This is a genomic window from Candidatus Enterococcus moelleringii, from assembly GCF_017377575.1.
Classification (GTDB): Bacteria; Bacillota; Bacilli; order Lactobacillales; family Enterococcaceae; genus Enterococcus_A; species Enterococcus_A moelleringii.
In genome coordinates, this window is sequence record NZ_JAFREM010000018.1 from 346029 (window position 1) to 386940 (window position 40912).

Consider the following 40912-nt stretch of genomic DNA (forward strand, 5'->3'; position numbering starts at 1 on the left):
CGCCGAAGACGTCATCCTTTGGCTCTTTTTCAACTGGGACAGATTCGCCGGAGATGGCTGCTTCATCGATCGACGTGCTGTGATCCAGCAAGATTCCGTCAATTGGAACCGCGCTGCCTTTTGCGACAAAGACTAAGTCATCTACCTGCAGCTCACTCACATCCACCTCGACTTGCTCGCCGCTTTCCGAAATGCGAACGGCTTTGGTAGGAGATAAGTTCATTAGAGCAGTGATTTCTTTAGTACTTTTGTTAGTAGCGTATTCTTCCAACGCACCGCTTAGGCAGAATATGAACGTCAGCATCGCGCCTTCAAACCAGTTGCCGATTAGACAGGCACCAATTGCCGCCAACGCCATCAACAAATCCACATTCAACGTTCGCTCTTGCCACAATTCCTGCAATCCTTCGCTGGTTTGTTTCCACCCGCCAGAAATAATTGCACCTACAAACAAAATTGGATAATACGGGAAATTCATTAGTTCGGCTGTTTTGCCGGCGATCAATAATAGTAGACAGAAAAGGGTAGAGAGAAACGCTTGTTTTTCTTCTTTACTCATTTTTCATCCTCCTCTCACTTTTATCCTAGCATATCCAAACGCTAATTGATAATAAAATATGCTAATTGAGAACGAAAGTGATTATCAATTAGAAAAAGGGTCTGGAAAAGGGCAGTTTAGGTGATAGGATGAATGGAATGATTCTAAATAGATTTTTGGTCAAAAAAGAACACAAAAAAACTGCAGACAAATTCGTCTGCAGTTGAAATTTGCTACATAGCAATCAGCCAATAGCCGATCAGGATAACCCCTAAGATAATTCGGTACCAACCAAATACGGTAAAGTCATTGCGTTTAATATAATCGATCAAGAACTTGATAGCGATAATGGAAACCACAAAAGCTGTGGCCATTCCCACTAAAAGGATGATGATTTCTGAAAAACCAAATGAGTTGCCTTTGGCTAAAAATTTAACGATTTTCAAGCCGCTGGCCCCAAACATTACGGGAATTCCTAAGAAGAAAGAAAACTCCGTGGCCACAAATCGAGAAGAACCGATCAAGATTGCTCCTAAAATTGTCGCGCCAGAACGAGAAGTTCCGGGGATTAAGGCAAGTACTTGGAAAAGGCCCACAATCAAGGCGGCTTTATAAGTAAAATCATTTAAATTGGTGCATTTCGGCGTTTTGTTTTTGTTATGTCTTTCCACCACGATAAAAGCGATCCCGTAAACAATTAACATTATTGCCACTGGCAAGAACTTGTGAAAGTGGGCTTCAAGGAAATCATCCAAGGGAAGTCCCAAAATAACTGCCGGGATACAGGCGATAACCACTTTAAACCAAAGTGTCCAAGTGTCGCTTTTTTCTATCTGATTCTTTTTAGCAGAAAAAGGATTCAGTTTGTCGAAGTACAGCACCACGACAGCTAAAATTGCCCCCAACTGAATGACCACGTTGAACATTTCGGTAAAGGCAGGACTGACATCCATTTTAATAAATTCATCCACCAAGATTAAATGCCCAGTCGAAGAAATCGGCAGCCATTCGGTAATCCCTTCAACGATGCCGAGAATAATTGCTTTGAAAATATTCATAATAAGCATAGCGTAATTCCTTTCTGATTAATAACATAGACAAGTATACCGTTAAGCCTTATGAAAAACCATCCAAATAAGAGAAAGGTTTTTTTAAGATTTTCTTCATATATTCAAAATAAAAAAGCAGAAACCCGGTAGGTCTCTGCTAGTATTTGATTATTCGTTTTCTTTGTCAGCAATGGTTTTGCCGCGTTCCAAGTAGCTGATATCGTTGATAGCACGAATCGTGAACTTGCCATCTTGATATTTCACGCGATTGATACTGCCGTTTAACAGGTTGGCACGTACTGGCTGATTGCTGTCGATTAAGCTTAATAAGAAGGCAATCGTCAACCCGTGAGAAACGATCAATACATTTCCGCCGCCGTCTTTTTCCCGACGTTGCGCGATGTCTTCAAAGCCAGACAAAACGCGTTCTCTTAGTTTTTCATAGGTCTCAGCCCAGTTTGCTGTATCGGCTTGATAAATAGCATCGGCAATTTCCTTAAAGGTAACTTCTGTCGCAAATAAATCGTCTTCAGTCTTAAAGTTCAAGACCCGCGGCAACACGCCCCACATTTCCGCATCGTAAGCACCTTCTAATGAACCAAAACACCATTCGCGAATGCGTGGATCAGTGTGATAAGGCAGGTCCTTGCCATCAGGATGTTTGCTAAGCAATAGACGCATTGTTTCAATCGCGCGGCCTGAATCACTTGAGTAAGCTTCGACAAATTTTGTGTCCTGTAAACCTAAACCGACACATTCGATGCCTTCGCGACCTTTAGGGGTCAAAGGTGTGTCGCACCATCCTTGTACTCGTTCTAATGTGTTAAACATTGTTTTCCCATGACGTACAATATAAAGATTAGTCTCTTCCATTTCATTACCTCCGTTTTTTAATTAAAGAAAGGATTTGTATCTATTTCGCGCCCAATTGTTGTCGCTTCGCCGTGGCCAGGGTAGGCAGGTAGTTCTCTTGGCAAAGTAAACAAATAGGTCTTGATACTGTAAAGCAGCTGCTGCATATCACCAGTGTAAAGATCGGTCCGGCCAATGCTTCCTCTAAACAACGCATCGCCGACAACCACAAAATCATCGAAAATAAAGCTGACACTGCCAATTGAATGACCCGGTGTTGGGACAACTTCAAAGGTCATGCCGCCAATATCGTATGATTTTAACTCAAATTCATATTCCGCCGGCTGCACGATCAAATCCGGCATGTCTTGATGACTGCCTAAGCCGGAAAGATTGTAGACTGGATTGCCCAGCCATTCTTGTTCCAAGGCACTGACGTAAACCGGAACGTGGTATAAATTCCGCAATTGTTCCACAGCACCGATATGATCGTAGTGGGTGTGAGTCAATAAAATAGCTGCTGGTTTGCGGCCTGTTTGTTCAATTTTTTTTGCGATGCGATCACCCTCTGATCCAGGATCGACAATCAGCAGGTTGTCTTCGTTATAAATCAGGTAACAGTTTTCCTGTGCTCTACCTGTTACGAGCCCTTCAATATGTAACATGTTTTTCCTCCTAATTTGTTAATCAGGCACTCATCCAATGGTCCTTAGCGAGTCTTAAGCAGCGCTCGATTTGAGAATCTCCTTCTAACTGTTGCTTAACTGTCAAAAGTCGGGCGGGCCTCCTAACATTCCTTTTTATTATACATGAAAACAACAAAAAAGTGGGGATAGACCGTTTTTTCTCATGACAATTTTTGTTTAGGAAATACAGGACAACTAACCGGTCAAGGAAACTTCGATTATAACAGGCGGCACTTGACGCCAAGGCAAAAATCTTCTATTGTTTAAAGGCACGAAAAGAGGTGGAACCGTGTCACTAAAAAAAATCGCCGTACGAAGTTTAGTCGAGTTTATTTTGCGCAGCGGCAGTATCGATGAGGGAAAAGGCAGCAATCACACTGCCCAAGAAGGCGCCCGGATTCATCGCAAGCTGCAAAAAGCTGCTGGAGACGACTACCAAAAAGAAGTATGGCTGAAAAAACAACTATCGATTGCCGGCATTGACGTTCAAGTAGAAGGACGGGCCGATGGGATTTTCATTGAAGATGAAATGACGATGGTGGATGAAATTAAAACCTCCGAAACGCCCTTTGAAGAACTGGAAGACGGTATCGTTAACTTATATTTTTATCAGGCAATGGTGTATGCCTATATTTATGCCGAACAAGAAGAGCTGGAGCAGATCGGTACGCGCCTGACCTATTTCCAAACGGTGGAAGAACAAATAACCTACAAGGTGCGCACTTTCACCTTTGAGGAATTGCAGACTTTTTTCAATGATCTAGTGAAAAAATACGAAGACTGGCTGATTTTTCAAACCGAATGGCGGGAAACTCGCAATCAATCCTTAAAAGAGATGAGCTTTCCGTTTCCCGAATATCGAGCTGGTCAACGAGAACTAGCCGGTGCAGTCTATAAAACGATCGCTGCTCAGAAAAAACTCTTTGTGGAGGCACCAACTGGCGTCGGCAAAACCATGTCCACTTTATTCCCAGCTTTTAAAGGGATGGGGGAGGAACTAGGCGAACGGATTTTTTACTTGACCGCCAAAACGATTACTCGACAAGTGGCAGAAGAGACGGTTGGCAAGCTAGCCAAACAGGACGCCCGCGTAAAAAGTGTTACTTTGACAGCTAAAGACAAAATTTGTTTTCTAACAGAGCGGAATTGTACGCCGGAGCATTGCCCGTTTGCTAAAGGTTATTATGATCGGGTCAATGACGGCTTGTGGGATATGCTCCATCAGGAAGATCAGTACACTCGGCCGGTGATTGAAGAATACGCCAGAAAGCACGAGCTGTGTCCGTTTGAATTATCCTTGGATGTGAGTCGTTTTAGCGATTTAGTGATTGGCGATTACAATTATTTGTTTGATCCGACGGTTTATTTGCGCCGTTTCTTTGAAGAAGAGGACAAGAACAATCTGGTGCTGGTGGATGAAGCCCATAATCTAGTCAGCCGATCGAAAGAAATGTATTCAGCCGCGATCTCCCGTCAACGTATCCATGATGTGGGGCAGCAGCTGAATAAGAAGATGAAGCGTCTGCGGAATGCTTTTGCGCGGGTGGACGATGAATTTGAATTGATTTATCAAGTTTTAGAAGAAAAGAAAGTTACTTATTTCCATCAGCCAGCTGCAGCCGAGAGCTTATTGAATCGCTTGTTCCAGCTGCAGGAATTAATGAAGGAATGGCTGGCGGAAAATGCCGAAGATCCTTTGCAGGAAAAAATGCTGACGGTCTATTTTGATATTGTTCGCTACACGCGGATGGGTGAGCTGTACGACGATCATTACGAAACAACGATTGAATCAAAAAATTACGACTTGATCGTCAAGGAGTACTGCATCGATCCATCGTATTTTCTGCAGCAAACCATGGAAAAGGTCGGCAGTACCACGTTATTCTCGGCCAGTTTTTCACCCTTAGACTATTACAAAGATGTTTTGGGTGGGGAAGAGGACAGCTTGACCTATCGTTTGCCAAGTCCTTTCTCAGAAGAAAACCAGCTGGTGATTGTGGACGCTCATATTCAAACGACGTATCGGATGCGGGAAAAGAGCCAGCCGCAAATTGTCGAGGCGATTCATGCGTTAGCTAAGACCAAAACAGGGAATTATATGGTATTCTTCCCATCTTTTAAGTATTTGGACGATGTATCTGACGAGTTTCGGGAAAAATACCCAGACTATCACGTGACTATCCAAGGTTCAAATCTCAACGAAACCGAACGGGAAGAGTTTTTAGCTAAGTTTCAGGATAGTCCGCAAGAAACCATGATCGCTTTTTGTGTGTTAGGCGGAATTTTCTCGGAAGGGATCGATTTAGTGGGGGAACGTCTAAGCGGAGCGATCGTTGTCGGTGTCGGTCTGCCGCAGGTGAATCACGAACAAGAACTGATCAAAGAATATTATGACGAGAAAAAAGGCGCCGGCTTCAGCTACGCCTATCAATTGCCTGGTATGAACAAAGTCATCCAAGCCGCCGGACGGGTCATTCGGACCATGAATGATCGGGGCATTGTCTTGTTGCTGGATCAGCGCTATACGAATCCTCATTATAGCAATCTGCTGCCGCCGAATTGGCGTGGGCGGAAGGTGGTTTATAACGTTCAGGAGATCGAACGGGCTGCCGAGGCCTTTTGGCAAAATAAATAGCTGGTTGAAATCCTCTCTAATTCATGCGGAATTAGGGAGGATTTTTGGCGTGGGTATAGCAAAATAGGGAGTAAAAAAGCAGATGAAGCAGAAGCAATACATCAAAGACTTAAAAAATCACCTAGAAAAATAGAGAAATGAACGGGTATAATGCCCATCCATTTCTCTATTTTAAAGTGGTCTGGTTTCTTAGCGATAGTTCGTAAATTGAACATCGATCGGTAAATCCAGATCTTTCACTAAAGCAATCACTTGTTGCAGGTCGTCACGATTTTTTCCAGTTACTCGCAGTTGATCGTCTTGAATCTGAGTTTTCACCTTAATTTTGCTGTTTTTGATAGCGGTGGTGATTTTTTTTGCATTTTCTTTATCAATGCCACTAACTAAATCAGCTTTTTGACGGGCAGTTCCGCCAAGTGCGTGCTCGGAATCTGAGAAGTGAACATTCTTTAAGGGTACGCCGCGTTTAATCAGTTTGCTGAAGAGAACGTCCTTCACTTGTTCGATTTTGAAGTCATCTTCGGCGCTGACAACTAACTGATTGTCCTCGACTGAGATATCAAATTTAGCTCCTTTGAAGTCGAAACGATTCTTCAATTCCTTCAGTGCAATCTGGACCCCATTCTTCACTTCTTCAATATTCATTTCTGAAACAATGTCAAAACTTGCATCTTTTGCCATAGTCATCCTCCTTTACTTTTAGTTTATCAAAAAACGTTAAGAAAGCCATGATTATTCTCTTATCTTTCAGAGAAAAGATTGGAGCTTTTAGATCTTCCCTGTTAATCTATAGATGAGATTGATTCAAGGGTTGCCAGCGCAGGGATACAAACATCAGAAATCTATCTAGAACTATTCTGTGTAAGTGAAGAGGAACGTCTAGCTGGATGGTATGCGCGGTGAAAAATTAATACAACAATATTAACTAATAGGAGGCAATTATGCATAAAGTGATCGATTACACTAAAAAGGATATCGTAAAAAAAATCGTGGTCATTCTTTTGACCGGGATAACAGGTGCTGTCGGCTTAAACTTCTTTTTAATACCAGCTAATGTTTTCTCAGCAGGGATGACAGGGATCGCGCAAATTGTCGGCGCTTTTTTTCTGCAATTATTTGGGATGAATATCGATACCGGGATTTTGATTTTCCTGTTAAATGTACCAGTTTTTATTCTAGGCTTTCTTAAATTAGGAAAATCAGCAATGATTTTAAGTTTTGCTAACGTGTTGTCGGTATCCTTCTTTACCACCTTCGTTCCTGTGGGAGAGGTGACAAACAATGTGTTGATGAATGCCATTACCGGAGGGGTATTGCTGGGATTAGGTGGAGGGCTGTCGCTAAAATATGGGTTCACTACCGGCGGTTTGGACATTCTTTCTTTATTACTGTCCAGAACTACCGGCCGAACTGTGGGAAATTATATTATGCTGCTGAACGGGGCGATTGTCGTGGTTGCCGGCTTCTTCTTTAATTGGGAGAGCGCGCTGTATACAATCATCACGATCTTTACGATGGGCAGCGTAGTGGATATGATCCATACCAGCCATCAAAAAATGACCGCCTTTATCACTACTGACAAAAGCAAGGAATTGCGAGATGCCATTTATCATGGGTTGGTTCGCGGCATGACAGTGATTCCAGCGAGAGGCGGCTTCAGCTCTGAGGAACGGGAAGTGTTAATGGTCGTTCTGACTCGTTACGAGCTGTATGACTTAAAACAAATCGTGCAGGCTGTTGACCCGATGGCCTTTACCAATATTGTGGCGACTGAAACAGTTGTGGGCCGCTTCTTGAATGAAGATGAGCAGAAAAAAGTTAAGCAGTCCAATAAATAGTCCGGCCAAATAGAAAAATTTTTAACACATAATTTTGTGCCAGCAGATTAAGATTTGCAACAGATCGCACAAATCATGCCGATTCTCATTTACAAATCTTTATTGATAGAGTAAAATAAGTTCGAAACTCGAAAAAGGGGTGGCATTGAATGGAAGAAAATAAACAAAATTGGTCTGAAACAGAACTTGAAGAGATTAAAGAACGTATTTTGACAGCTTTAGAATCAGTTATTGACCCAGAATTAGGGATTGATATTGTTAATCTTGGCTTGATTTACGAAGTTGAATTTGAACAAAGCGGAAATGCTGTAATTAAAATGACTTTAACCACAATGGGTTGCCCATTGGCTGATGTACTAACCGATCAAATCCAATCAGCTTTGCACGAAATTCCAGAAGTGAACAACGTGGAAGTGAAATTGGTTTGGTATCCTGCATGGACTACTGATAAAATGTCTAGATATGCGCGGATTGCGTTGGGAATTAGATAGTTAAATAGTAAGCAATTGAAATCTCACCTGAAACCTCTGTATGGGGATCAGGTGAGATTTTTTTCTTTTATTTTATAGGTATATCAGTAAAAAAAGAGCCGGATTATGTATGCAAACTGGAAAATACTGTTATTATCATACTATTTATTGTAAAATAATTAGTAAGTTAAGTAATAGAAAGAAGGGGTAAAAATGAAAAGAAAAGTATGGTTAGGTTTAGGTTTGTCTTTAAGTTTCTCTGCAATGGTAGCGTTTTCTGTTGAAGGCGATGCTGCTCAAACGATGCACCGGATGTATAATCCGAACTCTGGGGAGCATTTTTATACCGCAAATGGTATAGAGAAAGACATTTTAGTTAGGGCAGGCTGGAATTATGAGGGAACCGGTTGGACAGCTCCTGATACAGGGCCAAATGTTTATCGTATGTACAATGCGAATGCTGGTGACCATCACTACACGATGAACCCTGCCGAAAAAGACATGCTGGTCCGAGTGGGCTGGAACTATGAAGGCGTAGGATGGAAGACGGATGATTACAATGGAGTCGCACTTCATCGGTTGTACGATCCGAATGCAAAAGCAGGCAGTCACCACTATACGACAAATGCTGGTGAAAGAGATAGCCTGGCAACCATCGGATGGCGTAAAGAGGGACTCGGTTGGTATGGAATGAACCCGAATCAGAAATTCAATGTAAAAATTGTTCATAAAGGCTCAGACGGCAAAACTTTGAACCAAGAAACAGTCTCTGTTGCGCGAGACAGCAACTTTACTGCCAGAGCCAAATCTTTTAACGACTACCGATTAAATGGCAATGATAGTCAAACGATCAAGGCTGATACAGATAACAAAACAGTCACGTTTACCTATAAAAAGAAAGAAGATCTGAATGCAATTGCTAATAATGTTTCACGGGATGCTTTAAACATCATCAATGAATTTAGACGTACTGAAAAGGGACTACCAGCATTGGCCCATAATGCATTTCTTCAAAAGGGTACAAACGTGCGAGCGAAGGAAATCGAACAACGTTTTGCACATGTTCGACCAAATGGAGGATCTATTTACGACGCTGTTTATGATGCGGGATATCCAGGATTTGCGACAGGTGAAAACATTGGAATGTTTGGTGGCAACTACTCCATTGAAGATATTAAAAATAATAGTGCAAAAAGTTTAGTTGATATATGGAAGAGCTCTACATCTGGTCATCGAGAATACTTATTAACAGATGAAAGTGATGAAGCTGCAGTGGGTGTTTATATCACTGAAAAAGATGGAGGATACTACGTATGGTTTGTCTTTATGGCTGGTAATAGTGGAATTGCGCCGTACAGCCAAGATAACATTGTAACTGAAGAGCCTCAATCAAATCTAGAAGAGTATAATATGATTGAAGAGCCTCAGTCAAATCCAGAAGAAAGCCAAATTATAGAAGAGCCTCAATCAGATTCAGAAGAAAAACAAATTATAGAAAAACCTCAAGCTAATCCAGAAGAAAATCAAACTGTTGAAGAGCAGTCGTCTGAGGAAGAAGTTAGTTTAGACAACGAATAAAAACTGCCGATTATGTTCTGCTGAAAAGTAGTATTCAATTGGTTTGAACCAAAAGTGAAGAGTCTCGCCTGATCTCTGTATTGAGGTTTCAGGTGAGACTTTTTTGCGTCTATCCGGTTGAAACTGAATGGGAAATTACAGAATAAATAGTTATATAACGAATGTTATTTAAATAAAGAAGGGAGGCTGTGGATTAGAATGAAACCCTAATAAATATGCTTATTGACTATAACATATTACGAATCCAAAGCAATTATTGCTTAATTTTCAGGGATGACGATCGTTATGTATACGATTTACTATTGATTAGAAGCAATTCTTATATTAAAATGAGAATCGAATGAGACAACGTTTACAATCATAAACTTTTGTTGAGGAGATGTAACTATATGACTACGAAACCACTGGGTCAGCGCCAATTACTATCAATGGGATATGAAAATTTAAGCAAGCGATTTTCTGATTTTTTCAAGGAGAAAAATGACGCACCATACATCATTCAGTGTGCTTTAGTGGTTATGGTGAAAAATGCACTGTGTCCAGCTGATTTTTCGCGATTTGCTGAGAAATTGATTCGTTCTTTGTTTATGGGGAACTATGATCTTTCTTCAGTTCGTGAGTTATGTGTTTATTTCCGCAACTATTTTAATGATGAGGAATGGAGCGGTGTCACGAAGCGTCTGTTTCCAAATCTAGCAGAATTTGACCAACTTGAAAAGCGAACGAACCTGCATATTAATAAAATTGAGCACCTTTTATATTCTGGAAAGCGGGAAGTAGAGATGAAGGCCAATCTGATCACTACTTTTGAAGATGAAAACGGCAAGAAACATGGCTGGACCCTTAGCAATGTGGATTCTAGCCTAAGCCCTCAGGAGCATGAAGCGATCCTGGCTATCCTCAGCACTATAGATATTTTTCAAAAGGATGGTGTCAGAAAATTTGCGAAGCTGGTGAGTGCTCATTACAGCCTAATTCAAGTCAGTATTGATCCTCAAACGATAAAAGAAGAGACGCCAGAAACCCAACAGGGGAAATTTACTGCGCTGCCAAAAGTAACCGCCTTGTCAGAAGAGGTAGAAATAGAAACTTCTGGCGATGACGGTGAGCGCCATCAGCAGCAATCTTCTGATGATGCAAAGAACGTTTTACTAAAAGACCAAGTTTCAACGCCGATACCTGGAGTTGATCCTCCTATGCCTCAAGTCAGCCGATCGATTCAGGATATTCTGCCAGGGCTGCCAATAATTAAGCCACTGAAGAATACAGTGGTGACACCAAAGGGAGAGCTTGTAGCGGCCGGGGCTGCGTCAAATAATCCAGGATCATCCGGTAAAAAAGACAAGAAGGACAAGACAGATCTTTGGAGTCTTTTACCAAGGAAGAAAAGTCGGAAGAGGGACCGAAAGAAAAAACGGTAAGCTTTCGCGGATGATCAGCGAACCAGGAAAAGAGTGGGGTTTGAATATGTGATGGTCTAATTACTTAGTTCCTTCATCATGATTCTGTCAGGAGACATGATCCGTTAACCATGCGCTTGCATATCCGCTATCTTTTTTTCGGTAAGCTCCGTGGGGAAGCGGAACTTATTAGGCTTGATATTATTTTAAATGAAGAGTGTACGATTAAAGGTGCTTTATAACTATCCTTTATCAAGGTTGAACCACAAGCTTTTGCACTGCTGCAAAAGCTTGCGATTCCTTTTAAACCGGCAAATCGTCCTGTTAAGAGACGGTTAAAAGTCGTTTAAACGTCTGTCTTTGATGATGAAGTTTTCGGTAGTAATACTGGTCAATTTGCCAGTATTGGGATTATCATTGCTGAATTGGGCTGCTTGTACTTGGTGAACGTCATTTTGTAAATATGAGGGCCGTTTGCATCGTTCGTTGGCAAGTACAAATTTGGCTAAATTGATCGAATAATTTTTGGTACCATCAAAGAGTGAATAGGATAGATACTGATCAACAAAAGTAAATATTCTACGGGATTTATCCTCAGGTACTACCACCAGTGTCAAGTTCAGCTGATTTTTAGTCTACTCAGAGTAATAAAGCACTAGTTGCGGGCAGTCGCATAAGGTGGACTGATCTTCACTTTTGAGATAGCTTAACATACGTCCTTTCTTGTAATCACAGAACTGATACGTTCTATTCAAATTCCATCACCTCTTCAGAAAATTAGTCATTTGGTATGCTGGCTTTCAGATGGAAAAATCTGGAAACAGCAGCTCAAATAATAACGAATTAACATTTTGCATTCCTCCTCTCTAATTAGAAATACATAGGGATTCTAACACTTTGAGGTTTTTGAAAGACGAAATAAAATAATAATTCATCGAAGTTTTAGCTGGTAATCAATTGAATGAGCAGTTGCTCAGATAAAGGCTTTACATATTAAAAATAAATCATTTATTTTCAGGTATCATTTGACATTTGCCGCTAAAAATAGATGGGTAAAAGAGCTTGAGTAAAAAATCTTTTTTATCAACCAAAAAAATGTTAACGCTTTCTATTGTATTCGTGATACAATTATCAATAGGAAAATAGGAGGTATGATTATATGACAGATTACAAAGCAAAATTTGAAGAATCGAAGCAAAACAGCGAGGTTTTAGGCAAGAACAGCCCTGAACTAATGGGTAAATTTATGGAGGTTGCCCAGGTAGCCTTAACACCAAGAAACTTAGATGCTAAAACCAAAGAATTAGTGGCTGTAGGAATTGCAGTATCGGTTCGTTGTGAGGACTGCATTATGGCCCATGTCGGCAATGCAATTAAAACCGGCGCAACAATGGAGGAGCTGACAGAAACGATTGAAGTAGCGATCTTAATGGGTGGCGGCCCTTCAACTGCTTATGGGGCAAAAGCTTTAGCAGTTGCTGAATACTTGTTTAGTCAAGAATAAAACAGAATAAATGAAAGACCACAATTGGCTTAACCTGTCGCAGGTTGAAGTCAGTTGTGGCCTTTTTTTGTTGCTAATTAAAGTATTCTGCTAATTCTGGATCGTTTAATGCTTGTTTGCTCTCAGCGGCTAACGCAAAAGCGTCTTGTAAAAGCGAGAGTAGGTTAGTGGTTCGAGCGGCTGCTCGTTCGTTTAATTTGGTTAATTCGTTATCTTGATCGATTTTTTCTAAGGGATAAAGCTCCAGCAGCCGATAAATCAGGCGGAGATCTTGTTTGCGGGCGATTGGGAAATGCTGGATCAGCACTTGGTTAAAATCGGCGTTCATCTGATTGAGGCCCCGCAGGTCATCTGCCTGAATGGTGTAGTGGGTCAAATAGTTTTCCAGCGTCTTCGCCGGATGGTCGCTGGCTAAGCCGGTACTCCAGCTAGTGGTTAATAGTAGAAAGCTGTCGGTGGCATCCAGCTGTTTTAGAAAAGCAACGATACTTGTTGCCAAAAGCCGTTGCTCAATTTTTTTGTAGGTTTCAGGTGCATTTTTTTGCAAGCGCACGAATTGATTAGTAAAACCATTGGTCTGTAATAGATTGCCTTGCAAGGTTTTGTACCAGTTATAATAGAAAGAATTGGTGTAAGTCAATGTGTGATTATTGGTGATTAAATGAATAGTGTTCACGTCTTTTTTCAGCATTTATTAATACTCCTTTATTGTTTTTTGCGGAATCTTTTTACTTTTAAGTGAGCGAATCCTTTTGCCCCACTTTGGACTTCCGTTATACTTAAATTAATTAAGAAGGGAAAGGGACAGGTTATGAACGATATTATACAAACATTTATGGAGCGGAAGGAAGAATTGCTGGATGCGATTTTAGAACATTTAGCTATCTCCTTGAGCGCTCTTTTGATTGCCATTCTCATTGCAATACCTTTGGCGATTCTACTCAGTCAGAAAAAGAAACTAGCGGAGATTGTTCTGCAAATCACCAGTATTTTGCAGACGATCCCGTCACTTGCCTTGTTGGGGCTGTTGATTCCATTTGTAGGGATCGGGACAGTACCGGCATTGATTGCATTAGTAGTATACGCTCTTTTGCCGATTTTCCAAAATACTTATATCGGTTTGTCGGAAATTGATCCTTCCATTGAAGAAGCAGCGGATGCTTTCGGGATGTCCCGCATGCGGAAGCTGTTCAAGGTGGAGTTGCCGATGGCGATGCCAGTGATTGTTTCCGGGATTCGGACAGCTCTAGTGCTAATTATCGGGACGGCGACATTGGCCGCTTTAATTGGTGCTGGCGGCCTGGGTACCTTTATCCTATTAGGGATTGATCGGAATGATCCGACTTTAACTCTAATCGGGGCAGTCAGCTCGGCTTTATTAGCGATTATTTTCAGTGCTTTAATTCGTTTCCTGCAGCATCGCAGTATGAAAGCGACTGTAGTAGCCTTGGGTGTAATTTTCCTAGGAATCGGTGGGATCTTCTTGGCGCAGCATAATCCATTGGCCGATCAAACCGTGACCATCGCGGGTAAAATGGGATCAGAACCAGATATATTAGTTAATATCTACAAGGACGTTATTCAGGATGAAGATCCATCGATTGAAGTAGAAGTGAAACCAAACTTTGGGAAAACCAGCTTCTTATTCAGTGCGTTGGAAAATGACCAAGTCGATATTTACCCGGAATTTACCGGGACGGTGTTAGAAAGCTTAGTTGAAGTACCAGAGGGTCAAGAGACAGATGGCTCAAAAGAAGCAGCCTATCGAGAAGCCAACAAGTTGTTGAACGAACAATTTGACATGGAGCTGTTGGAACCAATGGCTTACGAAAATACCTATGCTTTAGCAATGAAACGGGAAGTAGCCGAAGAGCGGGGAATTAGTAAAATTTCTGACTTAGTGGCTGACGAAGCTAATTGGCGGGCCGGCTTTACCTTAGAATTTATCGACCGACAAGATGGTTACCGAGGAATTCAAGAGCTTTATGGTCTGAACTTTGGCTCGGTTCAAAGTATGGAACCGGCGCTGCGTTATCAAGCGATTGAAAATGGCGACGTGGACATCATCGACGGCTATTCTACGGATAGTGAAATTAGACAGTATGATTTAGTCACCTTAGAAGACAACCTTGATCTGTTCCCTCCATACCAAGGGGCAGCATTAATGCGCAACGATTTCGCTGAAGAGAATCCGACGATTGTCAAAGCCTTGAATCGTTTGGCTGGCAAAATTACCGAAGATCAAATGATCGATATGAATTATCAAGTGAATGTTGAAGGCAAGCAGCCCGCAGACGTTGCCCGTGACTTTTTAATCAAGGAAAAGATCATTGGGGAGGAGAACTAAATGGAACCAATTATTGAATTTAAAAATGTAGGCAAAGAGTTTGAAGGCCAAGTGGTGCTGAAGGATTTGAACATCTCGGTTAACCAAGGGGAAATCTTCGTACTTGTAGGACCTTCCGGCAGCGGGAAAACCACCTCCTTGAAAATGATCAATGGCCTAGTGGAACCTAGCGAAGGCGACGTCTACTTTAAAAATAAGCGAATCAAAGATTATGATATCCACAAATTGCGCTGGCAGATCGGCTACGTGCTGCAGCAAATTGCCTTGTTCCCGACGATGACCGTGAAGGAAAATATTGACGTGATTCCTGAAATGCTGGGCTGGGATAAAAAACGCCGCAGCAAACGAGCGGATGAACTGTTAGAGGAAGTCGATCTTGATCCAGGGACCTATCGCAACCGGATGCCGGCGGAGCTTTCCGGTGGGCAAAGTCAACGAATCGGAATTTTACGGGCATTGGCGGCTGAGCCGGATGTTATCTTAATGGATGAACCCTTTAGCGCACTGGACCCGATCTCCCGTACTAGTTTGCAGGATTTAGTATTAGAGCTGCATCAAAAACTAGGCAATACGATTATTTTCGTAACCCACAATATGAAGGAAGCGTTGAAGCTGGGGGACCGGATTGCCGTGATGCATGAAGGCAAGCTGATTCAATGCGACACACCTGAAATGATTCAAAGCCAACCGAAAGACGGATTTGTGAAGGCCTTCTTTGATGAAGCCACCGACGAGCTGCAGGATCAAACCTTAGCGACGGTTTATGAAGCTGGTTTCCATCAAGCCGTGATTACCCCGGATGACACAATTCCGGCGTTGGATCTGAATACCAACATCAGCCAAGCCTTTGAAGCTTTTGCTGATCATGAGAAGATTTATATTAAAGATGAAGAAGAAAAAGTAATCGCCGAGGTCACTCGGTCAGATATTTTCCGTTTCTTAAGCTGATAGGCTTACCTAACAGAATAGGAGGAAATGAACCATGAAAAAATATGATGCTATTGTGATTGGCGGCGGCCCTGGTGGAACTGCGGCGGCTTACTCCCTGAAAGAACAAGGGAAAACAGTCGCTGTGATCGAAGCCGATCTTTGGGGCGGAACTTGTCCAAATCGCGGCTGTGACCCCAAAAAGATTTTAATGAGTGCGGTGGAAGCCAAAGCAAGAGTTGAGAAGCTGAACGGTAAAGGATTTGAAGCGTCACCGGAAATTCATTGGGAAGAATTGATGGCCTTTAAACGCACCTACACCGATTCCATTCCCAGTGGTACGAAAAGCGGGATCGAAGAAGCTGAAATCGACGCTTATGACGGCCAAGCTGAGTTTGTGGATGCTCATACGATTGAAGTGGCCGACGAACGCTTGGAAGCCAAGCAATTTTTGATTGCTACCGGTCAGCGTCCTTCCTTGTTGCCCGTGGATGGCCAAGAGTACTTGCAAACTAGTACTGACTTTTTGAATTTAGCTAAATTGCCTGAACGAATTACTTTCATTGGGGCGGGCTATATTGCCTTCGAACTAGCAACGATTGCTAACGCAGCTGGGGCTGAAGTGCATGTCATTCAACACAATGATCAGCCGCTGAAGGGTTTTGACAAAGAGTTGGCAATGGACTTAACCAAGCACTTAGAAGAAAAGGGCATTACCTTCCACTTTAATGTTGATGTGGACAAAGTCGAAGCGATCGATCCTGGCTACCGCTTAACCGCTGAGAATTTTGAACTGGAAACCGACATGGTTGTCGTAGCAGCCGGGCGTGTTCCAAATATCGAAGCCTTGAAGTTAGACAATGCTCAACTGGAGTATACGAAAAAAGGTATCACGGTGGATGATCATTTAAGAACCAGCCAGGAGCATATCTTTGCTTGCGGCGATGTCTTGGATAAATCTCATCCGAAGCTGACCCCGGTTTCTGGTTTTGAAGCTTCCTATGTGGTGAAGGCGATGAATGGTGAGACAGAACCGATTCACTATCCGTTAATTCCATCGGTTGTCTTTGGCGATCAACGTCTAGCCCGGATTGGTTTGAGTGAAAAAGAATTAAGCGAAAATAGTGAAAAATACCATAGCGAAACTATGGACCTAGGCAGCTGGTTTACTTATTTCCGGGTGAATGATAAGGGCGCGAAGATCAAATTTGTTTATGATGAAGAGGATCGGATTGTGGCAATTACTTGCTTGAATGAAATGGCGGATGAACTGATCAACTATTTCAACCTGATTTTGGAAAAACAAATGACTCATGAAGAAATCGCCGACTATGTGTTTGCTTATCCAACACCAGCCAGCGACTTAGAATATTTTATCAAGTAGAAAAGATAGGCTTTTAACGCGAGTTTGTGAAGCCTTTTTAAAAACAGAGGATTTCCTCTGTTTTTTTCTTTTAGTTTATGCTAAAGTGTACGAAAATATGTTCCCGTGGTGAGAAGAATGAAGACAGAATTAACGCAAGATATGGAAAAAGCCTTGTACTACTATTGCATGGAGCTGGGTGCTTTGGTAGTAGAAGAGGTTTCGATGCCCCAAGAACAGGGGATTGTTGATACGTTAGCGTGCTTTTTCAAAGAAGAAAGCTTTGAATGGCGCTGCTACGAGCTGAAGGTGACTAAAGCCGATTTTCGCTCCAAAGCCAAATTATCCTTTATCGGTCATTACAATTATTTTGTTTTGCCGGAGGTTTTGTACGAAGCGGTGAAAGAAGAAATTCCCGCCGAGATTGGCGTCATGGTTTATCGTCCTTATGACAATATCGAAGAAGAAATGCGAGCCAAAGGAACCTTTGTGATTGTTCGCAAGCCGGTGCGTCAGGAGCTGCAGGTGGCAGAATTAGCTTTGACCCAGCGTTTTATGGCGTCAATGTTCCGGGAAGTTCGCAAAGCCAAACGGATGGACTATGGCACCTCCTTTTTTTCTACCGAGCAGTTGTATAAAGAATTACGCAAACGCAGCCTGGAAAAAGATCATTTAGGTGGAGGCAATTATTACCAGCGCTTTATTGAAGATGTGCAAAATGAACGGGTGGCTAGTTTGGAAGAAGAGCTGGCGGCCTTGCAGCAAGATTATGACTTTTTGAAACGGCAACGGCAAATCCGCCGACCGACAGAACCTTTGGAGTGAGTGTATGTATTATCCTTATTTAAGAGGCAAGCAGTTTGACCTGTTGGCTTTGACGGCCTTAATTCAGGCTAAGCGCTGGTCGCCGAAAGTTATGCCGATTATTGAGCCGGTGCGGGATTCGGCGACGCTGAAGAAAACGATAGAGCTGTTTGATCAAAAAAGCCTGCCATTATATATAGTAGAGAATCCTCAAGTCGGCACCTTCAAGCTGTTCAATGAAAAAAAGCATCTATGGAGCTTGTCAAAAGACTCGACGGTTAAACGTGCGCGGATTGTGACAGAAGCCGACCTGAAGCCAGCGGATCTGTTCTTGTTTAATGAACATTCCCCGCGATCGGTTCAGGATATCCAGCATTTGATGGATTTGAAGGCCCAGATGGTGATTCCCGATCAGGGACGTTTTCGCATCTTGCCGGCGGAAGAGCGGATTTTATTACGGGAAGCGTTTCAGCCTCGCAAACATGTTGCTGATTATGGAATAAAAGAGGATGACTTTTTCACTGACAATCATTTATACTATTTAGAGGATGGCTTTGCCGGTTATAGCGATTATACGATTGAAGGCAGCCGCTACTTTGACAAGGGCGGACCTAGTCGGGCGATTGCCATTCATATTACGTATTTTGATGCTTACTTGAACCTTCGAGTGAAGCATTTTGTTTCCGACACCAATGATTCAGCCAAGGATCAAGGCTTGAAGTTCGCCGAGGCCTTGAACAAATTGGGCCGCTGGTATCGGCGAAATCAAGATCAGGTATTGTTTACAATGGGTTTACAGGAGTTGCTGAATTACGAAAATGAAGGAAAATTTCCAGGTTTAGGCACCATCAAAAAATGGTCGCTGGCCCATCACTTGGAGCTGTTAGGCAGCTTCTTGGAGCAGGGGGATCACTGGATGAAAGGGATGGAGCAGCATGGGGTATGAAGATAAGGATTACGTCACTCGGATGGCTAAACAGGCCGGCGAGGTATTAGGCGGATTGTTAGGGAAAAAGGATGCGGAAGAAATTCTGTCCTTTGGGGAAGAAAAGCGAGCTAGTGATACACTGGTGGATGCGATTATTTTGCGTAAGACCGTCAAAGCAGACATTCCAGAAATATTGGTAATTTTTGAAGATGCTAAAAATTACTTGAAGGAGCAAGGCTCACCGCAATGGCAGGATGGCCATGGTCCGACTGAAGACTCAATTTTAAAAGATATGGCGTCCGATGCCAGCTATGTACTGGTTCAAAATGAAGCCATTATCGGCACGATTGCTCTAGTAGGCGGCGTCGACCCAGTTTATGAAGCAATTGAAGGCGAATGGCAAGGTGATTTAGACTATGTGTCGCTTCATCGGGTAGCTGTCAGCCAAAGAACTCGCAGTAAAGGTCTTGGGAAGGTTCTGCTGGAACAGTCGATCGAAAAAGCGAAAGAATTAGGCTATCAGGATATTCGGATTGATACCTATCCGGCCAACAAACCGATGCTGCGCTTAATTGATAAGGTTGGTTTCAGCTACTGCGGCATGGTACAGTTTCCTTTTAAACATGGAGAGCGGAAAGCTTTTCAACTATTAATCCAATAATAAAAAGCCATGATTCAGCTAGCAAAGGTGTTGCTTCAGCTGCTGGATCATGGCTTTTAATGGCTGTTCCCCATCAATTTTGATTAAGTCCGGCAATTTTTCCAGCTCCGGATAGCGTTTTTGTTCTTCAGTGAATAATTCCAAGCGGCGGGTAATTTCTTCTTGAGGTGCTTGGCGTTTTTTCAAACGTTGATGAATGGTCTCTTTTGAAACATCAATTAGAACCGGCACGACCGTTGAGCCAAAGCTGCGCCGCAAATTCCAAAAACCCGGCATCGTGATCGGGTCATAGCAGTCGCCTTTTTCTAGTGCTCTTTGAATACTGATCTTGGCAATTCCATAATAGTGGTGATCGTAACGATCATATTCAGCAAAGGCCTCTGCTTGAATCATTTCTTCAAAAACTTCTTTAGAGACAAAATGATAATCCACCTCATCTTTTTCCCCTGAGCGTTTAGGCCGGGTGGTGTAGGAGATGATTTTTTGTTCTAGGGAAAAACAGCTATCGGCCAAAGTCGTTTTTCCGGAACCGCTGGGACCGATGAATAAATAGCAGCGTGACATATTTTCGCCTCCTTGCTCATGATAAATTTGGACTGACATCTTTTATCCAGTATAAAGAAAAGTCCGGCTTTCAGCCAGCGACTTGCTGAGGAATGTTGAATAAGCATTGCCAACCAGGGCAAAATACCGGAGAATAGAAGAAAAGAATTAAGGGAGCAGAAGATAAATGGATACTATTCATCAGCAGCAATACGCGCAAGCTGCAAAAACCCTAAGTAAAAAACTAGAACGGCGCAATTTTCAGCCGATTATTTGCCAGACATTGGCTGAAGCAAAGGAGAAAGCGCTGGAACTGATCGAATCCAACAAAGTTGTGGGTTTTGGGGGATCAATCACCTTGGCGCAATCAGGAATCATCCCAGCACTTTATGATCGCGGCCAGCCGATGATTGATCGGGAAAAAGCAAAGGATATGGCAGAAAAGCATTGTTTAATGAAGCAAGCTCTAACCGCTGACTATTTCTTGACGAGCATTAATGGTATTTCGGAGGATGGCCAGCTGGTGAATATTGATAATGTCGGCAATCGGGTCGCGGCAATTACCTATGGTCCGGATAGAGTATTGGCCTTCGTTGGGATGAATAAGGTTTACGGCGATCTGGAAACAACGATTGAAATGGTTCGCAAACGGGCGGCTCCCCTGAACTCCTTTCGCATCGGGCTGGAGCATACTCCCTGTGTGAAGAGAGGCTTTTGCGGGGATTGCTTGAATGAGGAATGTATTTGCAACACGATTGCTGTGACCCGCAGATCGTGGATACCAGAGCGGATAACCATTTTTTTGATTTTACAAAACTATGGTTTATAATACTTAACTAAAAAGGTTACTATTTTAAGTTTTTACTTAAGACAGTGGCCTTTTTTTGTAGATTGCTTTGACAGAAGAGTGCTGCTGGTTTAAACTACAACTGTAGTTCTAATGGAGGAAGTTTAATGAAAAAGGAAATCAATATCACGGAATCGGAGCTGAAGGTAATGGAGGTTGTTTGGCAAATGGACGCCATCAGCTCTAAGGAAATCAATCAACGGCTAGAAGAAACGGAAGGCTGGAATCCCAATACGATTCGCACCCTGTTAACTCGTTTGGAGCAAAAACAAGTCATCAGCCATACCAAATCAGGGCGGATGTACATCTATAGTGCCCAGGTTCCGCGAGATTATTTTGTCAAACAGGAAAGCCGAAAATTTGTTCAAAAGTTTTTTGGCGGCAAAGTCAGTGAATTGGTGATGAACTTTGTCCAAGAAGATGTGATGGACCAAACAGAAATTGAAAAACTGCGCAGCTTACTAGAGGAGCGAGATGATGATGACTCAGCAAATTGAACAGTTCTTGCTTACTAATATATCCATGGCGATTTTCTTTGCCAGTTTATTGCTGCTGCGGAAAGTATTTGGGAAACGTCTGAGTCCGCGATTGAGAGGGGCTTTCTGGTATCTGCCTTTTTTAAGTTTGCTCTTTTTGATTCCTAATCAACCATTCCGGCAACTGAGTGAGTATCTGCGCTATAATTATGGCACAAAAATATATTTCCCGGACCAGTTGGGATCATCCAACAGTGGTGAAGCTGGCGGGGAAGCACTCTCCTTAGCTAAAGGCTGGATGAACGATTATTCGTTGGCAGCAAACCAGCCTAACTTTGTTTTTTTCTTGCAGATTTTTGCCGTCGTTTGGTTAATCGGTATGGTCATCAGAGCAGGAATGATTCTTTTTTCTTATTATTCACTGCATAGGTTGATAGTATCCGGCCAAGTGCTGGACAGCGATAGAATCAACCGTGCACTAAGCAGAGCACAAAGGACGCTGCATTATCAGTCGCCGGTACAAGTGATTGCTTCAACAGAAATCCAAACGCCGGCAACCAGCGGAATGTTTCGTCCGGTGATTTTATTGCCAGAAGCCTTTAGTGAAGAAGCCTCGGAAGAACAGCTATATTTAATTTTCATGCACGAGTTGGGGCATCACAAAAACAAAGACTTCTATCAGCAAACCTTGTTTTTGCTTTTTACCATCATCTTTTGGTACAATCCCTTGATTCACTGGATGAATCAAGCGGCCGCCAAGGATCGGGAAGTGGCTTGCGATCATCTCGTCATGGCTCATTTGGCGAAAAAGGAAATCACCGCTTACGGACACGCCCTCTTAAATAGTGTAGTCCAAAAGCCGACTCACCAGCTGGTGGCCTTTTCTGACAATCACAAAGGACTGACGGAACGAATTCAATTTATCGCAGCGTATCAGAAAGAAAAGAAGTTTCCGCTGCTTCAAGGATTGAGTATTTTATTGCTGATCATCAGTGTTTTTGTGGCGGTTCCTCAAAGTGAAGGGACGCAAAAGGCATCGCTGCTGAAGGATGCAGGGGTGATCAAAATCTTCGCTGATCGAGCGTTTGCTGATGACAGTTTGAATTCGTTGGTTTTATATGATGAGGAAGCCCGGCAATACAGCATTTACAATGAAGCGGCTGCCTATCAGCGCTTTTCTCCCGACAGCACCTACAAGCTGTGGAGCGGACTGTTCGGGCTAAAACATGAGTTAATTCAGCCGGAACAAAATCAATTAGCCTGGGATGGCACAGAGTATCCTTTTGCTGCTTGGAATCAAGATCAAGGATTAAGCGAGGCCTTTACCAACTCCACTAACTGGTATTTCCAGCAGTTGGATCAAAAATTGGGTAAAGCCACGTTGACTGAGGAATTTAAAGCCGTGAACTATGGCAACGCTAGTTTACTGGGATCAGTGGACGACTATTGGTTGGAATCCTCTTTAAAAATCGCACCGATTGAACAGGTTCAACTTTTAAAGCAGCTGATAAACCACGAACTAGCTTTCTCTGACCAAGATGTTCAAACCATCAAAGAGGCCATGAAACTGGAATCCGGTGAAGGATATACTCTTTATGGGAAGACCGGCACCGGACAAAGACAAGGACAGGATAATCGCGGCTGGTTTGTCGGTTTTATCGAAGCCAAGGGCCAAACCCATTACTTTGCCTGTCATTTGCAGCAAGAGGGAACGTCTGGTCAATCAGCTGCGGCTGAAACATTGAGAATATTGCGCGAAAACGCCATTTACTAATTTAGGTTAAACAGAAGGGAACAACAACTTATGCAAAGAAGTCAAAAGAACCAGAAAAAAAGCAATAAATTGCCTTTGATAATCATCGGGGCGGTAATCCTGCTGGGAATTGCTGGATTTGGCGGGTATACGGTGTATCATGCCAACCAACTGAAAAATGAAGGCGAACAAACGGTGAAGAAATTTATTGCCGCAATTTCGGATGGCAAATACAACGAAATTCCTAAGTATTTAACCGATGCTTCCCTAAAAGATAACGGCTTTACCGCTGAGACAGTGGAAGAAAAATACCAAAATATTTTTTCTGGTATCAATGCCTCGAATATAAAAGCCAAAGACATTCAAATCGAAAAAGCCGACAACGGCTACGATTTTAGCTATACCTTGTCCTTAAACACGGGTCTAGGTGCTTTGAAGGATCAAAAATATTCGGGTACCTTGACGGAAGACGATCAAAAAATCAACTGGACGCCTAAGTTGATCTTCCCCAATATGGATGGGACGGATAAAGTCAGCTACGAAGTCTCCTCCGCAACTCGCGGGGAGATCTTGGATCGCAATGATCAAGGATTAGCGGTGAACGGCACGGTTTATCAAATCGGCGTAATTCCTAATCAACTGGGAACCGGCGATGAACGGGCTCAGAAAATTGCCGCGATCGCTGAATCGATTGGCAGCACCGAAGATGCTATCAACAGTGCATTGGACCAGGGCTGGGTGCAGGATGACTTTTTTGTTCCTTTGAAAACCGTCAATACTACGCCTGAAAGTGTGCCAGAAGGCGTTGAGGTTCATCAAGCAACTGGTCGGACCTATCCACTAGGTGAAGCGGCGGCTCAATTGATCGGTTATGTAGGCAAAGTAACGGCCGAAGATTTGGAGAAAAACGATGAATTAGCAGCTGAAAGCTTAATTGGCCGAACTGGATTGGAACGGGCGTTAGACAAACAATTACGGGGTCAAGACGGCGGCTTGTTGGCCATTGTTGGCGAAGACGGCACTCAGAAAAAAGTGCTGCAGGAAGTGCGCAAGACCGATGGCGAAAACGTCAAATTGACAATCGATGCCAAAGCCCAGCAAATTGCCTACGACTCGCTGCAAGGTCAACCTGGCTCAAGTGTGGCAACGGCACCGAAGACCGGCGACCTGCTGGCAGTCGTCAGTTCACCAAGCTTTGATCCTAACAAAATGACTAACGGCATTAGTCAAGCCGATTACGATGCTTATAACAATGACGAAAACTTGCCATTCATGAGTCGTTTTGCCACCGGTTATGCACCAGGTTCCACCTTTAAAACCGTCACTGCGGCGATCGGTTTAGATGCTGGGACGCTTGATCCGAATGAAGAATTGGCAATTAATGGCTTGAAATGGCAAAAAGATAGTTCATGGGGCGGCTACCAAGTGACTCGGGTAAGCGATGAGTCACCAGTGAACCTGCGGACTGCGTTAGTTTACTCAGATAATATTTACATGGCACAGGAAACTTTAAAAATGGGTGAAAAAACCTTCAGAGCTGGCTTGAACAAATTCATCTTCGGTGAAAAATTGGATTTGCCGATTGCGATGGATCCAGCGCAAATTTCTAACGAAGATTCCTTCAACTCAGAAGTCCTTTTAGCCGATACTGGTTATGGACAAGGTCAGCTGCTGTTGAACCCGATTCAACAAATCACCACCTATTCTGTTTTCCCTAACAACGGCACCTTGGTTTATCCTAAACTAATTGCTGATGAGGAAACGAAAACCAAAGCAGATGTGGTTTCTGCCGGAACCGTCGACACTATCAAGCAAGACATGGAAGCTGTCGTCAGCGATCCTAACGGTACCGCCAGCAGCCTGCAAAGCTTAGGTATTCCGTTGGCTGCTAAAACCGGAACGGCTGAAATCAAAGAAAAACAAGACGAAAGAGGCCAGCAAAACAGTTTCTTATATGCCTTTGATTCTCAAAACCAAGGCTATGCTGTGATGGAATTCTTGGAAGATCGGGCGGACGGCCAATCAGCTACCGAACTTTCCAAGGAACTGTTGACTTATCTTCAGGCAACTTATCAATAAGCCCTTGTCCTGATCTGGAAAGATTGGTAAGATATTTCAGAAGGACGGTGCTGGAATGAATAAGCGACAAAAGAAGAAACAAGCCTATAAGCAGTATATGCGAGATATTTTTGAAGGATATGAACGGATGCTGGAAGATCCTAAGCTGCCGGAATTAACCTTTCCTTATTTAAAAGAAATCACAATTTTATCCCGCGATAGCGAAGGCAAGATTCATTTTACAACCAAAGAAGTGTAATCGTAAGGCTGAGGCGAAGATGTCTCAGCCTTATTTTTATCCCTCAAATCAAGCCGATCCCATGATATAATGAAGCGGAAAAGGAGTGGTTGCCAGATGAAGCGAATCATGATCGTTGAGGATGATCTTAGTTTAAGTGAAGGGGTGCGCTTAGCGATTGCCTCTCCGGAAAATGAAATTTTTCAATACAATAATTTAGAAGCGGCTCAAGTCGCCTTATTTGAACAAACAATGGATTTGATTTTATTAGATATCAATTTACCAGATGGGAACGGGTTGGATTTTTTGAAGGAAGTCAAAGCAACCACCAAAACACCGGTGATACTGTTAACTGCAAATGATACCGAGATGGATGTAGTTTTAGGGCTGGAATATGGTGCCGATGATTATATCACCAAGCCCTTTAGTCTGGCGATTTTGCGGGCTCGGGTAAATACCCAGCTGCGAAGAAGCCAGGAAAAAGGTCAAAACCTGATTACCATCGATGCCTACTGCTTCGACTTCGACAAAATGGAATTTTCTAAGGATGATCAACCAATCGAACTAAGTAAAACCGAGCAGCGGCTGCTGCGGCTATTGGTGGAGAATCGCGGAGCAACCGTTATGCGGGAAACCCTTTTGGAAAAAGTGTGGGGCTCGGAACTGGAGTTTGTCGACAGCAATACCTTATCGGTTACGATTAAGCGCTTGCGGGACAAACTGAAAGCTAACGAGTACATCAAAACGGTCTACGGTATCGGCTATTCTTGGGTGGTGAACTAAATGCTGAAGGGAAAGATTATTTTGCTGGTGGTGATAAGCTTGCTAGCGATGGGTGCAATTGCGGCTCTGTTGTGGCAGCGCTGGCAATTCCGGCAAACGATGAATCGGCTGCTCCATATGCTAGACACAGCCATCGATGGCAACTTTAAAGAAGAAAGCTATGATGAAAGCCTGTATTCCGCCATCGAGAACAAGATGCGGGATTATTTATCGGCTACGGAGACTTCGAATCAGGATATAGCAGCGGAAAAAGATGAAATCAAACAGCTAATCGCCGATATTTCCCATCAAACCAAAACCCCGATTGCCAACCTGTTGCTCTATGGTCAGCTGCTGGCTGAACAGGAGCTGCCGGAAGAAAGCCGCCGCTTCGTAGGCGAAATGAACAAGCAAGGGGAAAAGCTGAATTTCCTGATTGCGGCACTAGTTAAGCTATCCCGGCTAGAGACGGGAATCCTGGCAGTCCATCCTGAAAAGCAGAGCCTTCAACTAATGCTAGAGGAAGTCCACGGGCAACTACTCCCTGAAGCGCAGCGAAAAAATATCCAACTGCAGCTGGAACCGACTAAGGAACAAGCGATCTTTGACCCTAAGTGGACCGCCGAGGCCATCGCCAATTTAGTTGACAATGCCATTAAATATACTCCTTCAGGTGGGGAAATCCAGATTACGGTGAATGCCTATGAGCTTTTCTGCCGGATTGATATTGCAGATACCGGGATTGGCTTCACAGAAAATGAACAGGCGAAAATATTCACCCGCTTTTACCGTTCAGCTCAAGTGGCCCAAATAGAGGGACTGGGAATCGGCTTATACATTACCCGGCAAATCATAGCGGCCCAAAATGGCTACATGAAAGTCTCTTCTATGCCGGGGCAAGGCAGTGTTTTCTCGGTATTTTTGCCTCGTTCCAACTAAAAAAGTTCAATTCTTACAAGATTGTTAGAATGTTTTACCGCTGGAAAGATTGTGGTAAGTTTTCTTTGATAAAGTTTGTGGTGTAGAGAAATACCTGCAAACTTTATTTTTTATGGAGGTTTTAGAGATGATTATATTACAAACAAAACAATTGATGAAGATTTACGGCAAAGGAGAAACCGCCGTGCATGCGTTAGACGGAGTAAATTTACAAATCAAAAAAGGTGAATTTGTCGCGATTGTCGGAACCTCTGGCAGCGGGAAATCTACTTTGCTGCACATGTTGGGAGGATTAGACGAGCCCACCAGCGGCAGCGTAGAAGTCGATGGTGAAGACCTGTTCAAATTAAAGGAAGAAGCTTTAATTGTTTTTCGCCGCCGGAAAATCGGTTTTGTTTTCCAGAATTACAACCTAGTACCAGTGTTGAATGTCTATGAAAATATTGTGCTGCCTAGTCAGTTAGACGGCAAAGCACCCAGCTCTGAGTACATTGACAGCATTGTCGAAACGTTAGGCTTAGCCTCGAAACTAAACAATTTGCCGAATAATTTATCTGGCGGCCAGCAGCAGCGGGTGGCAATCGCTCGCGCACTATCCACCAAACCGGCCATCCTATTAGCCGATGAACCGACGGGTAATTTGGATTCTAAAACCAGTCAAGACGTATTGGGCCTATTGAAAATTACCAATCAAAAGTATAAACAAACGATTGTAATGATCACTCATAATGAAGAAATTGCTCAGCTGGCGGATCGCATTTTGCGGATCGAAGACGGCCAGATCGTTGAAGGATAAGGGGGTGTAGACCATGAATGTGTCAAATCGTAAAAGTGTGCGGCAAATTAGCATGAAGAGTTTGTGGGCCGCCAAGGGACGAAATATTATTGCTATTTTAGCCATTGCCCTGACCACTATTTTGTTTACTACCTTGTTCACGATCGCCCTATCCATCAATCATTCCTTCCAACAAGGAAATTTCCGGCAAGTCGGCGGTTATTCTCACGGCGGATTTAAGTATGTCACGGAGCAGCAGATCGATGAATTGAAAACTGACCCGCTAATTAATGAGCACGGTTTGCGCCGATTCGTGGGAATGCCCACCGAAGCTCCTTTCAACAAAGCTCACGTGGAAGTCAGCTATAGTGATGCCAATCAAGCAAAATGGATGTTTATCGATCCGGTAGAAGGCCACCTGCCGAAAGAAGGCACCAACGAAGCCGCGACCGATTTACGGGTTCTAAATTTGTTAGGGGTCGAGCCTAAGATAGGCCAAACCTTCACGCTAACCTTTTTAGTCGACGGACAAGAAACAACCGAAACCTTCACTTTGAGCGGCTGGTGGAACTATGATGAGGCGATTATTGCCAGTCACGTGTTGGTTCCTAAAAGCCGTACGCAAGAAATCTTTGACAAATTGCAAACTGAAGGCAAAGACGGCATGACCAGTTTTTGGGTAATGGATGTGATGCTGGATAATGGGCTCAACATCGAAGAAAAAATTGATACCATTTTGGAAAATCATGGCTATCAAGGCGCCGAACGGAACCAGGAGGATTATATTGCTACTGGGGTGAACTGGGGCTACACCGGTTCGAAGGCGTTAGAGAGCGTGGAATCGATTATCGGTGTCATTGGGCTTTTGCTGCTGATTGCGGTGACCGGCTATTTGATCATTTATAATGTATTTCAAATCGCAGTAACTGGTGATATCCGTTTTTACGGCCTGCTGAAAACCATCGGCATGACCAATCGCCAAATTAAACGCATTATTCGCATGCAAGCGGCGGTTCTATCTTTGATCGGAATTCCCTTTGGTTTGTTGATCGGCTACTTTATCGGTGTTCGGCTGACTCCTATGATCTTGCTGCGCATGAACACAAGTGTCACGGATGCCATTTCTGCCAGCCCGGGAATCTTTATTGTCTCAGCACTGTTTTCATTGGCAACCGTCCTGATTTCTTGCCATCGTCCTGGAAGATTAGCGGCTAAGGTTTCACCAGTAGAAGCGGTTCGCTATACTGATCAAACCGGCAAATCGAAGAAGCTGCGCAAAGCTACAAAGGGCGCATCTTTATCTAAGATGGCTTGGGCAAATCTGGGACGCAATCGCCGTAAAACGATTGTCACTATTCTTTCTCTTTCCCTTTCAGTGATGCTGCTGCAGGTAACAGCGACGATGGTTAATGGTTTTGATATGGACAAATACCTTCGCGGTGTTGCTACTGATTTTCTCGTGGCTGACGCTGGTTACTTTCAGGTGGGGGATGCAACTGACTGGAACGAAGGAATGGCTGTAGCGGAAGAAGATATTGAAGAAATTAACAGTCGTGAGGGTGTAACAGCCGGCGGGCGTACCTATGGCCACGTCACAGAAGCGCAGCAATTTGTGGAAGAGGAGCGTTATCGTTCCAACTATGAAACCTTTTATGACGAAGATTCGTTGGATAAGATGGTCTCTAACAGCGACCGTTTGAATGGACTACTGGCTGACCGGGTTCAATTATATGGCATGGAAAAGTTTGTGTTAGACAAATTAACCATCTTGGAAGGTGATATCGCTGAACTATATACACCCGGCAATCGTTCCATCGCAGCCGTTTACCTGGTGGATGACCACAATCAACCGCGTCAGGACAGCAACTGGGCTAAGCTGGGAGACACCGTCACCGTGCGACACACCCAGGAATGGGAATACTACAACCCCGATACTGGTGAAATTTACGAGAACCAACCGGCGGATGATAGTGATTATGGGAAACGAGCAAAAAGCTATCAAGACATCGACTACCAAGTCGCGGCTGTGGTTACGATCCCTAGTACGTTGAATTACCGCTATTATGGCTCAGAAGAATTTGTGTTAAACGCTCAGACCTTCATTGAAGATACCGGAAGTGAATCAATTATGCACTACGCCTTTGATACCACGAAAGCCGGCAATCCTGGGATGGAAAGCTTTTTGAAGAATTATACCGAAGTGGATCGTTCGCAATACGACTACGAGAGCAAAGCTACTTATGTTGAAAATTTTGATTCGATGCGGAGCATGTTCCTGATGCTGGGGGGCGTACTTTGTGGAATCATTGGTATAATCGGGGTTCTGAATTACGCCAATGCTCTGTTAAGCAGCATTTTAGTCAGAAGACAAGAATTTGCCATGCTGCAATCCATCGGTATGACTGGCCGGCAGTTGAAGCAGATGCTGATCTGGGAAGGATTGTATTACATGCTAGGATCGATCCTATTCTCACTGATCCTCTTCCTGGCAGTAGATCCGCTATTAAGCAGTTCGCTAGGAACGCTATTCTGGTTTTACACCTATCGCTTCACCATCTGGCCGATCGCAGCCGTGGTTCCGCTATTCACGGTTTTAGGTATTGTACTGCCGCTGATCAGCTACCGTTATGTGTCGAAACGCTCGATTGTTGAACGCTTGCGCCAAACTACTAACTAAACAAGACTGGATGCCTCGATTGAACTCACTTTTGCTGTGACTTCAATTGAGGCATTCGTTTTTTTGTATTCCAACTAGAAGTTTGGAAGCGGGTGATTTACGGAGATTGTGCTACACTTATCTGGTGAGGTGACAGCAATGAAGAGGTGGAAAAAAGTGCTGATTTTTTTCGTATCAATCATTTTAATTCTTGTTCTGGGATTTTTCTTATGGTTTCGGCAGCAGGAGCAAGTTCTGACTGATGTAAAAGTCGAAGCCCACAGCAAAACAATTACCCTGTTTATTCCCGGTTACGGCGGCAATCGGACTTCCTTGGGCGGTGTGGTCTCCCGGTTGGACCGCTTTGACCTGGGAACCTTCAGCTATCGAACGTATATTGACTCCGACGGCCATTTTTCTGAGGAAAAGCAGCAGGGCTATGGGGACAATTCCATGATCCAGCTATTGTTTGCCGATAATAAAGACCCGGAAAAAGAGGTCAAACAAATTTATCCCTATTTGCAGCATTTGAAAGAACAAGGCTTCGACAAAATGAATCTAGTAGGTCATTCTACCGGTGGACCGATGAGTGTGGCAATCATGACGGCTTATCCCGATGATCCCAGCATTCCAAAGCCGGAAAAACTGATCAGCATTGGCGGTGATTTCCCGCTGCACCCTAGTCAAGCTTATTTAAATGAAGGTAAGAAACTGCCAAAAGATTTAAAGGTTCTGGCAATTGCCGGCAATATTTGGGGCCGTCCCACAGATGGCTTAGTAAAAGAAGCGGAAGTTAAAGCAATCGAACCGGTGATCGATGGAAATGTGGCAAGCTATCAATTTAAGATTATTGATGGCTCACCGTTAACGGCCTTTCATTTTATGCTCCACGAAAACCCGACGATCGATAAAATGATTGCTGAATTTCTCTGGTCTTCGTAAAAACTAAAGAAAATCATCCAACTTTGGTCTGATTTAATTGTTAAATTAAAGTAAGAGTAGTAAATAATTGCTTAAATGGCACCAATCTCTCCGCCCAAGATGGTGGAATCAGCTAAAATAGAACCAGAAATACCCTAGGAGGAACCAACAATGAAACTACAAAAATACATTATACTAGCAAGCTTAACCTTGTCGTTAGGAGCCGGCGCAATCCAAACCGCATCGGTGGCTCACGCCAGCAACACCAGCTCAGAGACAGTCATCAACGAACGTTGGGGCAAACCAACTTTCGTGGCTGGAGCTGGCTTGAATCAGCAGCAACTTAACGACACCATGAGCGAACTAGGTATTAATCAAGACAGCGTGAAAATGGAACAGGCTACCGGAGCCGACTTAGTGAAATATCTTGGCTACGGCAGCGGCGATGACAGCGTGATGCTGAGTTCAGTCGTAGTAAATCGGGAAGATCCAGGTAAAGGGATCGCAGTACAAATCCTAACGCCTAACAACATTACGCAAATAACCGCCGATCAATACAAAAATCCATTAGTAACTGCCGGTATTTCCGACGCGACCGTAAAAGTAGCCAGCGTGGTAAAAGTTACCGGTGAAAGTGCCTTGACTGGAGTGTACAAAGCCTTTGAATCAAACGGCGAAACCGTCGATCCTGCCCGTGCACAATTGGCTCAAACCGAATTGGATACTACCAACGAAGTATCACAATCGATTGTCAACAGCGCCAGCGAAAATCAGGATCAACAAGATTTGTCTGCTGACGACCAAGCAAAAGCTGATGAAGCCTACAAAGCACAATTGAACCAGACCTTAGTCGATATCAAGAAAGAATTGGCTGACTTGAAGGAAAAACAAGGCGAACTTGCTACCAAAGAAGACGTGCAAAATATCGTCAATGACGCCTTGGAGAAAAACAATTTGTCACAGCTGATCAGCCAAGAAGACATTAACAAATTAGTTTCTCTTGCTGAACAATACCAAACGACTGATGGTGTGCTAGACAAAGAATCCATCGAACAATTGGACAAAATCAGCAGCGACTTTAAAGACACTGTCGACAATCTTTCTGACCAATTAGGACAATTTGGTGATTCGTTAAAAGGAACCATCGAAGAAAACCAAGGATTCTTTAGCAACTTATGGCAATCAATTAAAAATTTCTTTGCTAATTTAGGCAACTAAAGACCTTTAAGTAATCGATTCTTTAAAAAAATGTCGGTAAATTGTCATTTGCCATAAAATAAGCGTTGATCCCTGGGTCAACGCTCTTTTTATCCGCTTTTTTGAGTCATAATGTCACTTTTCTATAAAGAAAAATGGTACTATAAAATTATAAACAGGCATAAAGGAGGGTATCACATGGAGACGCCAGAAAAACAGTCTGAAACATCCTTTGATTCAGTGAAAGAATCGGCTTCGGTCGTGTTAGGGGATTTAATGTCTCAACTGCAGCGCTTGGAAGAAGCGATGAAAAAAGAAGACATGGGGGCAGTCTATCAGATCTACTGGAAGGAATTGCCGCTAGCCATTCAGCAATCCAGCAACGCTAATCACGAGATGGACAATTATTTCACCAGTAAACTGGATCGCGAATTTTTACGGATGTTTCCTTTCATGCAATTACGCCAGCAGGCAACCCCGGTTCTGCTGGATTATCAATTAGGCAGCTATTACCACGATCGCGCCGTGATTCAATTAGATGCAACCCAGCCGGCACTGCTGCTTTTGCCAGAAATCAAAAAGCAATGGGAAAAGGTTGAAAAAGGCACTTATCGAGAAGAAATTGAGGCATTGCAGGCCCAAGAGGATGATTTTGATGCTAGAATTATCGCCGCCGGCTCAGAAATCGAACGCATTGAGTTGCAAATTCAACAACAGGAAGCAGCAAAGCGTGAGCTGGAGGAAACTAAAGGCTTATTAAATCGTAAAAAGGTCGATGACGAAATTGATCAGCTGGATCGCAAAATTTTAGCGCTGCAGGAAGAACGCCGTAAATGGGTGCCTTTTGTCAGCGATAAAATCACTCGGGAATCACAAAAAATCGGCTTGGCCCAGCAAAAACAAGCCTTGGCATTGGAACAAGCGATTGCTTTAAAAGAATTGCGAATTATCAAAAAGCGCTTTGGCTCGTTAAAAGAAATGGAAAAACAGCTGCAGCAATTTGTCCAAGTGTTTTTGAACAAGGAGGGCAAGTAGATGACAGAAGAGAAGAAAAACCGCGTCAATGAAATTTATGATACCTTGGTGGAGCCTGAGGAAACCGAAGAGCTTACCATCAAGGAAAAAGAAATCTTACACGCCGATGACCCCGATTTCGAGTCGGAAGCCTCTCCAGAACTTGTTAAACAGGAGAAACCCTTAAGTCCATCTGTCTTGTCTTATTACGACAACCGGGAAAACAATTATCAGGACTTATTAAGCTTGATTGAAGACGCCGAGAAAGAATTAGCCGATTTGAAGTTCCGCAAGAAATTGATGGAATCAGACTTTGCCACCTTGCTAAGATATTTTCGGGAAGTCTTTTTGCAAAAGGAATACGAAGTTTCGGCGATTGCTAAGGGTGCGTTGCTGGAATACTTTACCTTCGAGCTGTTGAAACCGCTGGAGTCTCACAATTTGCGACTTTCCAGCAATGATTTTTCTACTTGGGAAACCAAGCACTTCAATCTTTCATATCGCTTAGTCAATGACAAAGAAATTACCTTCAATTTGATGATGCCCACTTCTGAAGGCAATATTCGGACAGAAAAGCTTCACCTTATGACGGTGTATCCGGAAACGTTGAAGGTTACGGTGTTAAATGAAGCTGTGCTGACCTTGCTGGCGGATTGCTACCAGCATCATATTTATACCAGCGGACAGAATTCCTTGTTCAGTCATGAAATGAACAGTGTCTTTGCCCATATGAAATCATTAGGCTTTGCCTTAGGGGACAACTTGCTGGATAACAGCCGACCGCTGGATTTATCCTTTGATTTGCCTCACATGGCAAGTGTCGAAACGCTGGATGATATTTTTATCACTACCATGAACAATCCTAAGTATGACTTCAAAAAAGTTGAGGAAGACCACTACTTAGTGCAGCTGGAAAACAATCATACGGTGGAAATTGTTCAAGACACCGCCAAAAAGGTGACCAAACTAAAATTGAATACCGCCCACAGCAACAAATCCTTAATCGAATTCTTCGGCGCTTATCCGTTTTTAGTATCATTAGCACTGAAATAGAAAAAAGCTCAAGCTTAGTCGAACTCCTGTTGAAGGAGCAGAACCAAGCTTGGGCTTTTTTGCCAGAATTAAGCAGGAGCTGCCGTCTGATAAAAATGCTTCAGCATCGCCGCCACCTTTTCCGGCGCTTCCGTGTTCCCCTCGTGCCCGACACCTTCCAACTGATAATAAACCGCTTCTGGTATCGCCGCAGTCATTTCTAAGGCAGCCGACTTGTTAGGGACATCTTTACTGCCGCAAGCCACTAAGGTAGGACAGGTAATTTTGTCCAGATCAGCACTAAGATCAATGTCCATCATAGAAGTGGTTAATTCCAGCATCGTGTGCTTATCAAGTGCGCCCATATCGAAAACTTTCATGGGCGCATAACGCAGAACAAAATTCTGCACTTTAAGCAGCTTCTTCGGCATTTTATATTGCGCACCCATCAATACTAGGGAAGCAACCTTTTCAGGAAACTGAGTAGCATAATTCAAGGCTAAAATCCCCCCTAAGGAAAGTCCGCATAAATGGAGCGGTTCCTCCATCTGATTACAATAGGCCACAAATTTTTGATACAACTCCCCATATGTTGCAGCACCAGGCTCAAGAAAGGCATCCAAATTCGGGACAGCCACCGGGGCAAGGGGCACTAGGTCAAGGGTTTCCTGCCAACTGTTAACCGATTGGCCTAAACCGTGTACAAATACATAAGTCATCTTTCTCACCTCATTTGACGTCTTTCTTCTATTATATAGAAAACTATTTCGGTAAGATAGTCAGCATCTCAAAATAGAGAGCGTTTTCTGCTGAAGCCTTTCTTAATACCCCTTTGTAAAAAATTAAGAAATCTGGCGAAATTCACCAGAAAATCTTCGCAACTCGTGAAAGAAGCGTTATCCTATGATATACTTTGAAAGTTGATACCAACGTGTATCTGAGGCTATTTGAAAGAGGGTAGACAATGTGTGCGGAATTGTAGGATTCGTTGATCGTTCAAATACAACACAAAAAGAACAAGTCATCAAGGAAATGATGGATACCATCGTTCACCGCGGGCCAAACAGCTCCGGTCAATTTATCGATGAAGGCGTCGCTTTAGGCTTTCGCCGCTTAAGTATCATTGACTTAGAGGGCGGTTCGCAACCGATCTATAATGAAGATGAAACAAAAATCATCACCTTTAATGGTGAAATTTATAATTACCAATCGATTCGTGAAGACTTAATTGCCAAGGGTCATGTATTCACCACCCATGCCGATACCGAAGTTTTACTTCACGGCTATGAAGAATACGGCATCGATCTGCTGCAAAAAATTCGCGGGATGTTTGCATTCGTAATTTGGGACACGGAAAAACAAGAATTATTTGGCGCACGAGACCACTTTGGGATCAAACCATTGTACTATGCCCAAATGAACGGCACCTTTATGTACGGTTCAGAAATTAAGAGCTTCTTGAAGCATCCGAATTTTGTGAAGGAACTAAATAAGGAAGCACTGAAGCCTTATATGACCTTCCAATATTCAGCTTTGGATGAAACCTTCTTTAAAAATGTTTTTCGCATTAAAGAAGGCCATTACTTCACTTACAAAGATGGCGAATTGAAGATCGAACAATACTGGGATGTTGACGAAAAAGAAACCAGCTTAACCTTGGATGAAACGGTTGATTTAATTGATAAAACCGTGGTTTCTTCAGTGGAAGCTCACCGCATCGCGGATGTAGAAGTCGGCTCATTCCTTTCTTCAGGAGTGGACTCAAGCTACGTAACTGCTGTGCTGCGTCCAGAGCATTCTTATTCTATCGGTTTTGGCGACAAGTCTTACAATGAATCAGTGGAAGCCAAAAAATTGGCGGAATTAATTGATTTAAACAATACATCTCGGGTGGTTACCGGGGATGAAGCTTTTGAATACTTCCCATTGATTCAATATCACTTGGATGAACCAGATTCAAATCCATCTTGTGTGCCATTGTACTTCTTGGCTGAATTAGCCAGTCGCGACGTGCGGGTTGCCTTGAGTGGGGAAGGTGCGGATGAATTATTCGCCGGCTACCAAGCTTACGGGATGAACACCCATTCTAAAGCGGTCAAAGTTGTCGCTGAAGGCTTGAAGAAATTGCCAAAAGGCATGCGTTACAAAATTGGTCGCGGACTAAAAGGCAAAACCTTCCGTGGCGCTTTGCACTTGTACACGTCGCTAGCACCAGCCGAAGATTTCTTCATCGGCCAAGCGAAGGTCTTTGAAGAAGACGAAGCAGTGGACTACTTGCAGCCAACGTATCAAAAGAGCCCAAGTGTCAAAGACATCGTCCAAGTACACTATGATCAAGTACAAGACATGTCGGAGATCAAAAAAATGCAATATTTGGATATGCACCAATGGATGCCAAAAGACATTTTATTGAAAGCCGACAAGCTGTCAATGGCCAGCTCATTAGAAGTTCGCGTTCCTTTATTGGATAAAGAGTTAATGAAGGTTTCGGAACAAGTACCAACCAAATATCTGATTAATGCTGAAAACACCAAGTATGCTTTCCGTCAAGCGGCCGCGCGCCACTTGCCAGAGGAATGGTACAACCGTGAAAAATTAGGCTTCCCAGTGCCAATTAAAGATTGGTTGCGAGAAGAAAAGTATTACAACCTTATCCGCAGCTTGTTTGAGCAAGAATTTGTTAAAGAATTCTTCGATCAAGAAAAAATCTTGAAGTTGCTGGACGATAACTTTGAAGGCACAGCCGATGGTCGTCGTAAGATTTGGACTATTTATACCTTCCTAACTTGGTATCAAGTCTACTTCATCAACGATGGCGTGAAACCAGAGCCAGTTAGTGTAGCATAAACTAAAAACGTCACCCCAGCTGTTACTTGGGATGACGTTTTTTCTATGTTCCTAACGATAAATCTTCTGCGTTGAAGGTGTCCCCATGTTCAAAGTCACCGTAACGATAGCCTCGTTCAAACCAAGCTTTACGCTGCGCCGAAGTTCCGTGGGTGAAGCTGTCGGGAACAACATAACCTTGAGCCTGCTGCTGAAGAGTATCATCACCAATGCTGTTAGCGGCATTTAAGGCTTCATCAATGTCACCAATCTCTAGAACCGGTTGACCATTAATCGTTTCCCCCTCCATGTATTTTGCCCAGCTTCCGGCATAGTAATCCGCCTGCAGCTCCAAACGAACCTGATATTGATTATATTCAGCTTCACTCAGACTTTGCCGCCGTTGAGCCATTTCATCAGTCACACCCAGCTCCTGTTGCACATGGTGGCCAACTTCATGGGCGATTACATAAGCCCAGGCAAAATCACCGCCAGCGCCATATTGATTCGCCAGCTCATCAGCGAAAGATAAATCCAAATATACCCGTTGATCTCCCGGACAATAGAAGGGGCCTACTGCAGAGCTAGCTGAACCGCAGGCTGTCTCTACATAATCGGTATAAAAAACCATGGTGGGTTCTTGGTAATCCATGCCTTGGGCCTGAAATTCTTGATTCCAGTAATCCTCCAAATAGCCAAAAACAACCTCGGAATATTCTTGCTGGTCTTCACGGCCGGCAGTATTTACAGCTTCCTGCTGGTAAACCGAATTCCCGCCGCTGCTGTTTAAAATATCGGTGACATCTCCGCCGCCTAAAAAGAGCACCAGTAAAACAATAATAATCCCGCCAATCCCTCCGCCGACAGCAAGACCACCGCGGGAAGTGCCGGTGCGATTTTCCACATTGGTACTTTTTCTTCCGCCTCGATAACGCATCTTAATTCACTCCCTAACTGATAATCTTTCCATTTATTATAGCCAAGGAATCCGTATCTAAGCGAATAATACGCTTTCCACTTACTGAGCTTAGATGAGGGCAGAGCATTGATAGTTTCCATAAATGTACAATGCAAATCAAAAATCAAACACAAAAAAATAGAGGAAATTAATCCTCTATTCTTGATAATCGGTATAAGTAGCTGTGCGGTACAGTGAAGCCGTTGATTCGTTGTTGTTTTGGCTATAAAGACTGGTAGAGCCTTGGTCTTTATCGGCTTCAATCGCCAGTAAGCGTTCCAGCTGATTGCGGTAATCAAATTGCTGCGGATCGATTGGATCAAGTCCGCTGCCTTGGTAGAAGCGCAATAGGTCGCCGTTATTGATTTTGTCGGAGGTCATCAATTGCTCATCCACCGCTTGATTCAATTCAGTAAACAATTTTTGCTGCTCCAGATTCGGTTCATCAACTGGCAAGCCAGTTTGATTATCGTAGACTTTGCCGCCGTAGAAAGTATAATCCGGTGTCACAAAGTCGCCATCGCGGAAAGCCACGACTTGTTGATGATCCTCAGAGAACAAATCCTGACCCAGCATCAAGTAATCATCTGTAGGAATACCCAGTAAATGCAGCAGGGTAGGTAAAGCATCCACTTGTCCGCCATAGGTGTGATTGATCTCACCATTGGTTTGGCCTGGAATGTGAATCATAAATGGCACTCGCTGCATTTGGGCATTGTCGAAATCGCCCCATTCTTCCGAGGTTTTTCCTAACAAGGGTGCCAGTTCGCTGTTACGGGTATTGGAAATACCATAGTGGTCTCCATACAACACAAAAACCGAGTTTTCATACAAGCCGCTGGCCTTCATGTAATCAAAGAATTCCTGCATCGCCGTATCCAAGTAATTGGCTGTCGCAAAATATCCGTTAATTGTTGAATCACTAGTGTTGGCTAACGGGAAGCCGTCTTCCTCATTGTTGAAGCTGGAATACGGATAATGGTTAGAAACAGTAATCATTTTCGCATAAAAAGGCTGCTGCAAATGCTCCAAATATTGCGCCGATTGGTTCAGAAACGGCTTATCATGCATCCCATATTGGAATGAGTTTTCTTCATTAATATCGTAGTAGCTGGAATCAAAGAAATAATCGTAGCCTAAATGCTTATAGGTAGTATCCCGATTCCAAAAGCTGGCCGAATGTCCATGGAACACCGCCGAAGTATACCCAGCCGTTTGCTGTAAAATATTCGGTGCCGCTTCAAAGGTATTTTTGTCACCCATTTGCGTAAACAATGCCCCTTGGTTCAAACCAAACAAGGAGTTTTCCAATAAAGTTTCCGCATCGGAGGTTTTTCCGGCTTTCACTTGATGGAAGAAATTGTCGAAGCTGTAGGTAGCTTGGTCATGATACAAACTGTTTAAGAATGGTGTCACGGTATGAGCTTCGCCATTTTCGTCGGTTAACTGATAATCGATCAAAAATTGCTGGAAGCTTTCCAAGTGAACGTAGACCACATTTTTTCCTTTAGCAATGCCGTACATTTCATCATTAGGCTCCGCTTGGTGCTGATCCACATAATCTTCCACTTCTCTTAAATCGGTCGGACTAGCCTCAGCCCGAACTTGGTTATTCTGATAGGTTTGGTAGCCATCGTAAAAGGTAAAGGCATTAATACCTAGATACTTCACCATGTATTCCCGCGAGAATTGACGACTCAATAGACCAGAACGATCCATTTCAGCTAAGAATAAATTCCCGCTGCCGATTAGTACAGCCAGCACTGCCAAGGCAGTCGCCTGACGCACGCGCGGCACTCTTGAATCCAGCTTGATTTTTTTCCTCCATAATAATAGTGGAAGAACAATTAAATCGACGATATAGAAGACATCGTAGAATCTAAATAGGCGAACCGCGCTTTCCCCTAAACCGGTGGAAACTTGTCCAGCTCCCAATAAAGTATTAATCGTAATGAAGTCAGTAAACTCCCGATAATAAACGGCATTAGAAAAGAGCCAAATCGAAAGCAGGAAATAAATACCGAACAGCGTAGCATAGGCGACACGAGTTCGTTTGATAAACAAACCGATACTAATCAGCAGCATCGAGACGCTGATGGGATTAATTAACAGAATAAAAAATTGCAGCGGGCTTTGTAGGCTGAGATGGAAATCCATAATGTAGCCGAACATATTTTTGACCCATAATAATAATAGCAGTAAGCTAAAAAAGCCGATGCGGGTATTAATAAATTGTTTATATTTTTTTAATTGAGACATATAACGCTCCTTATCACTGAAAGTGCAATCATTATCTATTCTATCGGTTTTGTGAAAAAACGTCAAACTAACTAGTAG

36 protein-coding genes (1 of these 36 running past the window's edge) are annotated in these 40912 nt (G+C 43.3%); 26 read left to right on the forward strand and 10 right to left on the reverse strand.

Annotated features, from left to right (window positions below; all coding sequences use genetic code 11):
* The 4 genes from JZO70_RS12765 to JZO70_RS12780 form a co-directional block, all read right to left on the reverse strand.
* A protein-coding gene (locus JZO70_RS12765; RefSeq protein ID WP_207673952.1) for a heavy metal translocating P-type ATPase crosses the window boundary here: on the reverse strand, window positions 1–559 show its start. The gene continues 1352 nt to the left of window position 1, outside the view; 559 of the gene's 1911 nt are visible here — the first part of the coding sequence; the start codon lies at window positions 557–559; the stop codon falls past the left edge of the window.
* A gap of 212 nt (window positions 560–771) precedes the next feature.
* Entirely contained in the window at window positions 772–1605 is an 834-nt protein-coding gene (locus JZO70_RS12770) for an undecaprenyl-diphosphate phosphatase (RefSeq protein WP_207673953.1), read from the reverse strand.
* A 150-nt stretch (window positions 1606–1755) separates the two neighbouring features.
* Complete coding sequence (locus tag JZO70_RS12775) at window positions 1756–2460, reverse strand: histidine phosphatase family protein (protein WP_207673954.1); 705 nt, start codon at window positions 2458–2460, stop codon at window positions 1756–1758.
* Between the two features lie 17 nt (window positions 2461–2477).
* Window positions 2478–3104 carry an MBL fold metallo-hydrolase gene (locus tag JZO70_RS12780; RefSeq protein WP_207673955.1) on the reverse strand — a complete coding sequence of 209 codons (627 nt, stop codon included), beginning with the start codon at window positions 3102–3104 and terminating at the stop codon, window positions 2478–2480.
* A gap of 310 nt (window positions 3105–3414) precedes the next feature.
* On the opposite strand from JZO70_RS12780, the gene JZO70_RS12785 reads away from it, so the two are divergent.
* Window positions 3415–5760, forward strand: coding sequence for a helicase C-terminal domain-containing protein (locus tag JZO70_RS12785; protein WP_207673956.1), 2346 nt, complete (start codon window positions 3415–3417; stop codon window positions 5758–5760).
* A 189-nt stretch (window positions 5761–5949) separates the two neighbouring features.
* Here the strand turns inward: JZO70_RS12785 and JZO70_RS12790 are convergent, their stop codons facing one another.
* The gene (locus JZO70_RS12790) at window positions 5950–6441 is read right to left on the reverse strand and encodes a YajQ family cyclic di-GMP-binding protein (RefSeq protein WP_207673957.1); all 492 of its coding nucleotides are present in this window, start codon (window positions 6439–6441) and stop codon (window positions 5950–5952) included.
* 260 nt (window positions 6442–6701) lie between these two features.
* Between JZO70_RS12790 and JZO70_RS12795 the strand changes: the two genes are divergently transcribed.
* From JZO70_RS12795 to JZO70_RS12815, 5 genes are all read left to right on the forward strand, one after another.
* Window positions 6702–7598, forward strand: coding sequence for a YitT family protein (locus JZO70_RS12795; protein WP_207673958.1), 897 nt, complete (start codon window positions 6702–6704; stop codon window positions 7596–7598).
* 149 nt (window positions 7599–7747) lie between these two features.
* Window positions 7748–8089, forward strand: coding sequence for a metal-sulfur cluster assembly factor (locus JZO70_RS12800; protein ID WP_207673959.1), 342 nt, complete (start codon window positions 7748–7750; stop codon window positions 8087–8089).
* Window positions 8090–8281: 192 nt separating this feature from the next.
* The gene (locus JZO70_RS12805) at window positions 8282–9646 is read left to right on the forward strand and encodes a MucBP domain-containing protein (protein ID WP_207673960.1); all 1365 of its coding nucleotides are present in this window, start codon (window positions 8282–8284) and stop codon (window positions 9644–9646) included.
* Window positions 9647–10035: 389 nt separating this feature from the next.
* Complete coding sequence (locus tag JZO70_RS12810; protein ID WP_207673961.1) at window positions 10036–11067, forward strand: hypothetical protein; 1032 nt, start codon at window positions 10036–10038, stop codon at window positions 11065–11067.
* 1138 nt (window positions 11068–12205) lie between these two features.
* Window positions 12206–12550: a carboxymuconolactone decarboxylase family protein gene (locus JZO70_RS12815; protein ID WP_207673962.1), complete on the forward strand. Its 345-nt coding sequence runs from the start codon at window positions 12206–12208 to the stop codon at window positions 12548–12550.
* A gap of 73 nt (window positions 12551–12623) precedes the next feature.
* Here JZO70_RS12815 and JZO70_RS12820 read toward each other — a convergent pair whose 3' ends face one another.
* Window positions 12624–13241, reverse strand: coding sequence for a hypothetical protein (locus tag JZO70_RS12820; protein ID WP_207673963.1), 618 nt, complete (start codon window positions 13239–13241; stop codon window positions 12624–12626).
* Between the two features lie 120 nt (window positions 13242–13361).
* On the opposite strand from JZO70_RS12820, the gene JZO70_RS12825 reads away from it, so the two are divergent.
* The 6 genes from JZO70_RS12825 (at window position 13362) to JZO70_RS12850 (ending at window position 19580) form a co-directional block, all read left to right on the forward strand.
* Window positions 13362–14897, forward strand: a complete 1536-nt coding sequence (locus JZO70_RS12825) for an ABC transporter permease/substrate-binding protein (protein WP_207673964.1) — start codon at window positions 13362–13364, stop codon at window positions 14895–14897.
* Window positions 14898–15845, forward strand: a complete 948-nt coding sequence (locus tag JZO70_RS12830) for an ABC transporter ATP-binding protein (RefSeq protein WP_207673965.1) — start codon at window positions 14898–14900, stop codon at window positions 15843–15845.
* 34 nt (window positions 15846–15879) lie between these two features.
* The gene (locus JZO70_RS12835; RefSeq protein ID WP_207673966.1) at window positions 15880–17208 is read left to right on the forward strand and encodes a dihydrolipoyl dehydrogenase family protein; all 1329 of its coding nucleotides are present in this window, start codon (window positions 15880–15882) and stop codon (window positions 17206–17208) included.
* 117 nt (window positions 17209–17325) lie between these two features.
* A complete protein-coding gene (locus JZO70_RS12840) occupies window positions 17326–18012 on the forward strand; it encodes a hypothetical protein (RefSeq protein WP_207673967.1) in 687 nt (228 codons plus the stop codon).
* 4 nt (window positions 18013–18016) lie between these two features.
* The gene (locus tag JZO70_RS12845) at window positions 18017–18937 is read left to right on the forward strand and encodes a sce7725 family protein (protein WP_207673968.1); all 921 of its coding nucleotides are present in this window, start codon (window positions 18017–18019) and stop codon (window positions 18935–18937) included.
* Window positions 18927–19580, forward strand: a complete 654-nt coding sequence (locus JZO70_RS12850) for a GNAT family N-acetyltransferase (RefSeq protein WP_207673969.1) — start codon at window positions 18927–18929, stop codon at window positions 19578–19580. The genes JZO70_RS12845 and JZO70_RS12850 overlap by 11 nt, the downstream gene beginning before the upstream one ends.
* Before the next feature lie 18 nt (window positions 19581–19598).
* Here JZO70_RS12850 and JZO70_RS12855 read toward each other — a convergent pair whose 3' ends face one another.
* Window positions 19599–20144: a guanylate kinase gene (locus JZO70_RS12855; RefSeq protein WP_207673970.1), complete on the reverse strand. Its 546-nt coding sequence runs from the start codon at window positions 20142–20144 to the stop codon at window positions 19599–19601.
* 166 nt (window positions 20145–20310) lie between these two features.
* Between JZO70_RS12855 and JZO70_RS12860 the strand changes: the two genes are divergently transcribed.
* From JZO70_RS12860 to JZO70_RS12920, 13 genes are all read left to right on the forward strand, one after another.
* Window positions 20311–20952 (forward strand): lactate utilization protein, encoded by a 642-nt coding sequence (locus JZO70_RS12860; protein ID WP_207673971.1) that lies wholly within the window; start codon window positions 20311–20313, stop codon window positions 20950–20952.
* Window positions 20953–21077: 125 nt separating this feature from the next.
* Complete coding sequence (locus JZO70_RS12865) at window positions 21078–21467, forward strand: BlaI/MecI/CopY family transcriptional regulator (protein ID WP_207673972.1); 390 nt, start codon at window positions 21078–21080, stop codon at window positions 21465–21467.
* The gene (locus JZO70_RS12870) at window positions 21451–23220 is read left to right on the forward strand and encodes a BlaR1 family beta-lactam sensor/signal transducer (RefSeq protein WP_207673973.1); all 1770 of its coding nucleotides are present in this window, start codon (window positions 21451–21453) and stop codon (window positions 23218–23220) included. The genes JZO70_RS12865 and JZO70_RS12870 overlap by 17 nt, the downstream gene beginning before the upstream one ends.
* 30 nt (window positions 23221–23250) lie before the next feature.
* Entirely contained in the window at window positions 23251–25278 is a 2028-nt protein-coding gene (gene pbp4, locus JZO70_RS12875) for a penicillin-binding protein PBP4(5) (RefSeq protein ID WP_207673974.1), read from the forward strand.
* Between the two features lie 55 nt (window positions 25279–25333).
* Window positions 25334–25516 carry a hypothetical protein gene (locus JZO70_RS12880; protein ID WP_207673975.1) on the forward strand — a complete coding sequence of 61 codons (183 nt, stop codon included), beginning with the start codon at window positions 25334–25336 and terminating at the stop codon, window positions 25514–25516.
* 96 nt (window positions 25517–25612) lie between these two features.
* Window positions 25613–26278: a response regulator transcription factor gene (locus JZO70_RS12885; protein ID WP_207673976.1), complete on the forward strand. Its 666-nt coding sequence runs from the start codon at window positions 25613–25615 to the stop codon at window positions 26276–26278.
* Complete coding sequence (locus tag JZO70_RS12890; RefSeq protein WP_207673977.1) at window positions 26279–27196, forward strand: sensor histidine kinase; 918 nt, start codon at window positions 26279–26281, stop codon at window positions 27194–27196.
* A gap of 127 nt (window positions 27197–27323) precedes the next feature.
* Window positions 27324–27992, forward strand: coding sequence for an ABC transporter ATP-binding protein (locus JZO70_RS12895; protein ID WP_207673978.1), 669 nt, complete (start codon window positions 27324–27326; stop codon window positions 27990–27992).
* A 13-nt stretch (window positions 27993–28005) separates the two neighbouring features.
* Window positions 28006–30648 (forward strand): ABC transporter permease, encoded by a 2643-nt coding sequence (locus JZO70_RS12900; RefSeq protein WP_207673979.1) that lies wholly within the window; start codon window positions 28006–28008, stop codon window positions 30646–30648.
* Window positions 30649–30786: 138 nt separating this feature from the next.
* Window positions 30787–31569, forward strand: a complete 783-nt coding sequence (locus JZO70_RS12905; protein WP_207673980.1) for an alpha/beta hydrolase — start codon at window positions 30787–30789, stop codon at window positions 31567–31569.
* Window positions 31570–31719: 150 nt separating this feature from the next.
* Entirely contained in the window at window positions 31720–32766 is a 1047-nt protein-coding gene (locus tag JZO70_RS12910) for a DUF1002 domain-containing protein (RefSeq protein WP_207673981.1), read from the forward strand.
* Window positions 32767–32943: 177 nt separating this feature from the next.
* On the forward strand, window positions 32944–33780 hold the full coding sequence (locus JZO70_RS12915) for a hypothetical protein (protein ID WP_207673982.1): 837 nt from the start codon (window positions 32944–32946) through the stop codon (window positions 33778–33780).
* Window positions 33781–34812 (forward strand): hypothetical protein, encoded by a 1032-nt coding sequence (locus JZO70_RS12920; protein ID WP_207673983.1) that lies wholly within the window; start codon window positions 33781–33783, stop codon window positions 34810–34812.
* Between the two features lie 68 nt (window positions 34813–34880).
* On the opposite strand, the gene JZO70_RS12925 is transcribed toward JZO70_RS12920, so the two are convergent.
* Window positions 34881–35510 (reverse strand): alpha/beta fold hydrolase, encoded by a 630-nt coding sequence (locus tag JZO70_RS12925; protein ID WP_207673984.1) that lies wholly within the window; start codon window positions 35508–35510, stop codon window positions 34881–34883.
* A 247-nt stretch (window positions 35511–35757) separates the two neighbouring features.
* Between JZO70_RS12925 and asnB the strand changes: the two genes are divergently transcribed.
* On the forward strand, window positions 35758–37638 hold the full coding sequence (gene asnB, locus JZO70_RS12930; RefSeq protein ID WP_207673985.1) for an asparagine synthase (glutamine-hydrolyzing): 1881 nt from the start codon (window positions 35758–35760) through the stop codon (window positions 37636–37638).
* A gap of 43 nt (window positions 37639–37681) precedes the next feature.
* Here asnB and ypfJ read toward each other — a convergent pair whose 3' ends face one another.
* Window positions 37682–38554 carry a KPN_02809 family neutral zinc metallopeptidase gene (gene ypfJ, locus JZO70_RS12935; RefSeq protein ID WP_207673986.1) on the reverse strand — a complete coding sequence of 291 codons (873 nt, stop codon included), beginning with the start codon at window positions 38552–38554 and terminating at the stop codon, window positions 37682–37684.
* A gap of 177 nt (window positions 38555–38731) precedes the next feature.
* Entirely contained in the window at window positions 38732–40834 is a 2103-nt protein-coding gene (locus JZO70_RS12940; RefSeq protein ID WP_207673987.1) for an LTA synthase family protein, read from the reverse strand.
* Window positions 40835–40912: the final 78 nt, after the last annotated feature.

What these genes read in the sequence shown, in the direction of transcription:
- JZO70_RS12770 (WP_207673953.1), bottom strand. Translation starts at nt 1,605, where the DNA reads ATGCTTATTATGAATATTTTCAAAGCAATTATTCTCGGCATCGTTGAA.
- JZO70_RS12775 (WP_207673954.1), bottom strand. Translation starts at nt 2,460, where the DNA reads ATGGAAGAGACTAATCTTTATATTGTACGTCATGGGAAAACAATGTTT.
- JZO70_RS12780 (WP_207673955.1), bottom strand. Translation starts at nt 3,104, where the DNA reads ATGTTACATATTGAAGGGCTCGTAACAGGTAGAGCACAGGAAAACTGT.
- JZO70_RS12790 (WP_207673957.1), bottom strand. Translation starts at nt 6,441, where the DNA reads ATGGCAAAAGATGCAAGTTTTGACATTGTTTCAGAAATGAATATTGAA.
- JZO70_RS12795 (WP_207673958.1), top strand. Translation starts at nt 6,702, where the DNA reads ATGCATAAAGTGATCGATTACACTAAAAAGGATATCGTAAAAAAAATC.
- JZO70_RS12800 (WP_207673959.1), top strand. Translation starts at nt 7,748, where the DNA reads ATGGAAGAAAATAAACAAAATTGGTCTGAAACAGAACTTGAAGAGATT.
- JZO70_RS12805 (WP_207673960.1), top strand. Translation starts at nt 8,282, where the DNA reads ATGAAAAGAAAAGTATGGTTAGGTTTAGGTTTGTCTTTAAGTTTCTCT.
- JZO70_RS12810 (WP_207673961.1), top strand. Translation starts at nt 10,036, where the DNA reads ATGACTACGAAACCACTGGGTCAGCGCCAATTACTATCAATGGGATAT.
- JZO70_RS12815 (WP_207673962.1), top strand. Translation starts at nt 12,206, where the DNA reads ATGACAGATTACAAAGCAAAATTTGAAGAATCGAAGCAAAACAGCGAG.
- JZO70_RS12820 (WP_207673963.1), bottom strand. Translation starts at nt 13,241, where the DNA reads ATGCTGAAAAAAGACGTGAACACTATTCATTTAATCACCAATAATCAC.
- JZO70_RS12825 (WP_207673964.1), top strand. Translation starts at nt 13,362, where the DNA reads ATGAACGATATTATACAAACATTTATGGAGCGGAAGGAAGAATTGCTG.
- JZO70_RS12830 (WP_207673965.1), top strand. Translation starts at nt 14,898, where the DNA reads ATGGAACCAATTATTGAATTTAAAAATGTAGGCAAAGAGTTTGAAGGC.
- JZO70_RS12835 (WP_207673966.1), top strand. Translation starts at nt 15,880, where the DNA reads ATGAAAAAATATGATGCTATTGTGATTGGCGGCGGCCCTGGTGGAACT.
- JZO70_RS12840 (WP_207673967.1), top strand. Translation starts at nt 17,326, where the DNA reads ATGAAGACAGAATTAACGCAAGATATGGAAAAAGCCTTGTACTACTAT.
- JZO70_RS12845 (WP_207673968.1), top strand. Translation starts at nt 18,017, where the DNA reads ATGTATTATCCTTATTTAAGAGGCAAGCAGTTTGACCTGTTGGCTTTG.
- JZO70_RS12850 (WP_207673969.1), top strand. Translation starts at nt 18,927, where the DNA reads ATGGGGTATGAAGATAAGGATTACGTCACTCGGATGGCTAAACAGGCC.
- JZO70_RS12855 (WP_207673970.1), bottom strand. Translation starts at nt 20,144, where the DNA reads ATGTCACGCTGCTATTTATTCATCGGTCCCAGCGGTTCCGGAAAAACG.
- JZO70_RS12860 (WP_207673971.1), top strand. Translation starts at nt 20,311, where the DNA reads ATGGATACTATTCATCAGCAGCAATACGCGCAAGCTGCAAAAACCCTA.
- JZO70_RS12865 (WP_207673972.1), top strand. Translation starts at nt 21,078, where the DNA reads ATGAAAAAGGAAATCAATATCACGGAATCGGAGCTGAAGGTAATGGAG.
- JZO70_RS12870 (WP_207673973.1), top strand. Translation starts at nt 21,451, where the DNA reads ATGACTCAGCAAATTGAACAGTTCTTGCTTACTAATATATCCATGGCG.
- pbp4 (WP_207673974.1), top strand. Translation starts at nt 23,251, where the DNA reads ATGCAAAGAAGTCAAAAGAACCAGAAAAAAAGCAATAAATTGCCTTTG.
- JZO70_RS12880 (WP_207673975.1), top strand. Translation starts at nt 25,334, where the DNA reads ATGAATAAGCGACAAAAGAAGAAACAAGCCTATAAGCAGTATATGCGA.
- JZO70_RS12885 (WP_207673976.1), top strand. Translation starts at nt 25,613, where the DNA reads ATGAAGCGAATCATGATCGTTGAGGATGATCTTAGTTTAAGTGAAGGG.
- JZO70_RS12890 (WP_207673977.1), top strand. Translation starts at nt 26,279, where the DNA reads ATGCTGAAGGGAAAGATTATTTTGCTGGTGGTGATAAGCTTGCTAGCG.
- JZO70_RS12895 (WP_207673978.1), top strand. Translation starts at nt 27,324, where the DNA reads ATGATTATATTACAAACAAAACAATTGATGAAGATTTACGGCAAAGGA.
- JZO70_RS12900 (WP_207673979.1), top strand. Translation starts at nt 28,006, where the DNA reads ATGAATGTGTCAAATCGTAAAAGTGTGCGGCAAATTAGCATGAAGAGT.
- JZO70_RS12905 (WP_207673980.1), top strand. Translation starts at nt 30,787, where the DNA reads ATGAAGAGGTGGAAAAAAGTGCTGATTTTTTTCGTATCAATCATTTTA.
- JZO70_RS12910 (WP_207673981.1), top strand. Translation starts at nt 31,720, where the DNA reads ATGAAACTACAAAAATACATTATACTAGCAAGCTTAACCTTGTCGTTA.
- JZO70_RS12915 (WP_207673982.1), top strand. Translation starts at nt 32,944, where the DNA reads ATGGAGACGCCAGAAAAACAGTCTGAAACATCCTTTGATTCAGTGAAA.
- JZO70_RS12920 (WP_207673983.1), top strand. Translation starts at nt 33,781, where the DNA reads ATGACAGAAGAGAAGAAAAACCGCGTCAATGAAATTTATGATACCTTG.
- JZO70_RS12925 (WP_207673984.1), bottom strand. Translation starts at nt 35,510, where the DNA reads ATGACTTATGTATTTGTACACGGTTTAGGCCAATCGGTTAACAGTTGG.
- ypfJ (WP_207673986.1), bottom strand. Translation starts at nt 38,554, where the DNA reads ATGCGTTATCGAGGCGGAAGAAAAAGTACCAATGTGGAAAATCGCACC.
- JZO70_RS12940 (WP_207673987.1), bottom strand. Translation starts at nt 40,834, where the DNA reads ATGTCTCAATTAAAAAAATATAAACAATTTATTAATACCCGCATCGGC.